Here is a 57,671-nt window from a genome sequence, read left to right on the forward strand (position 1 = left end):
GACACGCAACTGAAGCGACACAACCGACTCCGCCTCACCCACCGACCGGTTCGCAAATTTGACGACCAGGTCAAACCCTTATGTGAGCGGCATTGGTCCTAGATCGACGCCCTACGCCTTGACGACGTATGGCGCGATGCTGCCCAGCTTCTCGCAGGTCTCCTCGAACTCACGCTCCGGCCGGGACTGACCGACGATGCCCGCGCCCGCGCGCAACCAGGCTCCCTCCGCGTTCTGGTACACCGCGCGCAGCACCAGGGTCGCCTCCAGCGCACCGGTCGGCGCAACGGTCACCACCGCACCGGAGTACAGCCCGCGCGGGTCGTGATCGAGCCGGAACACCGAGTCGACGCCTTCCCGCTTGGGGATTCCCGAGGCGGTCACCGACGGGAACAGCACCTCCAGCGCGTCCCAGCTGGACCGGTGCGCGGCCAGCCGCCCGCGCACTGTGGACGCCAGATGCTGCACGCTGCCACGCTCACGCACGGCCATGAAGTCCGACACCGCGGGGGTGCCGGGATCGGCGACCGCCGTGATCTCCGCGAACGAGGTCTGCACCGAAATTGCGTGTTCCACGATCTCTTTCGGATCGGTGATCAGATCGGCCCTGGCGGCGAGATCGGCCGCGGCGCCGCGGCCGAACGCGCGGGTGCCCGCCAGCGGCTCGGTGGTCACCACCCGATCGTCGTCCACCGACGCGACCAGTTCCGGACTGAAGCCCGCCGCTTCCAGGCCGCCGAGCCGCAGCAGGAACGACCGTGCCGGAGTGTTGTGCGCGCGCCCGAGCCGATAGGTCGCCGGAACATCCACGGCGAACGGCAGATCGACTTTCCTGGACAGGATGACCTTCTGATAACGCCCGTCCCGGATCTCGCCGACCGCCTCGGCCACCCGGTTCCGGTAGCCGGTGGGGTCGATGCGGATGTCGGCCGGATGCGCCTGCGGCAGTCCGGTGTTCTGCGACTGCGCGATCAGCTCGTGAATGTCCGCGATCTCCGACGGCGTCGCACCCGATACCCGGATGCCGAATTCGCCCACCCTGACCTCGATGCGGGGAACCATCAGGTGCGCCAATGCGGTGCGCGAATCGAGGTGCTCCGTGGCGTCGAGCGCCCACGCGCAGAACTCGAATCCGATCCAGCCGTAGGCATTCCGCCCGTCGAGGGGCAGCGCGCCGAGCGCGCGGTCGATCACCGCCGCCGGATTGCCATCCCACCGGCTGGTCGTGGTCTCCCCTTGCCAGGTGACGCGCAGCTCTCGCACATCCAGTTCGACACTGCCGAGCGGATCGGCGGCGAACACCCATTCCCCCGGACGCTCGTACATCACGTACTCGCCGAACCGATCCGCCCCCGCCAGCCGGGACATCGCTGCCGCCGGATCGGTCACATACTCAACCCGCAGGCGTTCCGTGGTCGACAACGATCCTCCAAAGGTAACCCTGGCCTAACTTGTGGAGGTAAGGTTAGCATTACCTCTTCATCGTGCCGGTGTGCTCGCGGCCACAACGCGACGCCGAGAAATCGCTTCGAGCTGGATGGTTCGCGCCTACCGAGTTCTTTCGTCCGGGCTTGCGCCGTTCACATCGTCGGCGCCCGCACACGAACTCGCTGCGCCGACTGCCTGCGCGGAACAGACCCGCCGGGATTGAATAGTGGGAAGCGCCACCTGCGGAGGGAAGAACATCGATGATCGATCACCGCGGCGATTCACCCGCGACAATCCGGCCCGGGACCACACCGCGATCGGTGGTGGCCCTGATCGACGCCGCCTCCGGAGTGGAACGCGAACTCGTCGGCAAGTGGCTCGCCGACGGCGGGATCAGCGCCGAGTTCGGTACCGACGCGCCGGTCACCCAGCTGGATCTGGACGCGGGCGCCGTCGCCGCACGGCTGGTCGGCAGGCGCGACGATCCGCTGGTGGTGCCGATCCGCGTGCTGTGGCTGCCGCAGGAACGTGACGGCGTACGCCGTGTCACCTTCGGCGATCTCGCCCTGCTGACCAACCCGCGCAAGCCCAATCGGCTGGTACAGCGCAAGCTGGTGTCCAAGTCACCGGACCGGCACGTCGTGCTGACCGGCGCGCCGGCCCGGCTCAGCGAGTTGCGCGTGAACAATCCGGAGGCTTCGGCGCTCTACGACAAGGGCACCGCCGAACCGTTCGCCCGCGCCGTCGTGCGCGCGGCGGTGGTGGCGCTGGAACGCGCCGAGCGCACCATCATCGGCGACCGGTACAAGGTGCCCAAGCTGGTCGCGGAGGAGATCCTCGACTCACCCGACTTCCTGCGCAGGCTGGAAGTCATCGCCGATCAGATCGGGGCGAGCCCGCACGAGGTGTACCGGCGCGCGGAGAAAGCGCTCAACGAACTCGTCGCCGCCCAGAGCAGACTGGTTTCCGACCTGTTCACCCAGGCCATGCGCCCGGTCCACGCTTCGACCTGGAATGTGGACTTCGACGAGTCCGGCCTGACCGGCTTGCGCGACCTGAACCGCCGCTTTCCGCTGGTGTTCCTGCCTTCGCACCGCTCGTACGTCGACGCGTTCGTACTGGGAGACGTGCTGGCCCGCAACGACTTCCCACCGAACCACGTGATCGGCGGCGCGAACCTCAGCTTCTGGCCGATGGGCCCGATCGCCCGGCGCACCGGAACGGTGTTCATCCGGCGCAGTTTCGGCGACGACGAGGTCTACAAGGCCGTCGTCGAGGAGTACTTCGCCTACCTGCTGGCCAAGCGCTTCAACCTGGAGTGGTACTTCGAGGGCGGCCGCACCCGCACCGGCAAGCTGCGGCCCCCGCGCTACGGCTTGCTGAACTACCTCGCCGCGGCGGTCCGTTCCAACCGCGTCGATGACGTCATGCTGGTTCCGGTCTCGATCACCTACGAGCGGCTCAACGAGCTCGGCGCCATCGCCACCGAGCAGGAGGGCGGCAAGAAGAAACCGGAGGGCCTGACCTGGCTGGCGCGCTACATCCGCAGCCAGCAGCACTCCGCCGGGCACGTGTACGTCCGCTTCGGGGAGCCGCTGTCGGCCCGCGATCGTCTTGCCGCACATGGCGACCCGCTCACCGCGCCGCCGCTGACCATCCCGCTGCACCATACCGAGCCGATTCCGGCGCCGCGCACGGAAGCCGGGGTCGTCGACAGCGAACCGCCGGAAATCGCCGAACTGGAACGAAAGGCCGTGCAGCGGCTCGCGTTCGAAGTCGCGGTCGGCATCAACGCGGTCACCCCGATCACCGTCAGCGCGCTGGTCACCCTGGCTCTGCTGGGCGTGGACGGGCGCGCCCTCACCCTCGGCGAGGTGCGCACGGTGCTCAACCCGGTGCTCGGCTATATCGACAAGCGTGAGCTGCCGGGCGGCGAACTCGACGCGCTGCGCGACGCACAGGGCCTGGCCGTCGTGCTGGAACAGCTTTCGCTGGCCAAGGTCGTCACGGTGTATCGCGGCGGGGTCGAGCCGGTGTACTCGATCGAGCCCGGGGCGCATCTCGAGGCCGCCTTCTACCGCAACAGCGCCGTGCACTGGTTCGTCAACCGCGCCATCCTCGAGCTTTCCATCCTGGCCGGGGTCGACAACGGCGACGCCGACCCCCTGAAGACAGGGTGGGACGAGGCATTCCGGCTGCGCGACCTCCTGAAATTCGAGTTCTTCTTCCCCGATCGCGGCGAGTTCGCCGATCAGATGGTCGCGGAAATGCTGCTGGTCGATCCGGACTGGTACAGCCATACCCGCAGCGACACCCTCAGCTCGGACATCCTGGCAAGACTCACCGCCTCCGGGTTCACCATGGCCCACCGCGTGCTGCGCTCGTTCATCGACGCGCAGTTGGTGGTGGCCGAACGGCTGGCCGCCCGGGACGCGGGCGACGAGATCGACCGCAAGGAGTTCATCACCGAATGTGTGGCGGTCGGCAAGCAGATGATGCTGCAGCAGCGGTTGCACAGCCCGGAGTCGGTCTCGACCGAGCTGTTCACCAGCGCGCTGAAGCTCGCCGACAACTACGGCCTGCTGGAGACAGTGTCCGACGACGAGCCGGAGGAGCGCCGCGCCGAGTTGATCGGGCGAAGGAACGAATTCGCCGAGCGCCTACGCACCATCGGCGCCCGCATCGCGCAGGCCGCCACGCTGGATCCATCCAATCGGGAGGCGTGGTGACCGACGCGCGCGCGGACCTCGACGCCGCGCTCGCCGCCATCCGCTCCGGTCCGCAAGGCGGCGCGGTCGCCGCGATCTTCGATTTCGGCGGTACGGTCATCGACGCCCCGAAATCGCGCCGGCTGCGCCGCAAGCCCGCCGATGTGCTGCTCGGCGGCATCCGCGATCACATGACCGACGGCGAATACAGCCGGTTCCTGCGCGAGTTGTCCGAGGCGCTGGCCGGACGCTCCGAACAGGAGTTGGACGACCTGGGCAGACGCCTGTTCCAGCGCACCGTCTACGGGTACCTGTATCCCGAAGCTTGGGAACTGATCCGCACCCACCGAGCAGCCGGGCACACCATCGTGCTGGTCAGCTCACTGACCCGATTCCAGGTGGTACCGGCGGCGGCGCAATTGGGCATCGAGCACGTGCTGTACACGCCCATGGCCACCAGCGGCGGTGTGCTCACCGGCCATCCCGATGGGAAGACGCTGTGGCACAACGGCAAAGCCGAGGCGGTGGCTACATTCGCCGCCGCGCACCAACTGGATCTCGAGCACAGCTACGCCTACGCCGACTCGATCGCCGACCTGCCCATGCTGTCGCTGGTGGGGCATCCGGTGGCGGTGAACGCCGACGACGCGCTCAGCGGCGCCGCCGACCGGCAGCACTGGGCCACGTTGACGTTCCGGCCGCGCCGCGCGCCGCGGGCGAGTGATTACGTACGCACCGCCGCGGGATTCGCCGGGCTGCTCGGGGGCGCGCTGTTCGGCGTCGCGTCGAAAGCGCCCACCCGGGACCGGCAGCGGATGGCCGACGCGCTGATGGCGCACGCGGCGCGCAACACCCTGCGCATCGCGGGCGTGCGCGTGCGGGTCACCGGCGGCGAGCACGCGAGATCGCCGCGGCCCGCGGTCTTCCTGTTCAACCATCAGAGCCAGTTCGACATCATCATCGTGCCCGAAGTGCTCGGCGGCGGGGTGACCGCGATCGGTAAGAAGGAACTGACCAAGAATCCGGTCTTCGGGCCGCTCATGCGCTTCGTCGGCGTGACGTTCATCGACCGCGCGAACACCGCTCAGGCCAAGGCGGCGCTGCGGCCGGTGGTGGAGACCCTGCGCGGTGGCTTGTCGGTCGCGGTGGCTCCGGAAGGCACCCGTTCCTACACCCCCGAAGTCGGGCCGTTCAAGAAGGGCGCATTCCACATCGCCATGCAGGCGGGCGTGCCGGTGATCCCGGTTGTCATCCGGAACGCGGGCGAGATCTGCTGGCGCAATGCGATGGTCGCCCGGCCAGGAACAGTCGACGTGGCGATACTCGACCCGATCGACGTCAGCGCGTGGGAGCCGGGTGATCTGGACGACAACGTGGAGCTGGTCCGCCAGCTGTTCGTAGACACGCTACTGAATTGGCCGCACTGATCGGCACGGCGTCGCGCCACGACGGCCGCCGGTCGTGTGGCCGCTCACCCTGGCCGCGCTCTGTCCCTAGTTGTGGACCGACACATCCAGCCCCGCTCCGTCGAGAAGCGGGACCCGTGGGCCGAAGCTCAGACCGCGCGGCCGAACAGCAGCTTCCACGGCATGAGCGCCGACTCGAGCTGCACCTTCAGGCTCATCTTGGACGCGCCGAGCGTCCGCTCCTCGAAGCGGATCGGGACCTCGGCGATCGCGATCCCCTTCTTGATGGTCCGGTAGTTCATCTCCACCTGGAACGAATACCCGTTGCTGCGGATGGAGGCCACGTCGATGGCGCGCAGGGTGTCGGCCTTCCACGCCTTGAAGCCCGCGGTGGCGTCCTTGACGCCCAAGCGCAGGATGAGGTTCACGTAGAAATTGGCCCAGGCCGAGAGCGCCTTGCGGTACCACTTCCATTCCGCGGCGGTCGAGCCGCCGGGAACGTAACGCGAACCCAGCACGACGCCCGCGTCGGTGCCGGAGAGCTTCTCCAGCATGGCCGGGATGACTTCGGCGGGGTGCGACAGGTCGGCGTCCATCTGGATCACGACGTCCGCGCCCTCGTCCAGCGCCCGAGTGATGCCCGCGACGTATGCCCGGCCGAGTCCGTCCTTCTCGGTCCGGTGCAGCACACCGACCACGTTCGGCAGTTCGGCGGCGAGCTTGTCGGCCACCTCGCCGGTGCCGTCCGGCGAGCTGTCGTCCACCACGAGTACGTGCAGGTCGGGCACCGGCAGCGCGGTCAACCGCTCCACCGCAACCGGCAGATTTTCCCGCTCGTTGTAGGTCGGCACAACAACGGTAACCCTCAAGGGTCGCCCTCCCTGCTGATCCTGGTTTCCGCTCGCAGCCCACGCCAGGACCTCCGAGCATTCGTCGAGTTCTGGAGAACCGTACTCGATACACCTGATCGCGACCTGAGCGGCCGCACCCGGTGTGACGCGGTCCGAGCCCTCGACCTGCGGCTCAAGATCAACTTCACCGCCCGGGGGAACACCAGGGGCGCGTCACTCCCCGTCCCGCCAGGCCCGATCCCGGGCGTCTTCCCGCTCGTTGCGCGCGTGCGCGATCTCCAGCGCGCGCTCGGCCGTCGCTTTGTCCGGGTACGGCCCCATCCGGTCGCGGAACCAGCACTGCCGCCCTTGCTCGGCCCGATTGTGCTTCAAGCAGTAATACCAGCGCTCAGCCATACCTCCAGCATCCCACCGAACACCACCGCTCAATCGCTTTTCCGTTCGCCATCCGTTGCCCGGACTCCGCAATTCACGGCCAGAGGCTTCGGTAATGGACGAGCGCGTGGCACAGGACGACCACACCGAAGATCGCGAAGAGTACGCGCACCGAAGCAGGTCCGTACGAGCTGATAATGCGAACGATTTTCCGATACATCCGCCGCGCGCCGGTCGTACGCCGCGTCGCGAGGCCGAGTATCACCAGCGGCGGCAGCAATGCCAACGCGCAATACGCGACCACGATCAGCGGCCACAACGTCGGTAGCGGATTCCGTGCGGAGATCATCGCGAGTCCGGCCAGATAGGGAACCGCGGTCGGCGCCTGTGCGATGCCGATCGCCACGCCGAGGCCGGCGAGCACCCACGGTCGTCGCCGTAGCGCGCTCGCCCGCTCCGGGGTCGCCGTACCGGCCATTCGAATACTCGCGAGAGCGATCAGCACCACCCCCGCGAGGAGTTCTCCCCAATACCGCACCGTCGGCGTGACCTCGAAGTCGAACAGATCGGTCAGAAAACCGATCCCCAGGATCGTGCAGATGCCGAAGGCGGTGGTGACGGCGAAGACGCCCGCCAGCAAGCTCAAACCGCTCACCAGCGGCGAGCGACGGCTCAATCTGCTGTCGTAGACCACCGCCGTGGTGACGCCGATCAGCAGCAGGTCGAGTGAGTCGAGGAAGGCGAACCCCGCGAGAGCGAGGAGAAGGATCCACATGGCCGCGCCAGCCTACCCGCGCCCTACAAGCAACCGCGCAATCCCGAACCCCGGTGCGCGACTGTGCGATTCGCCATATCGAATCGAGCGGTCAGCGCGCAGAGAGCAACGCCACACCGGACGACGATCAGCCGTCCGCCCGCGCGGACGAAGGAAGCCACCAAGCAAGAAAGTCGGCCGACGCAGACCCGTAGAGCAGGAATTGACCACATAACGAAACGAGCCCGGCTCACGCTCTCCGTGAACAGGGCTCGCCAACAAGTGAAGGTGGCCAGGGCCGGGATCGAACCGGCGACCTTCCGCTTTTCAGGCGGACGCTCGTACCAACTGAGCTACCTGGCCGCAGGCACCCGAAGTGAATGCCATACGCGAAACGCCGGATATCTCCGGCGCTTACTTGCGACCCTGACGGGACTCGAACCCGCGACCTCCGCCGTGACAGGGCGGCGCGCTAACCAACTGCGCCACAGGGCCATGCTCTGCTACCAACGATCCATGGATCGTACCCCCTACGGGATTCGAACCCGCGCTACCGCCTTGAAAGGGCGGCGTCCTAGGCCGCTAGACGAAGGGGGCTCGTCCCGGATTTCTCCGGACCGGCTTTCAACGGCTGTCCGTTGGGAGCTGGGATAGCTTATGACAGACCGGACTCGAATCCCAAACCGGCTGGTAAGAGGCTCAAACCGAGCTCTTCCAAGCGCGCGTGGGCACGCCACCCGTCGCTGCGGAACTTCTCCAGCCATTCCGGGGTAGCCATCGCCTCCATCACGACCTCGAGCGCCTCCTCGAACCGCGCCCGCAGATCGACCTGCCCGCCGAGCAGATCCACCATGTACCGCTGACCGGCCAGTGCTGCGGCGAGCGTGCGGGTGAACCGGTCGGGATCGGCGTCCGCGCGCAGCTGCCCGTGGTCGATCGCGCGGACGGTGAGCACCCTGGTGGTGCGGCCGAGGATGCGGCCGCCACCGGCCTGCACGTCCCGATAGAAGTCCGGTTCGATGATCAGGCGGTACTCGGCCTGCACGATGATGTCGTGCTCAAGTCGCAGCGCGATCTCGTCGACCACCCCGTGCAGGATGTCCAGCGGGCTGAGATCGGTTCGCGCCAGCCAGCGCTCGGCGGAGGCGCGGTAGCGTTCCACCGCGGTCTCCAACACCGCGCGTGCCAGGTCTTCCTTCGAATCGAAATGGAAGTACATGGCGCCCTTGGTGGCACGCGATCCTTCCAATATGCGGTTGAGCGATGCAGCGGCATAGCCGCTCTTCCCGAACTCAACGGCGGCGGACCTGATAATCGCCGCCCGTGTCCGGCGCGCCCGCTCTTGCTGCCGTGCCATGCTCGAAACGCCTCCGAAGCCTTACTCGCCGCCAATCAGCCACCCCAGGAGGAACGGACCCTCGGCGCGAATTCATGAGTTTTATCAATACGTGGAACCCGGTTTCCGACCGATTGCAGACTTTCGGTACGAAAACGCCCTAAAAACCTGAAACACACCAGCTGGTATAGTTTGCCTGCCCGGGTGCGCCGCAGGGGGTGCGCATCCGGGCATTTCTTCGTTTCGAACGTGCCTCCTCCTGCGGCATCGAGTTCCGTCGAGCCGTGGCCGGCCGGGCCGACCGCGGCGCCTTCGGACACAGCAACGACAATACGAATTCCGTGACGCCGACCGAGTCGACGATTCTTTCGGAATTCACCAAGGCGTCACCGTACCCGGAATCCCGATCCGACACGCGGCAAACCGAGGAGTCAGGTAGCCATCCGATTCCGTTTTCTGTTACGGCAAATGTTCGGCAACCTGATCCACTCATCCGGAGGGTGCGCGAATTCACCAGCGGCTCAGGGTTGTTCACGCGCGCCGACCGACAACCCGGACGACCGGCCGCCGCCCACGTTCCGCCCGCCAACCCGTCCTTCACGCCTTCCCCGGCCACAGCCGTTCACCTCTGCAAATCCAAAGACATTGCCAGCCAACATGTTTGAATGATATCCAGATCCAGCTAAGATGAACAAAGCTGGGTGCCAAGTGTTTACCGCCTGCATCGCCCACCGCGCACACCGCGTTACCCATCTCCCCGCGTCCGCCCGCCCCACCGGGTCCGCCACGCCGCCCCACCCATCCAGCCCGCCCGCCGCCACGAACTCCCCCGATTGGGGCATACGCCCCCGCCCGCACTACACTGTTGCTCCGCGCCCCTATAGCTCAGTTGGTAGAGCTACGGACTTTTAATCCGCAGGTCGTAGGTTCGAGCCCTACTGGGGGCACAAAGGTCGGGCGTCCGGATTGCTCCGGGCGCCCGACCTGCTTTCCCGGAGTTCTCCGCCGCGCGGCGCCGGCCATACGGCAGTGGAATCGCCGCGTCGAGGCTCTATTACCTGGTGCCGCACGCAACGCTTCGCCGGTGGCGGCGTCCGGGGAGCGCGCTCGGCGGCGAGAAGGGCTACACCGCTCCCCGATCACGTTTCACCGGTCGCGGAGTGCACAGTCGTCGCCGTGGACGGTGCGAGCGGTGCGGAGCAGGAACCTCGGCCGGAGCGACATCGCCGGTCATCCCCGAACAGCCATAGGGGTCACCACGGTGGAGTGGCATCAGTGGCGTACCGGTTGGATTGTGACGAACAGCACAGTTACCTCGCATAGGGCATTCGCCGACTAGAGAGATCGCGTCTCGCGTATCGGTCGGTCATGCGCCGGTTGTGATATCCGCTTGATCGCGGGTGTACGCCGGTCGGCGGAAAAGCCGATGACAGCTCGGCTTGCACAGTAGATACATACGGAGAATTCGCGGCGCAGGACAACCATCGGGTCACGACGGCACAGCTGAAGGCCCGGATGCTTCGTTACTCCATGAACAATCCATGGCGCTATGACCCGATAGTGCCGAGGGCAGTGGCATGCGCCGCCGGGCGGCGCATTCGTATAGAAGGACAGGGTTGTCGGCGTAGCGCGATGCGCAGTCGACCGCCGTCGCGATCGGGGATGAAAAGCCTACGAAGATCCGACGAGTGCGCGACCGGGGAAGAGGGCATGAAGGCGTTGACCTTCGGAGGCGATGGGTGGAGATCGGAGACCCCGATTGCACCGCGATCCATCGCGGATCGCCGGCTCGATCGCGCAGGGCGTCACGAAACTCGAGGGCGTGGCGCGCGGGAGACACATGCCGCGATCCCGCCATCACGCCTACGCACTTCCCCGGGTGCCGACCTCTCGACCGCTCTCCGCGGAGGGCGTCGTAGGCACCGATTCACAGGAACGTCGCAGCTAGGCTCACCGCAGTTCGCCGACACGCGCAGAACCAGTGCGTTTCGATCCCATATCGGCCACCTGGCCGCCCTTGTGCGTTCGCCCACGTACGGCTAACGCTTCTATCACCGCGTCGATAGACCCATTGCAGCGGTTAGAGCCCATACACTCATGGAGATCACCGAACGGCGAAGAGGTCGTATGAGGTGGATCACCAGAGCATCGATCGCCTAACGGATGCGTTTCGCATCACACCTACGGTGCCGTAAGGTATGGCCGCATCGGTATCGGTCTACCTTGGGATTGACCTGCACGACCGGAAGCACACACTGAAGGGTTCATACATGGCAAGGGATCTGACTCAACTCGAGCTGCTGACGGAGTTGGAGCCGGTTGCCGAAGAAAACGTCAACCGGCACCTCTCCCTGGCAAAGGAATGGCACCCGCACGACTACGTCCCGTGGGACGACGGCCGCAATTTCGCGGCACTCGGTGGCGTGGACTGGGATCCGGAGCAGTCCCGCCTCAATGAGGTCGCGAAGGCGGCCATGATCACGAACCTGCTCACCGAGGACAACCTGCCGTCTTACCACCGCGAGATCGCCGAGAATTTCTCTCAGGACGGCGCGTGGGGTACCTGGGTCGGCCGCTGGACCGCCGAAGAGAACCGGCACGGCATCGTGATGCGGGACTACCTGGTCGTGACCCGCGGCGTCGATCCGGTCGCGCTCGAGGAAGCCAGGATGGTCCACATGACCAACGGCTTCGCCTCCCCTGCGGAAGCCGACGCGGGCTTCCTGCATTCCGTCGCGTACGTCACCTTCCAGGAACTGGCCACCCGGGTCAGCCACCGCAACACCGGCAAGGTCTGTGACGACCCGATCGCCGATCGCATGCTGCAGCGCGTCGCCGCCGACGAGAACCTGCACATGATCTTCTACCGCAACATGTGCGGTGCCGCCCTCGACCTGTCTCCCGACCAGGCGATCGAGGCGATCACCCTGATCCTGGAGAACTTCCAGATGCCGGGCGCCGGCATGCCCAACTTCCGCCGCAACGGCGTGCTGATGGCCAAGCACGGCATCTACGATCTCCGCCAGCACCTGGAGGAAGTGGTCCAGCCGGTGCTGAAGAAGTGGAACATCTTCGACCGCACCGACTTCACCGCCCGCGGCGAGGCGGTCCGCGAGCGCCTCGGCCTGTTCCTGGACAAGCTGGGCAAGGACGTCATCAAGTTCGAGGAACAGCGCGATCGGATGCTCGCCCGCGAGGCCGCCAAGCGCGACCGCGCGATGGTCGGCAGCTCCGTATAGAACCCGCGGAACAACAGCAGGCGCCGCCCCGGGAGACCGAGGGCGGCGCCGGTGCGCACGGCCCGGTGGCGCGCGACATGCGCACCGGGTGAACGACCCGCTCCGGCCGACTTACGTGCGCAAATGAGACACTGGTCGGCGTGACGATGACTACCGAGGCGATGACGAAACTGCGGATAGGGCCGTATCCGGTCGATCCGCCGGTCGTGCTCGCGCCGATGGCGGGCATCACGAATCTGGCGTTCCGCAAGTTGTGCCGGGAATTCGGCAGCCCGACCTCGATCTACGTGTGCGAGATGATCACCGCGCGGGCGGTGGTGGAGCGTAACGAGAAGACGCTGCACATGATGTCCTTCGACGCCGACGAGCATCCCCGCTCGATGCAGCTCTACGGCGTCGACCCGGCCACGCTCGGCGAAGCGGTGCGGATCATCGTCGGCGAGGGCTGGGCCGACCACATCGACCTCAACCTGGGCTGCCCCGTGCCCAAGGTCACCCGCCTCGGCGGCGGCGCCGCCCTGCCGTACAAGCGGACGCTGTTCCGGAGCATCGTGCGCGCCATGGTGAGCGCGGCGGAACCGGCGGGGGTCCCGGTCACCGTGAAGTTCCGCATCGGCATCGATGACGGCCACCTCACCTATCTGGACGCGGGCCGGATCGCCGAAGCCGAAGGCGCGCGAGCGGTCGCGTTGCACGCGCGCACGGCCGCGCAGCGGTACTCGGGCCAAGCCGACTGGACCGCGATCGCCCGGCTCAAGGAGGCGGTCACCTCGATCCCGGTGCTCGGCAACGGTGACATCTTCTCCGCCGCCGACGCCGTCCGCATGATGGACGAAACCGGGTGCGACGGTGTGGTCGTCGGCCGCGGCTGCCTTGGCAGGCCGTGGCTGTTCGCCGAGTTGCAGGCGGCGCTGCGCGGTGAGCCGCTGCCGGAGGCGCCCGATCTGGGCCGGGTCGGCGCGGTGCTGTACCGGCACGGCGCGCTGCTGTCCGAGCATCTCGGCGAGGAGAAAGCCATGCGCGATCTGCGCAAGCACATGGCCTGGTACCTGATGGGCTTCCCGGTCGGCTCCGACCTGCGACGCGCGTTCGCCACCGTGGGCAGCCTCGCACAGCTGGAAGACCTCGTCGGGCAGCTCGACCCGACTGTTCCCTTCCCGGTGGACGCGGAGGGTCCGCGCGGTAGGCAGGGCTCGCCGGGCAAAGTCGCGCTGCCGCACGGCTGGCTCGACGATCCGGACGATCCCGCGGTGCCTCGCGCGGCGGATGTGATGCACAGCGGAGGGTGATACGGCAATCGCCCAGCGAACAATGGCGTCAAACCGTTGTGACCTGTTCGATTTCGGCGCGGGGTGGCCTGCCGTGGCGGAATCGTTATCATTGCGGGATCGGTGCCGCCGGTCCGGTATGACCCAGGCGGAAAGCAAGACGAAAAGCGAGGTTCGTTGGTGGGTGACGATCGGCACGGGCGTTCGCCACGGCCCGGAGGTCGCGCCCCGTGGGAGCGGTATCCCGCGGCGGACTCCTCCGACCGGGACGCCGCACCCACGTCTCGTCGTTCCCGCCATACCGACGCCACTCCGGACCAAAGTTCCGCGCCCCTGACGGTTCAGGATCTCGTCCATCGAGTCGACAACGAACGCACCGGCCGCCGCGGTCGCCGCGCGGAGTCCACGCCACCGGACCCGGCCGCCGCGCCGAGTCGAGGCCGCCGCGCCGAGCCCACGCCACCGAATCCGGCCGCCGCCCCGAGCCGAGGCCGCCGTGCGGAACCCGGCCCACCGGATCCGGCCGCCGCGCCCAGCCGAGGCCGCCGCGCCGAGCCCACGCCACCGATTTCGGGCCCCCCGACGAACCGAGGCCGCCGACCCGAGCCGGTACCGCCGCAGGCAGGCCCGCCATCCACCCGAATCAACCGCGCCGAGCCACGTCCGGAAGCTCCGACCCGCCGACCCGTCGACCCGGCCGCCGCCAACGGCCGCGGCGCGGCAGCTGGTCCGCGGCGCGCACCGGACTCGCCACCGCCACGCCAGACCGGTAGCTCACCGGTGGTCCAGGACATCACGGGCGCGACGCCGGCCGCCCGTCCCGCGAACCGCCGCCCCGCCGAGCGCTCGGCATCCGCCGCACCGCCCGTCGCTCCCCCGGAACCGGAACAGGCCGAAGAGGTCACCGACGTCCTACCTCCGCTCGACGAGCCCACTCGCGCCAAGCGCAAGGGCGTGAGCTGGCCGACCAAGGACGGCAAAGACGCCAAGCCGAAGCCCGTCGGCACCGCCCAGACCCGTCTGCAGGCCTCCAAGGAGCGCCGCAACAAGCGGCTGCGGACTGCGGGAAGGGCGGGGGGCGCAGTGTGCGCCGTGCTCGCTCTGCTGGTCACCGGCGGCGGCTGGAGCTACCTGCGGTCGACGACGGACGGCTTCACCCAGGTCTCTGCCCTCGACGAGAACTCAGAAGACATCATCGATTCCAATGCCCAGCTCGGCGACGAGAACTACCTGCTCGTCGGTACTGACACACGCGCAGGGGCCAACGGTCAGCTCGGCGCGGGCACTTTGGACGACGCCGAAGGTGCCCGCGCAGACACCACCATGCTGGTCCACATCCCGAAGGACCGGAGTCGGGTCGTCGTAGTGTCCTTCCCGCGCGACCTGGACGTGACCAGGCCCCAGTGCAATGGGTGGGACAACGAGAAAAACGCATACTCCGACGAGAAGTTCCCGTCTGCCATAGGCGACAAGCTCAACGCCGTCTACAATCTCGGCGGCCCGATGTGCCTCGTCTCCACGATTCAGCGCCTCACCGGCGCGTCGATCAATCACTTCATCGGCATCGACTTCGCCGGTTTCGAGTCGATGGTCAACCAAATCGATGGCGTCGAGGTCTGCGCGTCCAAGCCGCTCGTCGACGACGTGCTCGGCACCATCCTCGAGCACCCGGGCAAGCAGCGCATCGACGGCCAAACCGCGCTGAAGTATGTGCGTGCCAGGCATGTCTACGGCGAGGAGCGCAGCGACTACGACCGCATCAACCGACAGCAACGCTTCCTCGCTTCGCTGCTGCGCAGCACGCTTTCCAGCAAGGTTCTGTTCAATCCGGGTAAGTTGAACGGCTTCATCACTGCGCTTCGCGAGCACACCTGGGTCAACAAGGTCGAAACGACCGACCTGCTGATGCTGGGACGTTCACTGCAGAAGATCGATGCCGGCGTGGTCACCTTCATCACCGTTCCGACCGCGGGTACCACCACTTACGGCAACGAGATCCCCCGGGAATCCGACATCAAGGCGATCTTCAAGGCGATCCGCGACGATCAGCCTCTGCCAGGCGAGAAGCCGACCGTTCAGGCGAACGCACCCGCTCCGACCCAGGCCGCTCCGACACCGACCAAGTACAAGGCGGTGGATCCTTCGACTGTCTCGCTGCTGGTGTCCAACGGTTCCGGAGTCGAAGGACTGGCGCGCACCGCGGCCACCAAGCTCGGCAACCAGGGCTTCACGATCTACAACACCGGAAACTACGCCAACGGCACCTCCACCACGACGAAGGTCCGCTACGCGCCCGGCCTGGAGGCCGAGGCCGCAACCGTAGCGACCTCCATCCCCGGCGCGACCATCGAGGCCGCCGACGATCTGGGCGGGATCGTCGAGGTCGTCATCGGAGGCGACTCGAAGAACGGCGTTACCGTGAAGGCGCCGACGCCGGTCGGTGACGAGATCACCAACGTCACGACGAGCACCTCGACGAGTTCGACGCCCGCCGTCCTGCCCTCCGACCTGGAACACGTCAACGCGGCCGACGAGGTCTGCAAGTAGGCGACCGGGTGCACCGGCCGGCACCACCCGCAGTCCTACGTATCGAGTCACGTTCTACCGCAACGATATTCGCTAGGACTCCAGTTCAGTGACTGCTAGTGTCGAGAACGTGACCATCGACATGGAGGGGTGTCAGTGGTACGCAAATCAATCTTCGGAGCAACCGCAGCGGCGGCCACCTTGGCATTGTTCGCGGGTCCTGCCCAAGCAGACGGGTGGTGGCAGTACGACACGCCACAGGAATGTGAGCACTCCCGGCAGTGGTTTGTAGACAGGGAAGCCACGTAAGCGGGTGCGAGTTAGTCCCCACGGCAGCGCGTTCGGCGGCGGCGACGCCTGGGGTTTTCACATTTACAGCTAGTTCTCGCGGTGACAGGGGTCACCCTGTCACCGGATCCAGAACGCACCAAGGCCGCCAACGTCTGCAAGTCGCATCCGGCACGCACAGCAGGACGAATGCGACGCAGATCACAAATCGCCTTGATGTCATCGTTTCGAGGCCGCGAGGGTGCGGAGCGCGGTCGTTGAATGATCAACGGCAACTCCCGCGCTAATGATGCACACCGGTCATTCACTCCCTGTTCGTGACTTGGTCAGCGCGGCGAACTAGTGTCAGTTTCCATGCGTGTCATCTACAACGAGCAAATGGCCGAGCTCGCCCACCTGCTGGGTGAGATGGCTGGGTTGGCCGGCTCGGCCATGGAGCGGGCGACCCAGGCGCTGCTCCAGGCGGACCTCGCCCTGGCGGAGCAGGTGATCAGTGAGTCCGACCGGATCGCCGAGCTGATCCAGGACGCCGAGGAGAAGGCCTTCGCCCTGCTCGCGCTGCAAGCTCCGGTCGCCGGCGATTTGCGGCAAGTGGTGAGCACGATCCAGATCGTCGCCGATGTGAACCGGATGGGCGCGCTGGCGCTGCACGTGGCGAAGGTCGCGCGCAGGCGTCATCCGAACCACGCGCTACCGGAGTCCGTCAACGGCTACTTCGCCGAGATGGGCCGTATCGCGGTGAACATGGGAGCCGGTGCGCGTGAGGTGCTGGAGACCCGTGACCCGGAGCGCGCCGCGCAGCTCAACGAAGACGACGAGGCGATGGACGATCTGCACCGTCACCTCTTCACATTGCTCATGGACCGGGATTGGAAGTACGGCGTCGCGACTGCCGTCGATGTCACGCTGCTCGGTCGCTACTACGAGCGCTTCGCCGACCACGCGGTGGAAATCGGCCGCCGTGTCATCTTCTTGGTCACCGGAGTGCTCCCGCCGGACCCCGACGCGGAGTCGTAAACGAAAAGCTTGCTGCGCTTGACGTTTCGCAGGCGGCGAATGATAGATTGAGCCGCACGGGGCGAGATTGCTCGGTATAGCGCTACGCCGGAGGGGAACCGGCATGAAGGGGGGCGTTATGAACGTCGATCCAGCGGAGCTGCGCGCGCTGGCCGCGTCGATGGACGAAATCGGCGGCGAGATCGGCGCATTGACCGTGCGTGCCACCACCGATGCGCTCGGTGGCGTGCTGCCCGGTTCGGCACTGAGCGAAGTGTGTTCCACGGCGGGTTCGAATGTCGAAGACGCATGGCAGCGAATGGCCATGCGCTGTAAACGAGTTTCGAATATCGCGAAAGGCGGCGCCGCGAATTACGAGGTGTCCGACCAGGAGTTTCGCGCGGGCCTCGACGCGATGGGCGCGCAGCTGTGAGGACTACGAGCACGACGCCCACCCTAAGCCAGGTGCGGTCGGAATGGCAGCCGTGGAAACTGAGCGAAGCCGGTACCGAAATACGCACACGCAACGGCGAATTCGTTTCCCTGATCGATGAAACGGTGACGCAGATCCGGGCAGCGGGCGCGCATTGGAGCGGTGACGCCTATTACGCCGCGTACGACCGCATCGCAGGCGACCGCGACACGGCGAACAAGGTGGCGTTGGATACCGAGACGCTCGCCCAGACATTGATCGACAGTGGTACCAGCCTCGCCGGATTCCGCCAAACGTTGCTGGACAAGGTCGATGAGGCCATCGCGGCCGGATTCACCGTCTCCGAGGACTGGCAGGTCACTGCCGGGCCGGGCGTCTCGGACGAGGACGGCGATGCGCAGTTCACCTACCAGACCGCCATCACCACCGCCATGAACGAACTGCTCGGCACCCAGACGGACGTCGCGGCGAAGATCGAGCAGGCGAGCGGTGACGTCAGCACCCGAGCCGCTCAACTCGGCGACGGCGACCCGCTCGACAGCGACAAGTCCGTCGACGGGACGGACCCGGCTCTCGCGTTGTTCAGCAACCCGTCCGACACGGATCAATCAGAGCAGAAGAAGGACGAGCCCGCTTCCACCGCGCCTGCGGGTACGCCGCAGGCCAGCCCGATCGCGGCCGCGCAGTCCGCCGACGAAGACAAATCCGACCAGTCCGGGAAGCAGGACGGCGCCGATCGGTCCGCGAAACAGGATCAGTCCGGAAAGCAAGATAACGCCGACCAGTCGGGGAAACAGGACGACAAGACCGATTCGAGCGGTAAGGGCAAGGACGAGTCCAAAACGGACCAACCCACCCAGACGCCCGCGTCCACCGGTGCGGCCAGCGATCCCAATTCGTGGAAACCGTCGGACGTGACGAGTTTGATCACCTCGGTCAGCCAGATCACCGGCAATGTGCCCACGCTGATCGAGTCCATCGGCAAACTCGACGACGATCTCGACGACATCATCAAAGCGGGCGGGGAGGCCGGAAAGGGGCTGATCGAGGCCGCCGGTACCAGTGCCGAGAAGTTCGCGAACGCCATCGACACTATCGCCGGAAACCACCAAACCGACGGCACGCACACGGACTCACCGTCCTCGGCTGAACCCGCCGGAACCGGAACACCGAAGCAGGACCCGGCGGCCACCGATTCCACGACCGGACAACCCGCAGCCACCGATCCGAACGCGAAAACGGACGATCCGAACGCGAAGTCCACCGATTCGAAGACCGACCATCCGGCAGGCACCGAGAACAGCAAGACGGATAAACCGAATTCGTCGCAGCCCGCGGAAACCAAGCAGGACCAACCGGCGTCCGTCCGGCAGGCGAGCTACACCAATGCCGACTCCGGCAGTCTCAGCGCTGCTCCGGCGTCCACGTCCGGTTCCCCGTCCACCGCACCCGCGAGCACTGGGCTGTTCGGAGGAATGTCAGCGGCGAATCGTGAATCGGATTCGGAGCACACGCGCCGAGTGCAACCCACCCCGACGCCACTGTTCGAGACCCCGCCCCTCAACGAATAGCCGAAGCCCGAACATCCGTAGGCGGCACGTCCGCGGATGCGGAACCCGCCTCGGGATCAGCCGAAGCGACCGGAGATGTAGTCCTCTGTGGCCTTCTGCGACGGGTTGGAGAAGATCTTCTCGGTGTCGTCGATCTCGATCAGCTTGCCCGGCTTGCCCTGGGCCTCCAGGTTGAAGAAACCGGTCTGGTCACTCACGCGCGCGGCCTGCTGCATGTTGTGGGTGACGATGACGATGGTGAATTCCTTCTTCAACTCGGTGATCAGATCCTCGATCGCCAGGGTCGAGATCGGGTCGAGCGCCGAACAGGGCTCGTCCATCAGCAGCACGTCGGGAGAAACCGCGATGGCGCGCGCGATGCACAGACGCTGCTGCTGACCGCCGGAGAGGCCGCCGCCCGGCTTGTCCAGGCGGTCCTTCACCTCGTTCCACAGGTTGGCGCCGCGCAGCGAGCGCTCGGCGACCTCGTCGAGTTCCTTCTTGTTGCGCACGCCTTGCAGCTTCAGACCCGCGACCACGTTGTCCTTGATGGACATCGTGGGGAACGGGTTGGGCCGCTGGAAGACCATGCCGATCGTGCGGCGCACACCCACCGGGTCGACCTGCGTGCCGTAGATGTCCTCGCCGTCCAGCAGCACCGCGCCCTCGACCCTGGCATTCGGGGTTACCTCGTGCATGCGGTTGAGCGAACGCAGCACGGTGGACTTGCCACAGCCGGAGGGACCGATGAAGGCGGTCACGCTGCGCGGCAGCACGGTCAGCGAGACATCCGACACGGCGTGGAACTTGCCGTAGTAGATGTTCAGATCTTTGACGTCGATCCGCTTGGCCATTTTCGGTAATCCGTTCCGCTTCTATCGGTTCCGGGTGAGCAGGCGGTTGAGGACCGCAGCCGCCAGGTACAGGAGGGCGATGATGACGATCAGGGTCAGGGCCGCGCCCCAGACCCGCTCGCGTCCGGCAGCTTCGGGGTTGGCCAGCTCCTGGTAGATCAACAGCGGCAACGACGCCATGTTGCCGTCGAAGATGTTCATGTTGATCGACTTGCTGTAGCCGACCAGCACCAGCACGGGAGCGGTCTCGCCCATCACCCTGGCGATGGCCAGCAGGATGCCGCTGATCATGCCGGGCAGCGCGGTGGGCACCACGATCCGCACGATGGTCTTCCACTTCGGGATGCCCAGCGCGTAGGACGCTTCACGCAGTTCGTCCGGCACCAGTTTCAGCATTTCCTCGGTACTGCGGACGACCACGGGCAACATCAGCAGCACCAACGCCAGCGACACCGCCAGCGAACTCTGCGGGAATCCGAGCGTCGCGATCCACAGCGCGAAGATGAACAGCGCCGCGACGATCGACGGCACACCGGCCAGGATGTCGACCATGAAGGTGGTGACCTTGGCCAGCAAGCCGCGGCCGTACTCGACCAGATACACCGCGGCCATGATGCCGAGCGGCACGGCGATCACCGTCGCGACCAGCGACTGCACGATCGTGCCGTAGATGGCGTGATAGACGCCGCCCGCGACCTGATTGGGCAGCACGCCCTTCAGCGAGTTCTGCCACCAGTCCGCCCGGACCACCGCGGCGAAGCCCTTGCTGATCACCATGATCAGGACCCAGGCCAGCGGTACCAGCGCGACCGCGAACGCCAGCCACACCAAGCCGGTCGCGAGGTTGTTGCGCACCTTGCGCGCCAGGCTCACATCGCGAAAGGTGGGCGGCTTGATCGGCCGGTCCAGAGTCGAGGAGGTCATCACCCGTTCACCCTTCCGCCCGCGGCCAGTCGAGCGAGCGCGTTCACGACGAAGGTCAGCGCGAACAGCACGAAGCCGGCCGCGATGTACGCGCCGGTCGGCAGCGGGGCACTGAACTCCGCGGCGGCCGAGGCGATTTTGGAGGCGAAGGTGTAGCCGCCGTCGAACACCGACCAGTGTCCCGGCTGCGCGGCCGTCTTCAGCACGATCAGCACGGCGATCGTCTCACCGAGCGCGCGGCCGAGGCCGAGCATGGCACCGGCGATCATGCCGCTGCGCCCGTAGGGCAGCACCGTCATCCGCACGACTTCCCACTTCGTCGCGCCGAGCGCCTGCGCCGCCTCGATGTGCGCACGGGGGGTGAGGTTGAACACCTCACGGCTGACCGACGTGATGATCGGCAGGATCATCACCGCGAGCACGACGCCCGCGGTGAAGATCGTGCCGCCGCTGGCCAGCGGGATGTTGCCGTCATCGAAGAGGAACAGCCATCCCAGGTTGTCGTTCAAGAAGTTCTGGATCGGCTCCAGTTGCGGAGCGAGAACCAGGATTCCCCACAGACCGAACACGATCGAGGGCACCGCCGCGAGCAGATCGACGACCACCGAGAACGGCCGTGCCAGCGTCTTCGGCGCGTAGTGCGTCAGAAACAGCGCGATGCCGATGCCGATCGGAACGGCGAGCACCAAGGCGAAGACCGAACTGAGCACCGTCACCATGAACAGATCCCGGATGCCGAACCGTAGGTGGTTGGCGTCCGAGGTGTTGAACTCGGTGCTTGTGAAGAAGTTCGCCTCGTTCGCCAGCACCGACGGCACCGCCCGGATGAGCAGGAACAGCGCGATCAACGCGATGGACGCGACGATGATCGCACCGGCCGTCGTCGCCAGCGAGCGGAAGATGATCTCCCCCCGCGGGCTGTGCTGGCGACTGCTCTTCGCGGTCGGTTCGGTGCTCGGCTTGCTCGGCATGAGCGCAGTATCTCCGCCTGCTCGCTGGTCGGTCGAATCAGACGGACCAGCGGCTGCAACCTCGTCGTGCACGGTCATGTGGGACTGCTATCAGGAGATGGCGTTGATGGCGGTGGTCAGCTTGGTCTTGAACTGCTCCGGGATCGGGATGTACCCGGCCTCGTCCAAGCCCTGCTGGCCGTTGGTGACCGCCGAGGTGAGGAAGGCCTTGACCGCCTTCGACGTGTCGGCGTCGGAGTACTTCGAGCACACGATCTCGTAGGTCGGCATCACGATCGGGTACGCGCCCGCCACCGACGGCTTGTAGAACGAGGAGGTGTCGATGACCAGGTCGTTGCCCTGGCCGGAGACCCTCGCGGACTCGATCGCCTTGCCCGCCGAGGCGACGCTCAGCGTCACCGGGTCCTTGCTCGCCGAGGTGATGATCCGCGCGATCGACAGGTTCTGCGCCTTCGCGAACGACCACTCGTTGTAGGTGATCGAGTTCTTGGTGCTCTTCACCGCGGCCGAGGTGCCCTCGTTGCCCTTCGAGCCCGCGCCGACGCCGCCGTTGAAGGCCTTGCCCGCGCCCTTGCCCCATGCGCCGTCGGAGGCGGAGTCCAGGTAGAGCTGGAAGTTGTCGGTGGTGCCCGACTCGTCGCTGCGGAAGATCACGGCGATCGGCTCGGACGGCAGCTTGGCGTTCGGGTTCAGCGCCTTGATCTCGGGCGCGTCCCAGGTGGTGACGGTCCCGTTGAAGATCTTGGCGGCGGTCGGGCCGTCCAGCGCGAGATCGGTCACGCCGTCGATGTTGTAGGTGATCGCGACCGGGCCGAACACGGTCGGCAGGTTCCACGCGGGCGAGGCGCAGCGGTCGGCGGCCTTCTTCGGCTCGTCCTTCTTCGCGCTCAACGGGGAGTCGGAGCCACCGAAATCGGTCTGGCCACCGAGGAACTCGCTCACACCGGCGCCCGAGCCGCTCGAGGTGTAGTTGAGCGTGGCGCCGTCGCAATTCTTCTCGTACGCGGCGATGAAGCGCTCCATCGCGTTCTTCTGCGCCGAAGAGCCGCTGGCCTTGAGGGCCTTCTTACCGCCGCAGGCGACGTCGACCTTGGCCACGTTGCCCGAATCTGCCGAGGTGTTGTCGTCGCTGCCACAGGCGGCCAGCGCCATGGCGCCGACGGCCAGCACACCAACGAGGGCGCTGCTGCGCTCGAGTTTCACTATTCCTCCGGAATGGCGTTCTACTCGTCCGGTCCCTCACCGGCCCGGACGGGTGTTGTGGTGCTGTTCGCGGGGAACTTGCGCACCAGGCAGCAGTGTGCCGCCCTCACTCAACCTAAGGTCACGTGGTTGACAGTTGGACCGACCTGAGTGAACGGAGAATGAACAGCCCGGCGCGATTGCACCTGGTAGATGTGACGTTTGCCGCAGTTTTACTGGCGCGCATCCATTCTGCTGCCTGTTAGTCAACCTCCGCCGCCGCGTAGGCGACGTCGACATGTGCCGGAGCGAATCCGAGACGGGTATAAGTGCGCACCGCGGCGACATTGTCGGCCTCGGTGTAGAGCAGAACTTCGGCCGATCCGCGGTCCCGCAGGTGATGCAAACCGGTCAAGGTGAGCAGCCGACCGAGTCCGCGCCCTTGCGCCGCCGGATCGATGCCGACCACGTAGACCTCGCCGAGCGGCGGATGCTCCGCGTGATGCACCTTGGTCCAGTGGAATCCCAGCAGACGATCAGGGGCCGCGGTGTCGAATGCCAGGAACAGGCCCGCCGGGTCGAACCACGACTCGTCACGGCGGATCTCGATGTCGTGCCGGGTCCACGCGCCCTGTTCCGGGTGCCAGGCGAAGGCGGCGCCGTTCACCCGCAGCAATTCCGCGTCGTCGGCGGGACCGGCGTAGGTGCGCAGCACGATGCCGTCCGGCACGGCCAATTCCGGTAGCTCAGTAGTTGCCAAAGACCGTCGCATCTGCCACAACTCCCGCGCGGCCCGCAGCCCGAGCCGCGCTGCGACGGCTTTGGCCGCCGGGCGGTCGCCGTGCGCCCAGACCCGCGCGCCCGGACCGCCCGCGGCCAGCGCTGCCGTGACCAGATCGGTACCGACGCCGTGACCGCGCCGAGCCGGGTCGACCGCGACCTCGGCCATAGCAGGGTGTTCGCCGTGGGCCGGAACGAGATTCGCGTAGCCGACGACGGCGCCTTCGCGCCGCGCGAGCAGATGGCGCGCTCCGGTATCCGCGCCCGAAGTCAGCGACAGCACGGCCTGTTCCGAGACCGGGGCGACACCGTCGGCCTCGGTGGCGCGCGCGAGCAGATCGGTGACCGCTCGCGCGTCGCCCGCGTCGGGGCGGTCGGTCCACGGTGTCGTCGCGCCGCTCATCGGCCTCCGTTCATCGAGCCTGCGGACCCCGCATGGAGTCCACTCCTGGCAACGTCATAGCGGCAGGTGGCATTTCGGCGCCGCCGAAGTGATGCGGGCAGGGTCCGCCGACGATTACTGCACGGAGCCGTTGACCGGCGTGAGCGGAGAATCGTCGGTGCCCTCGTTGTCGTCGTCCGGAAAGCTCACCTGCTCCCCCTTGACCGCCGCGCGCGAGGGGCGCACGGCCTTGTAACCGACGTTGCGCACCGTGCCGATCAGCGACTCGTATTCGGTGCCGAGCTTGGCGCGCAACCGTCGCACGTGCACGTCCACGGTGCGGGTTCCGCCGAAGAAGTCGTAGCCCCAGACCTCTTGCAGCAGCTGCGCGCGGGTGAACACCCGGCCCGCGTGCTGCGCGAGATACTTCAGCAGCTCGAACTCCTTATAGGTGAGGTCGAGCGGGCGGCCACGCAGACGCGCCGTATAAGTGCCCTCGTCGATCACCAGCTCACCGAGGGTGATCTTGCCGGTGTTCTCCGGGCTGGCCACGCCGCCGTTGCGGCCGACCAGCAGCCGCAGCCTGGCGTCGAGCTCGGCGGGGCCGGTGCCGGGCAGCAGGATGTCGTCGAGTCCCCAGTCCGCGTTCACGGCGACCAGGCCACCCTCGGTGAGCACCGCGACGACCGGCACCGAGGACCCGGTGCTGCCGAGCAAGCGGCACAGGCCGCGGGCGGCGGCCAGGTCCGTCCTGGCATCCACCAACGCGACATCCGCCGTGCCTGCCTCTAGCAGCGAGGCCACCTCCGTGGGCGCAGGGCGCACGTTGTGCGCGAGCAACGCGAGCGAGGGCAACACCGACTCGGGGTTGGGGTCGGAGGTAAGCAGGAGCAGCTCCACGGGCCCTCCTCCCATCTCGTAGCCACGTGGATGCGGCAGCGCCGCCGCGGCCACGTCGCTAATCACAGGTAATCGGATGCAAGATTAGCGCGTAACAAGGCATGACCACGCATTCCGGGGTCGGCGAGCGCACCGGAGGACACCCGGGAGCCCCGCCCGGGCCAACCGATATGGTGCGTACATGGGTTACGTATCGGGCATGCCCGCCACCGGCGAGGCCCCCGAGGCGGTAGCCGAACGCGCGCCGCGCGGCTCCCGGCCGCCGCGGCCCGAGACCCGGAGAGACGGGGGAGCATGCGCAAGCTGATCATCGGCCTGCTGTGTCTGGCTGGGTTCGCCGTCGTCGTCGACTTCAGCACCGCGGCCTATTCGGAGTATCGCGTGTCCCGAGCGCTGCGCGACGGCGCCGATCTCACCGCCGATCCCGAAGTGACGATCCACGGTTTCCCCTTCCTCGGCCAGGCCTGGGACAGCCGCTACGACCACGTAGAGATCCGGGCCCGCGCGAAGCGACTGGACATTCCAGGGGAGATCGCGCTCGAGGCGACGCTGACCGGGGTGCGGCTGCCGGTCGGCGAACTCGTCGACGGCAGCCTGCGCGGCGTCCCGGTGGAGCGCGTGGACAGCCGGTTGCGGGTGGAGCCGACCGAACTCGGCAGGCTGTTCGGCATTCCCGATCTGCAGGTGCACTCGCGGCCTGCCGACAAGTCCGACGGGACCGGCGGATCGGGCGGTTCCGGCATGACCACCACGGGCGCACTGGTGCTCACCGGAACCATGCCGGAGACGCCGGGCGCGCAGTACGGCGGTGAAAAGGTCAGCGTGCAGGCCGATCTGCTGCTCGACGGCGATCAGGTGAAGATCGTGGCGACCGGGTTCTACCGCGGCCCGCCCGGCACCGAGACCATGCCTGTGGCGGTGATCACCGAGGCCGATCGCCCGGCGGTCCTCGCCCGCTTCACCCGTACCATCGACACCAAGGAATTGCCGTTCGGTGTCCGGCCTACCAAGGTCTCCGCTCAGGGCGGTCAGATCGTCGTGGAGGGCAAGGGCGTGAACGTCACGATCGACCTCGACCGATTGCAGCGACCATGATCCAAGTCACCATCCTCGCAGTAGTACTGCTCGCCGCGCTGGCGGTGGGCGTCCTGCTGCGTCGGCGCGACGGCAAGATCCGCGCGGCCGACGGCATCGACCTGTCCCATACCGGCCGCGCGGAACTGCTGGCGTCCGTCGGCGTGACCGGCGCCGGTCCCGCGGTACTGCATTTCTCCGCCGAGTGGTGCGGACCGTGCTCCGCTGTTCGCCGGGTGGTTGCCAACGTCACAGGCCAGCTCGCGGGCTCACCGCAGCCGCCGCAGGACATCGAGGTGGACATCGACGCCGAGCCCGCGCTCGCCCAGGAGCTGAACGTGCTCTCGCTGCCCACCACGTTCGTCTTCGACATCGAGGGCAGGGAACGGTTCCGCATCTCCGGCGTGCCCAAGGCCACGGATCTGCACTCCGCGCTCGAGCCGCTGACCGCGGCGGCCTGAGCTGCGACGACAAGCCCCCTGGACGGAAGTGATCCACCCCGGGTCCATATTCTCCCGCCGAATTGGGTAAACTGCTGACGTGCTTACCAACCACGAGCTGATGCTCACCCGACGCCGCACAGTGGATCTGTGCCGGCTCGGTGGTTGTTGCTGCCTGTGCCGCTGAGCGGTCGGCTTCTCCGGATTTCCTGACGCCGACCCCTGTCCGCCGCGCGAGCGATCTCACGATCCCCCGGCGAATTGGCAAATTTTCAGTCATCGGACTTATTCAGCGCAGGAGTACGCACAATGTCCACCCAGATCCGTAACACTTCCGAAGCGATCCCCGTTTCATCCGACCGAGTCGACGTGCGCGGACCCCGATTCGCCGCATGGGTGACCACCGGTGTCCTCGTCGTGGTGCTGCTCGCCGCCGCGTTCTCGCCGGTCGCCGCGGGGGTGTTGATCGCCCTGCAAGCAGTCGTCTTCGCGGTCGGCGCCGCCCTCGGCCCGCGCCGCCACCCCTACGGCCGGGTCTACGCGGCCTTTGTCGCGCCGCGTCTCGCGCCGACTACCGAGACCGAGCCGACGGCCCCGCTGCGGTTCGCGCAGTTGCTCGGTTTCGTGTTCGCGGCCGTCAGCCTGCTGGGCTTCGCGCTCGGCTCCACGATCGTCGGCGCGGTGTTCGCCGGCTTCGCCTTGTTCGCGGCGTTCCTGAACGCGGCGTTCGGGCTCTGCCTGGGTTGCCGGATCTATCCGCTGGTAGCCCGCCTCCGCCGGACCCCGTCACCGGCATCGAACTGACCCTGCACGTCATCTCTGAAAGGAAAACAATGGCTCGCTCCGATGTCCTGGTCTCCGTTGACTGGGCCGAAGAGAACCTCAACGCCCCCGGCGTCGTGTTCGTCGAGGTCGACGAGGACACCTCCGCCTACGACGGTGGTCACATCGAGGGTGCCGTCCGGCTCGACTGGAAGAAGGACCTGCAGGATCAGGTTCGTCGCGACTTCGTGAACCAGGAGCAGTTCTCCGACCTGCTCTCGGCGCGCGGCATCTCGAACGACGACGAGGTCATCCTGTACGGCGGCAACAACAACTGGTTCGCCGCGTACGCCTACTGGTACTTCAAGCTGTACGGCCACAACAACGTCAAGCTGCTCGACGGCGGTCGCAAGAAGTGGGAGCTCGACGGCCGTCCGCTGTCGACCGAGCCGGTGAACCGGCCCGCCACCCAGTACAAGGCGTCGGCGCCCGACCTGAACATCCGCGCCTTCCGGGACGAGGTCATCGCGGCCATCGGTACCAAGAACCTGGTCGACGTGCGTTCGCCCGACGAGTTCACCGGCAAGATCCTGGCGCCCGCCCACCTGCCGCAGGAGCAGAGCCAGCGTCCCGGCCACATCCCCGGCGCCATCAACGTGCCGTGGAGCAAGGCCGCGAACGAGGACGGCACCTTCAAGTCCGACGCCGAGCTGACCGAGATCTACAAAGAAGCCGGCCTGGACGGCGAGAAGGAGACCATCGCGTACTGCCGGATCGGCGAGCGTTCCTCGCACACCTGGTTCGTGCTGCAGGAACTGCTGGGCCACCAGAACGTCAAGAACTACGACGGCAGCTGGACCGAGTACGGCTCGCTCGTCGGCGCTCCGATCGAGTTGGGAGAGTAATCCATATGTGTGCAGCACCTACCCAGGGCCAGGCCATCCCGGCCGGTGTCGACGTGGAGAAGGAGACGGTCATCACCGGCCGTGTCCTGAGCACCGACGGCCAGCCGGTGGGCGGGGCGTTCGTGCGCCTGCTCGACGGCAACGGTGATTTCACCGCCGAGGTCGTCGCGTCGGGCACCGGTGACTTCCGGTTCTTCGCGGCTCCCGGCTCGTGGACCGTCCGCGCGCTGTCCTCGGCGGGCAACGGCTCCGCCGAGGTGCACCCCGAAGGCGCGGGCATCCACGCGGTGGACGTCGCGGTCGCCAAGTAACGCCTCGCAGTCGTCGAACGGCCCCGGTTGCTTTCCGCTCCGCGGAAGCACCGGGGCCGTTTGCGTGCCGCGAAAGCGGGGTCGTTAGACTCGAAACGTGGTCCTCTTCTTCGAGATTCTGCTGGTGGCCGTGGCCGTCCTGATCGGCTGGTTCGGCCTCTACGTCTTCTACCGGCTGTTCACCGAATCATGAGCGAACTCGCGAGCGAAGGTTCCGATCCGGCCGAGCGAGCGAGTGAACAACTGAACGGCAACGCTCCGGCTGATTCTGCCGGTCGCCGCAGCGGCGACCAGGCCGTAGCCGAGGCTGCCGAACGGGCGAAATCGACCGGTGCCCGCAACATCCCGGTCCTACCGGATCTTCCGCTGCCCGAGGACACGGCCAACTTGCGCCTCGGCCCGGACCTCAGCGCCTCGATGCTCGCGCTGCTCCCGCTGGTGGGCGTGTGGCGCGGCGAGGGTGAGGGCAACGATCCCGAGCGCGGGGACTACCACTTCGGCCAGCAGATCGTCGTCTCGCACGACGGCGGCGACTATCTCGCCTGGGAATCCCGGTCCTGGGTCATCGAGGCCGACGGCACCTACGGCGGCCCCGACTTGCGCGAGAGCGGCTTCTGGCGGGTCGGCATCGACGGCAACGACGAGGTCATCGAACTGCTGCTGGCACACAGCGGCGGCATTGTGGAGCTGTTCTACGGGCAAGCGCTGTCCCAGTCGTCTTGGGAACTGGCCACCGACGTGGTGATCCGCAGCCAGTCCGGCATCGTCGTGGGCGGCGCCAAACGCCTCTACGGCATCGTCGAGGGCGGCGACCTGGCCTACGTCGAAGAACGCGTGGTAGCCGACGGCCCCCTCCAACCCCGCCTCTCTGCCCGCCTCCAGCGCTACATCGGCTGAGAATTTCTCCTCACCCAGCACGGAACCCCGCCGCGCTCGGCGCTGCCCAACGCCATCGCAGGCTGGCCGCAGCGGAACGCAGTACGTGGTCTGCTGCAACACCTGACCGACTCCAACCCAACGCAACACCTGATCTCGCGAGCACATGGGTAACTCACCGGGAACGCCCAAAACCCACCCACATCCCCAACGCAGGCCCTGTGACCAACCCAGGCCAAACCCCACTAGTACGGCCTGAATACCCGGAGAGGCGGACCAGCACAGAACAGCCCCCGAGCCATACCGGTGCGATTGTGGTCGCACGGGTCCGGTCGGACGGACCGGGGCTCGGGGGCCGGGTGACTGCCTGGAATTCGCTAGCGCTCGCGCGGGCGAAATCCACCTGCAGCGGTGGCGCTAGCGGACAGCCACCTCACGTGTCCTATGAATAATCATTCTTCGAACCACCTCCTTCCTGTGTACGAACGAATCTAGCGATGCGTCAGTAGCTCGGCAACGGATTTTCTCGGTGGGCTGAATCGGCGCTGCCGCATGGCGTCCCGTGCCCCGCGAAGTCCGTCGTGACCTGCCCTGATGCGGATACTCGCAGCACCGCGTCGGCCCGGTGGTCGTCCGGGAGCTGGTGCGTGACGACGACCACGATCCGATCCGGTTCCACGAGACCGCTGTCGGCGTCCAACAGGTCGCGCAGCAGCTTCGCCCCGGCTTCGGCTTCCAAGTGCTCGGTCGGTTCGTCGAGCAGCAATACCCGCGCCGGTGACACCAGGGCGCGCGCGAGCAGGATCCGGCGACGCTGGCCACCCGACACGGCTGCCGCTCCCCCGACGAGATCGGTGTGCACACCCTGCGGAAGCCCGTCCAACCAGTCCCCGAGACCGACTGTTCGCAAAGCTTCTTCGGCTTCTTCCGCGGTCAGATCACCGCGGGCGACCCGCAGATTCTCCAGTACGGACGTGCCGAACAGGTGCGCGTCTTCGGCGAAGAAGGTGACGCCGGGGCGCGGCGTATCGAACAACCCGGCCCACTTCATGAGCAGAGTCGTCTTGCCCGCGCCGCTGGGGCCCACCACCGCGATCCGCCGTCCGCAGGGCAGTTCCGACACATGGGCGTCGATGGGAGGAGTCCGAGCGACGTTCGCCGCGTCTTCGGCATGTGGGGGGCGGGTGGTCTGCCGCGCCGACGGGCCGACCGCCGCGCTCGGGGGCGAGTCGGGCTCGAGTCCATCCAGGCGATGCAGGGCCGCGCGGGCCGTGGTCAGCGTCTGCGCCGCCGTGGGCAGCGGGCCGACCGCTTCGAAGGCCGATAAGGGCAAGAGGACCAGGACGACGAGCGCCATGGGCGTCATCGCGCCTGGTGAGCCGCCGTCCGGGCCGTAGAGGGTGATGCCGATCAGCAGCGCGCCGAGGACAGCGGCGCCGATGGACAGGGGCGTGGCAGCGGCCGACCAGGCGCTGCGCGCGGCGGCCCGATCTTCCGCGGCGACCGCACGGCGCGACGCTTGCCCGGCCGCGGTGAGGGCGGCATCCAGGCGACCGGCTACGCGTAGTTCCGCGGCGTGGTCCAGCACGGTGAGGGCCTGAGCGGTGAACTCCGCCCGGTCGGCCCGCACGGCGCGTTCCGCCTCGGACGCCGACTTGGCCGACAACCACGGTGCGACGATGCCCGAGAGGGCCAGCGCACCCGCCAGGATCGCTGCGGCGGCGGGCGAGATCGTGGCCAGCAGTGCGACGGCGGCGAGTGAGAGCACGAGGGCGACCGCGACCGGCACGAACGCGCGGACCACTACGGCGCCCAAGTCGTCGATGTCGCTGCCGATCCGGACCAGGAGATCTCCACGGCGAAGCGGCTTGCCCGACCGATCGCCGCCACTCGGCGACACCTCGGGTCGGCGCAGCCAGAAATCCGAGCGCGCCAGCGTCCGGTAGACCGTGGTTCGCGCTGTTGTCATAGCGCGCAGTGCGACGTCGTGCGTGGCGAGACGTTCCAGGTACCGGCACAAGCCACGGGAGATGCCGAGCGCGCGCACCGCCACCACAGCAATACTCAGATCGAGCACCGGCGGCATCTGCCATGCGCGGGCGATCAGCCAGGCCGCCAACGCGGCGAGCCCGAGCCCGCTGCCGAGCGCCAGCACGCCCCATCCGATCGCCACCGCGACCCGCCAACGGGACAATTCGAGCAGCGCCCACATCCGGCGCAGATCACCGGGCACCGTGGAACCGGCGGCACGCGAAACGGCCCGCGTCGCGCGTCCGCCGGTCCCACCCGTGTTCATCCCAGCACCTCCTCTCGCGAGGTGCGCAGGTCCGCGCGCACCTGCACGACATGATCGGCGGCGGCCAGCACGGTCGGGCGGTGGCCGACGACGACGACCGTCGCGCCCATACGGGCCCTGGCTTGGAGTGCGGCCAGTACGGTGGCTTCGGCGGCGGCGTCGAGGTGCGCGGTCGGCTCGTCCAGCAGCAGGATCGGGCGATCGGTGGCCAGCACCCTGGTCAGCGCGAGGCGTTGGCGTTGACCGAGCGACAGGCCGACGCCACCCGGGCCGACCACCGTGTTCCAGCGCTCGGGCAGGTCATCGAGCACGGCGTCGAAACCGGTTGCCAGACAGGCGGCTTCGAGATCATCCAGAACGCGCGCCGGGCCGCGTGCGGCGTGGTCCACCGTCCGCGCGCCGAGTAATTCGAGGTTGTCGCGCAATGTGCCGGGCACCAGCACCGGCCGCTGCGGCAGCCAAGCCACACGCGCCCACCACTGGTCCTGGTCCAGTTCGCGGACGTCCACCCCGTCGACGGTCACGGCACCTCGGTCGGGTGTGATCAGGCCCAGAATCGCCTGTATCGCGGTCGATTTACCGCTTCCATTGGGACCGGAGAGCACCGTGAGGGCACCGGGCCGCAAGATCGCCGACAGGCCCGCGGGCGCGAACCGGTCCCGCGCCTGGACCGACAGGTCGCGGAGTTCGACCGTGCCGGGGCACTCGGAGCCGCTGCGGCGAGCCGTCTGCACGGCTTCCTCCGGCAAGGCACAGCGGTCGCATGTACCGGCGCGCGTCGACTCGTCCGGCACCGCACCGACGAGCGCCATCCCCCGCACGCCCCGGCTGAGCAGCGACTCGACCGGCTCGCCGTCAGGCGCCGTCGCCGTGCCGGAGTCCTGGGGACTGCCGCGGCGAGCCGTCACCACGGCCTTCTCCGGCTCGGTGCGTCGACAATCGCATGTACCTGCGTGGGCCGACTCGTCCAGTGCGCCCACACCGGCGTGCGCCGCCGCGGGCCGCGCGCCGTGGCCGGGTAGCCGCTCGGTCGGCTCGGCGGGCGTGGACTCGAGGATCGCGAACGCTCGGTCCGCGGCCGCCATACCGTCCTGGGCGGCATGGAAACGTTCGCCCACCATGCGCAGCGGCAGATACACCTCCGGGGCGAGCACCAGCACCACCAAGCCCGCGTAAAGACTCATCTCACCGAAGACCAGTCGCAGCCCGATGGAGACCGCGATCAGTGCCACGCTCAGCGTGGCGAGCAACTCCAGCACCATGGAAGACAGAAAGGCGATGCGGAGCGCGCCCATGGTGCGCCGGCGCAGCGCGTCGCCGAGATCGCGAACACGGTGCCGCATGGTGCGCGCGGGTCCGGTCGAACCGCCCGTCCCGGTGTCGTTCCGCTGTCCCCGCGCAGTGGGCTCGGGTTCCGCGTCGCCGGTCTCCCTGCCGAGCGCACGCAGTGTCGGCATGCCCGCGAACAGATCGAGCATTTGGTCCGACAGCCGGGTGGTGGCCGCGAGCGTGGCTTCCGCCCGCCCCTGGGTCAGCAGCCCGATGAGGATCATGAAGATCGGGATGAGCGGCAAGGTGATCACCACGATCACACCGGAAGTCGCATCGTGGGCCGCGATGACCGCGAGCACGATCGGCGGAACCAGCACCGCCAGCAGCAGAGCGGGCAGGTAGCCTACGAGATATCCGCGCAACCCGGACAGGCCCGTGCCGACGACCACGGCCAATTCCGTTCGACGCGCGTCGAGTTCGCGAGGCGACAGCCGTGCGCCCGCATCGAGCACCGCGCCTTCCAGCTCCGCCACCACGCTCGCGCCCGCTCGGTGCGCCAGCCGGGACTGCGCCCACGTGGCGAGCACCCGGGCCGCGATCGCGACCGCGAGCACGACGAGTTCTACCGTCCACGCTCCGAGCGTGCGCGCACTCGGATCGGTGACCACCCCGGCGAGCACCCGCCCGATCAGCACCGCCGCGACCACGATCGCGCCGGTGACGACCAGCGACAGCGCCACGCTCAGCGCGAGGTAGCTGCGCGCCGAGCGGGCATAACGCCACAGGCGCGGATCGATCGGCGGGCGGGCCATGGCGTCAATCCTGCGCGACCCGCAGGGGCAGGCCGACGGGGGGCGGGATCTGCTCGACGGTGATCCGCTTGCGGAACACCCAGTACGTCCAGCCCTGGTACACCAGCACAACCGGCGTGGCCAGCGCCGCGGCCCAGCTCATCACCTTCAGCGTGTACGGCGTGGAGGACGCGTTGTAAACCGTCAGGTCGAACGCCGCATCGATCGTCGAGGGAAGCACCGCGGGGAACAGCGAACCGAACAGCAGCGCGGTCGCCGCCGCGACGGTCACCGTGGTGCCGATGAACGCCCATCCGTCGCGCTGCGCGAGATCGGCCGCCGCCGCCACGACCAGACCGAGCACGGCCAGCCCCAACGGAATCCAGGTCCAGCCGGTCCCGTAGGCCAGCTGGGTCCACAATCCGAATCCGCCGACGACGGCCACGGTCGGGATCAGCAGCAGCCGAGCGGTGCGTCGTGCGTCGTCGCGGACCTCGCCCGCGGTCTTGAGCACCAGGAACATCGCTCCGTGCAGCGCGAACAGCAGTCCGGTCGCCAGCCCGCCGAGCAGGGCGTAGGGCCCGAACAAGTCGGCGACCGAGCCCGCGAACTGCTTCTTCTCGTTCAGCGGGACACCGTGCACCACATTGGCGAACACCCAGCCCCACGCCAGCGCCGGAACCCAGGAGCCGATGCCGATGCCGATGTCGCAGCGGGCCCGCCAGCGCGGATCGTCGATCTTGCCGCGGTACTCGATGGCGCAGATCCGCAGGATCAACGCGACGAGCACCAGCAGCAACGCCAGGTAGAAGCCGGAGAACAGGCTGGCGTACCACTCCGGGAACGCCGCGAACATCGCGGCGCCCGCGGTGATCAACCAGACTTCGTTGGCGTCCCACACCGGCCCGATCGTGTTGAGCACCGCGCGCCTGCGCCGGTCGGACCCCTTGCCGAGGATCGGCATGAGCATGCCGACGCCGAAGTCGAAGCCCTCCAGCACGAAGTAGCCGGTGAACAGCACACCGATCAGGACGAACCAGAACTCTTGCAGACTCATCGCCGGCTCCTAGTAGGCGAACGAAAGTTGTTCGACGGCGGGCTCTTCGAGGCGGCGTTCGCCCGAAGTCGTATCCGTGTCGTGCGGCTCGGCGGCGGGCGCCGCCGGATCCGGTCCGTGGATCACGTACCGGCGCATCAGGAAGAACCACACGAACGCGAGCGCACCGTACAGCAGCGTGAAGGTGACCAGCGAGAACAGCACGACGCCTGGCGCGTGATCGGAGACGCCCTGCTGAACGGTGAGGCGCAGATTCGGGTCGCCGGTGGGGTTGGGCGCGACCACCCAGGGCTGCCGCCCCATCTCGGTGAACACCCACCCGGCGCTGTTGGCCAGAAACGGGGTAGGAATGGCCAGCAGGCTCAGCCAGGCGAACCAGCGCTGGTCCGGCACTCGTCCGCGGCGGGTCAGCCAGAGCCCGGCCAGCGCGAGCAGCACCGAACCCGCCGACAGCCCGATCATGGCCCGGAACGACCAGTAGGTGACGAACAGATTGGGCCGGTAGTCACCGACACCGAACTTCTCGTTGTAGGTCTTCTGCAGGTCGACGACGCCGTCCAGCGTCACACCGGTGAACTCACCCTTCGCCAGCCAGGGCAGCACATAGGGCACTTCGAGCACGTGCGTCACGCTGTCGCAGTTGTTGTGCGTGCCGACGGTCAGCACGGAGAAATCGGGGTCGAGGGCGGTGTGGCACAGCGATTCCGCCGAGGCCATCTTCATCGGCTGCTGCTCGAACATCAGCTTGCCCTGCACGTCGCCGGTGTAGACCAGAGCGGCCATCGCCGCGATCACCACGACGATGCCCGCACGCGCGGCGGGCCGCCACATCTCGCGCGCGTCAGCCGATTTCGCCTCGTCGCCACTGCGCGCGTTGCGCACCATCCACCAGCCGGCGATGCCGACGACGAAGGTGCCCGCCGTGAGGAAGGAGCCGGCCACCACGTGCGGGAAAGCCGCCAGCAAGGTGTTGTTGGTGAGCACCTTCACGATGCTCTCCAACTCCGCGCGACCGGTTTCCGGGTTGTAGCGGGCGCCGACCGGATGCTGCATGAACGAGTTGGCCGCGACGATGAAGTACGCCGAGGCGTTCACGCCGATCGCGACCATCCAAATCGCGCCGAGGTGCAGCAGTTTCGGCAGCCGCGTCCAGCCGAAGATCCACAGTCCGAGGAAGGTCGACTCCATGAAGAAGGCGATCAGCCCTTCCAGCGCGAGCGGGGCGCCGAACACGTCACCGACGAAGCGGGAGTACTCGCTCCAGTTCATGCCGAACTGGAACTCCTGCACGATGCCGGTCGCGACGCCGAGCGCGAAGTTGATCAGGAACAGCTTGCCGAAGAACTTGGTGAGCCGCAGCCAGTGCTGCTTGCCGGTGACGACCCATGCCGTCTGCATGGCAGCGACCAGCGGCGCGAGACCGATGGTCAGCGGCACCAGCAGGAAGTGGTAAACGGTGGTGATGCCGAACTGCCATCGGGAGATGTCCAAGGCGTTCAAGCCGGCCTCCTGCGTCTCTACGACATGTCGTAGTAAAGCCTACGCCGGAGCAGACCTCGAAAAATGAGTCCTGAGCCACGCCACAGGGCTGATATTGCCTGTTCGGCCTGTTTTCCGTGCTCATCACCGCCCCGTGCCCGCCCGAGTAGGACGGAGATCACGGAGCGGCGCCCATCACTCACCAGTCGCCGATTGCTCCCGCCCGCTCGATGCCGCGATCGACCAGCCCGATGATCTCTTCGGCGTTGTCCGGCGCGGACATCCGCAGCCCGTCCAGCGAATTCACCCGCGCCGCAAGCGAAATGCTCGACAGCATCCAGATGCTGTCGCAGGTGAGCAGGTCGGCTGTGAACAGCGAGTCGTAGCGGCATTGCCAGCCCGCCTTCTCGGCTTCGGCGAACAGCGTGCGCTGGGTGACGCCGGGCAGCACGCCGTTCTTCGCGGGCGGCGTGATCAGCTGCTTGTCGCGGGCGATCACCACGGTGGATCGCGGCCCCTCCAGCACCCGGTTCTCCGTGCTGGTGAAGATCACGTCCTCCGCGCCCATCCGCGCGGCGAACCGCAGGGCGGCCATATTGGTGGCATAGGACAGCGTCTTGGCACCGAGCAGTTGCCATGGCGCCGCTTGCGCGAGGTCGATCGAGATGCCCCGCGACAGGCTCACCACGGCGACGCCCTCGGTGCGGGCCTTCTCGACGCGCTCGGGCACCGGCACCACGAGCACGAAAGCGGTCGGCACGGGCACGGCGGCGGCGAGGTCACCGGTCTTGACCTTGTCGGGCGTGGCGGCCAGCTCGGAGTCGCGCCCGCGGGTGAGCACCAGCCGCATCACGCCTTCACGCTCGCTGCCCCACTCCTTGGCGGCGGTCTCCACCGCCTCGCGCCATTTGCCCAGCTCCGGCTCGGGCAGATCGAGCGCCTGGGCGGAGCGGCGCAATCTGCCTAGATGAAATTCGATCGCACACGCGACGCCCGCGCGCACGAGCACCGTTTCGAAGACACCATCGCCACGCAATACGCCAATATCGTCCGCAAACAACAACGGCGCATCCGCATCCCGGACCGCGCCATCGAGAGTTACCAGAACTCGATCCACCATGCGACGAGCGTAGGCGGTGTGAGCGGACAATGCCTATGTCACGGCCGCTTTTGCCAGACCTTTTGTGCAGCCGCCCCACGAGCCCCGCTGTAATGCTCGGACAATGCCGATCGGCTATGCCGTTCTGCGGCGCCCTGGCCCGGTTCGCGCACCGCCGGGCGGGCCCGCCTAGAGTGGGAGAGGTGTCCGTGGTCGTTGCGCCCAGCCCCATCCTCAGTGTGTCGGGAGCCGTCGCGGGAGCGGCGGGTTCGCCCGACGCCGCCGTCGCGTGGCACTACGGCGATCCGTTCGGCGAGCAGCGCGCCGCGGTGCAGCGCGCCGCGATCGTCGACCGGTCGCACCGATTCGTGCTGCGCATCACCGGGGCGGAGCGGCTCTCCTGGTTGCACACCATCTCCAGTCAGCATGTCGCCGCCCTCGGCGACGGGCAGTCCGCCGAGAACCTCGACCTGGATCTGAACGGCCGGGTCCAGCATCACTTCGTGCTCACCGAACTGGACGGCGCCGTCTGGATCGATACCGAAGCCGAGCGCGGACCCGACCTGCTGGCGTTCCTGCAGAAGATGGTCTTCTGGGCCGATGCCAAACCCGAAGCCGCCGACCACGCGGTACTCAGCCTGCTCGGCCCCGGAGTGGCAGGCCTGGCCGAAACACTCGGCATCACCGCCCTTCCCGGCGTGTACGAGGCGACGCCGCTGCCCAGCGGCGGATTCCTGCGCAGGATGCCGTGGCCGACGGCCGACTCCTTCGACTTGGTCGTCCCGCGCGATCAGCTGACCGGCCTGTGGGACCGGCTCACCGCGGCGGGCGCCGTTCCCGCCGGAATGTGGGCGTTCGAGGCATTGCGCGTCGCGGCCGTCCGTCCGCGGATCGGACTGGACACCGACGAGCGGACCATCCCGCACGAGGCACGCTGGATCGGCGGCGTCGCTGAACACGGAGCCGTCCACCTGGACAAGGGCTGCTACCGCGGCCAGGAGACGGTGGCCAGGGTGCACAACCTCGGCAAGCCGCCGCGGCACCTGTTGCTGCTGCACCTGGACGGCTCTGCGGACGAGCGCCCGGTCATCGGCGACGACGTCACCGCCGGCGGCCGCGCGGTCGGCAGGCTCGGCACGGTCGTCGACCACTTCGAACTCGGCCCGATCGCCCTCGCGCTGGTCAAGCGCGCGGTTCCGGCCGACACCGCGCTGGTCGCCGGCCCGGTCGCGGCGTCCATCGATCCCGATTCGGTGCCCGCCGACGACGAACCGCAAGCGGGCCGGCTCGCGGTCGACCGGCTGCGTGGGCGCTGACCTGTTGACCGGCCACCGGCAGGCGGGACGTGTTCCTCAGCCGACATCCGCACTCTTGCTCAGCGCCGAGCTCCCCATTGGTGACGAGAGGAGCGCCGTTCATGCGCGTCGGTGATTCCGGAGAGGTGCTCGCGGCGTGCGTCGTACACGCCGATATCGAGGTACCGGGAAGGGTCGGTCGCAGCGCCATCGACAAGCGCCCGGCGGCGGGACGAGTCGCGGTACGCGCCCTCGGCTTGGACGGCGATCACGTCTGCAACACCAAGGATCACGGTGGCGTGGACCAGGCCGTCTACGCCTACGCCGACGAGGACGCCCGCCGCTGGGGCACGGAGCTCGGCCGGGAACTGCCCGCGGGCTGGTTCGGCGAAAACCTGCGCGTGCGTGGCCTTCCGGTCAGCGACTCGGTGATCGGCGCGCGCTGGGCGGTCGGTGACACCGTGCTGGAGGTGACCGCTCCGCGCGTGCCGTGCGCCACGTTCCAGCACTGGAGCGGCGAGCAGCAGTGGGTCAAACGGTTCGCACTGCGCAGCGATACCGGCGCCTATCTGCGGGTGCTCACCGAGGGCACGATCGCGGCGGGCGACCGGATCTCGGTGGTGCACGTCCCCGGGCACGGCATCACGGTCCGCGATCTGTTCACCGGCACCGATCCGGATCTGCTGGCGATCCTGCTCGCCGACGAGCCGACCATCTCCGCCGCCGTGCGCATGCAAGTGGAACGGCACGCGCGCAGGCATGGCAACGCCGTGCGCGCCACCGCGCACCGGCACGCGACGACGAGCACCGACGACATCGGCACGGGAGCGAAATCGTGAGTGTGGAACTGGTCGAAGTGGTCCGCTCGGGCTTCCGGGAATGCGTGCACCGCGGCTCGGTGGTGGTGCTCGACGCCGCGGGCGAGCCCACCCTCGAACTCGGCGAAGTGCACCTGCCGATCTTCCCGCGCTCGACGAACAAGCCGATGCAGGCGATCACCCTGCTGCGCAACGGTTTCCAGCCGGTCGATGACGCCGAACTGGCGATCGCCACCGCCTCGCACTACGGCGAACCCGACCATGTCGCGCTGGTGCGCAGGCTGCTGGACCGGTTCGGCCTGCCCGAATCCGCCCTGGCCTGCCCGGCCGATCTGCCGTACGACGAGGGCGCCCGCACCGCGCTGCTGTCCGGCGGAGGACAACCCCTCCCCATCTACATGAACTGCTCGGGCAAGCACGCGGCGATGCTCGCGACCTGCGCGATCAACGGCTGGCCGACCGAGGGCTACCAGGACCGGGCGCATCCGCTGCAGCGCGCGGTGATCGCGACCGTGGCCGACCTGACCGGCGAGCCGGAAGCCGATCTGGGCATCGACGGCTGCGGATTGCCGATCATCCCGGTCTCACTCGTCAACCTCGCGCGGGTGTTCTCGACCATCGCGACGGCCGAGCCGGGGAGCCCGGAACGCCGGGTCGCCAACGCGGTGCGCGCGCATCCGCGAGTGATTTCCGGCACGAACGCGCCCGATCTGCTGACCATGCTGGCCACTCCCGGGCTGGTGTGCAAGATCGGCGCGGATGGTGTGCACGCGGGCGCGCTGCCGGACGGATCGGCTTTCGCGTACAAGATCGAAGACGGTCACGATCGCGCGCGAATGCCGCTGACGCTGGCGATTCTGCACCGAATGGGAATCGAGTGGACCGATGCGCACGCGGAGCTGGCGGCCCCCGCGGTTCTGGGCGGGGGTATCCGAGTCGGTGTGATTCGTGCTATACCCGGGGTCGTCTAGATATTCCACGGCAGGGCGACAAGCGGGCAAACGGCACCGGTTCCGGAGTTCTTCACCCACTCCTGGAAGCGAGACCGCCGGACACACGCTAAAGTGTCTGTCAGGAAGAGTATTAATTCGAACGGGGCCGCCACCAAACCCCAGGCCGCCCCGCTGTGACGCGAGGGGGTCAGCCATGGGCCGTGGCCGGGCTAAGGCAAAGCAGACCAAGGTCGCACGCGAGCTGAAGTACAGCTCGCCCACGACCGACTTCGCGAGCCTTCAGCGCGAGCTTTCGGGAAGCCCCAACTCCCAGCGGAGTGGTGGTGTGCTGTCCGATGAGCACGACGCGGACGACTCCTTGTCCCGCTGGGACGAGGACGACTACGACGACTGGCGCCGCTGACTCGGATTTACGTCTGAAGGGGGAGGCCGACGGGCCTCCCCCTTCGATCGTTGTCGCGGGTTGACGTCTCTGGCGCCGAAAAGGCTTGCAACACACCGGAGTCCCGCATCGTACGTAGATGCGGGACTCTCACGTGTCTTCACCGCGAATCAGAACCGCGGATGCTCACCGACCAGGACGGCGCGCGCGGCGTCGGCGTCCTTGGCCTTCTTGACCGTGCCCAGCGTCCAGCACTCGATGTGCCGTGCGGTCAGCACCGCCAGCGCCCGGTCCACATCCTCGGGAGCGACGACGGCGACCATGCCGACGCCCATGTTGAACGTCTTCTCCATTTCGGGCCGCTCGACTCGGCCGCGCTGGGCGATCATCTTGAACACCGGCGCCGGGTTCCAGGTGCCTCGGTCCAGCTCGGCCACAATGCCCGCGGGTAGCACCCGGGCCAGATTGGCCGCCAGTCCACCACCGGTGACGTGGGCGAAGGTGCGCACATCGGTTTCGGCGATCAGCGCGAGGCAGTCCTTGGCGTAGATCCTGGTCGGCTCGAGCAGTTCCTCGCCCAGGGTGCGGCCGAATTCCTCGACGTGGCCGGTGAGCGACATGCGATCGATCTCGAGCAGCACCTTGCGGGCCAGGCTGTAGCCGTTGGAGTGCAGTCCGGAGGACCCCATGGCGATCACCACGTCGCCGGGACGGACCCGGTCGGGTCCGAGCACCGCGTCGGCTTCGACCACGCCGATGCCGGTGGCGGACAGGTCGTAGTCGTCCGGATCCATCAGCCCGGGATGCTCGGCGGTCTCGCCGCCGAGCAGCGCGCACCCGGCGCGCACACAGCCCTCGGCGATGCCGGACACGAGTTCGGCGACCTTCTCCGGGACGACCTTGCCGATGGCGATGTAGTCCTGGAGGAACAGCGGCTCCGCGCCGCAGACCACGAGATCGTCCACCACCATGGCCACCAGGTCGAGGCCGACGGTGTCGTGTTTGTCCATCGCCTGGGCCACCGCGATCTTGGTGCCGACGCCGTCGGTGGAGGCCGCCAGCAACGGTTCCCGGTAGCCGCCCTTCAGCGCGAACAGCCCGGCGAAGCCGCCGAGGCCGCCTTGGACCTCGGGCCGGGTCGCCTTCTTCGCCAATGGCCCGAACAACTCGACTGCGCGGTCACCTGCCTCGATGTCCACGCCTGCCGCGGCGTACGAAGCACCACCACTGGGGGTCTGTTCAGTCATTTTCGGGGAAAGCTCCAAACCGAATCGGCGGATAGATGCCTGCTCACGCTACCGGAGCCGGGTAACGACCCCGCACCGGTGTTGGCTCGCCCTCTTGACAATAGGGCAGAGCCAACCGTAAAGCGGACGATCAGTCCGTCTCGTCGCCATCGAACTCCGCGGCCCGCACCCGGCGGTGGCGTTGCCGCACCGGATCCGGTACCGGCACTGCGGCGACCAAGCGGCGGGTGTACTCCTCCCGTGGGGCGCGCAGGATGCGATTCCGATCGCCCGCTTCCACCACCGCACCGTCGCGCAGCACCACGATCCGGTCGGCGAGCTGGTCGACCACGGCCAGGTCGTGGCTGATGAACAGGCAGGCCCAGCCGCACTCGCGCTGTAGCTGACCGAACAACTCCAGCACCGCGGCCTGCACCGAGACGTCCAGCGCGCTGGTCGGCTCGTCGGCGACCAGCAGGTCAGGGTCGAGCACCAGCGCGCGGGCGAGGCTGGCGCGCTGACGCTGCCCGCCGGACAACTCGTGCGGGTACCGGCGTTCGACGCCGGCGGGCAACCGCACGTCGTCGAGTAGCAAGCGAACCCTGGCGCGAATCTCCGCCGAGCTGCCCGCCTTGTGCACGAGCAGCGGTTCGGACACGCACTCGCCCACGGTGAGCCGGGGATTCAGCGAACTGGCCGGGTCCTGGAAGACGAATCCGAAGCGCCGCCGAATCGGTCGCAGCTCGCGCTGTGACAATCCCACGATGTCCTGCCCGCGCACTCGCACCGTCCCGGAGGTGGGCCGTTGCAGTGCCGCGACGCAGCGGCCGATGGTCGACTTGCCCGAGCCGGACTCACCGACCAGGCCGAGCGTCTCGCCGGGACCGATGCGCAGACTCACGCCGTCGACAGCGCGGAAACGCGGCCGGCCGAACGGGCCGGGAAATTCGACCACCAGATCACGGACCTCGAGTACCGGTTCGCCCTCGGTCGCGGCACTGTCGGGCGGGCCGTGCTCGATCTGCTCGGTACCCAGGTGCGGGACCGCGGCAAGCAGGGCGCGGGTGTAGTCCGCCGTGGGACGGGCGAACAGTTCATCCACCGGCGCCTGCTCGACCACGGCTCCGTCGCGCATCACCACCACGCGGTCGGCGATGTCGGCGACCACGCCCATGTTGTGGGTGATCAGCACGATCGCGCTGCCGATCCGGTCGCGCAGGTCCCGCAGCAGGGCGAGGATCTCGGCCTGCACCGTGACGTCCAGCGCCGTGGTCGGCTCGTCGGCGATGATCACCTTCGGCTCGCAGGCGATGGCGATGGCGATCACCACGCGTTGTTTCTGCCCGCCGGAGAGCTGATGCGGGTAGTAGTCCACCCGGTGCTCCGGATCGGGCAACCCGACCAGGCGCAGGAGTTCCACCGCCCGCGCCTTGGCCGCCTTCTTGGTCAGGTCGGCGTGGGCGCGCAGCGCCTCGCCGATCTGGAAGCCGACGGTGAACAGTGGGTCCAGGGCCAGGCCTGGTTCCTGGAACACCATCGAGATCGCGCCGCCGCGCAATGCGGTGAGCTGCTTCTCGTTCATCGTGGTGACCTGCTCGGTCCCCAGGGTGACCAGGCCGCGCACCGTGGCCGTCTCCGGCAGCAAGCCCATCGCGGTGCGTGAGCTCACGGACTTGCCCGAACCCGACTCCCCGACGATGGCCAGCACTTCGCCGGGGTAGACCTCGTAGGAGACATCGGTGACCGCGTGCACCGGCCCCGCGTCGGTGGCGAAGGTGACCGACAACGATTCGATGGACATGGCGGGGCGGCCCCGCTCCGTCGCGGAGGACTCAGGCATCGGTCGCGTTCTTGCCGCCGCCGTCCGGTCCGGCCACCGCCGCGGCGCGGCGGGTGCGCAGGACCGGGTTCAGCACTTCGTTGAGGCTTTCACCGACCAAGGTCATGCCGAGCACGACGAGCACGATGGCGACACCGGGGAAGATGCCCGTCCACCAGATGCCGTTGGACACGTCCGGCAGCGCTTTGTTCAGATCGAAACCCCATTCCGCGGCCTGGGTCGGTTCGATGCCGAAACCGAGGAAACCCAGGCCGGCCAGGGTGAGGATGGCTTCCGACCCGTTGAGCGTGATGATCACCGGCAGCGATTGAGTGACATTGGCCAGAATGTGCCGGAACAGGATTCGCGTGGTCGACGCGCCGGTTACCCGCGCCGCGTCGACGTACGGCTCCTGCTTCACGGCCACGGTCGCGTTGCGCACCACCCGGAAGTACTGCGGGACGAAGACCGCCGTGATAGCCACCGCCGCGGACAGCACACCGCCAAGGCTGGTCGAGCGACCGCCCGCGACCACGATGGACACCACGATCGCCAGCAACAGTGTCGGGAACGCGTACATCGCGTCCATGAACAGCACGAGCAACCGGTCCGGCCACCGGCCGACGTAGCCGGACAGCAATCCGAGCGGTATCCCGATCAGCAGCGAGAGCAGCAGGGAGATCGTGATCACCCACAGGGCTGTCCGCGCGCCATAGATCACCCGGGAGAACACGTCTTCCCCGCGCACCGAGGTGCCGAACCAATGCTCGGCCGAGGGTGCTTGCTGGCGAACGAAATCGACGCCGTCGGCGGCACTCTGGGCGAATCCGTACGGTGCGATCAGCGGAGCGAAGAGTGCGGCGACCACGAAGACACCGACCAGAGCCAGTCCGAGGACCAGCGTCGCACGCTGCAAACCGGAGGTCATCGAGAACAACCGGAGGCCGGGTACACCACGCCGCGCCGCGGGTGGCGTGACCAGGGTTTCGTTCAGCAGTTCCGGAGCCGTCATCAGAACCTCACCCTCGGATCGATCAGCGCCACCAGGACATCGACCAGGAAGCTCATCACCGCCACGATGAGCGCGATGAACGCGACGATGCCCTGCACGGCGATGAAGTCGCGCGCCGAGAGGTATTGCGCGAATTGATAGCCGAGGCCTTTCCACTCGAACGTGGTCTCGGTGAGCACCGAGGCGCCGAGCATCATGGCGATCTGCATGCCCATCACCGTGACGATCGGGATCAGCGCGTTGCGGAAGGCGTGCCGCCCGGTCACCACGCGGCGGGACAAGCCACGGGCCCGTGCCGCGTCCACGTAGTCGGCGCGGAGGGTCTGGATCAGGTTGATCCGCACCAGCCGCAAGAAGATGCCCGCGGTGAGCAAGCCGAGCGCGATGGCGGGCAGCACGGCGTGTTCCAGCACGTCGAGCAGGTATCCGGCGTCGCCGTAGAGGATCGCGTCGATCACCATGATGTTGGTCTTCGGCGAGACGTGTTGCAGCCGCAGTTCCACGTTGGTGCTCGCCCGGCCCGCCACCGGCAGCCAGCCGAGTCGCACCGCGAACACCAGCTTCAGCAGCAGGCCGACGAAGAACACGGGCGCGGCGTAGAACAAGATGGCCAGCAACCGCAGCGTGGTGTCGGCGGCCGAATCCCGCCGGGTGGCAGCGTACCTGCCCAGCGGGACGCCGATCGCCAACGCGACCACCAGCGCCCAGCACACCAGTTCCAGCGAGGCGGCGCCGTAGGTCGCCACCACCTCGCTGATCTCCCGATTGTCCTGGGAGCGACCGAGATCCCCGTGCAGAAGCCCGGACAGATAGTCCCAGTACTGGGTCAGGATCGGCCGGTTCAGCCCGGCCGCCTCCTTGCGCGCCTCGATCTGTTCCTGGGTCATGCGTCCGCCCATCGCGGCGCTGATCGGGTCGCCGACCACGCGCATCAGGAAGAACACGACCGTGACCAGGATCCACGCAGTCACCGGGATCAGCATCAGGCGGACGCCGAGGTAGCGCAGCAACGCGCCGTGGCGAGAATCGTCGCCACGGTTGCCGGTTCGCCGCAGGGCGAAGGGCCGGGCCCGGGCGGGTGGCGGCGCGATGTCCGCCGATGTGGTCGCCCCGGGCCCGGCCGTGTCGCCGGAACTCACTTGCTCAGCACCGTATAGCGGAACTTGAACGATGCGTCGAGCGTCTGTTCCACGCCCTGCACGCCGGTGGCCGAAACCGCGATCTGCTTGCCGGACAGCAGCGGAACGATCGGCAGGAAGTTCTGCGCGAGATCACGCTGCACCTGCTGGATCTGCGCGAGCCGCTTGTCCTTGTCGGGCTGGGTCGCCTGGGCGATCAGCTGGGCGGAGATGCCGGGGTCTTCGAAATGCGACTGCAGGAAGTTGTTCGGGCCGAAGAACGGGGAAAGGTAGTTGTCCGGGTCCGGGAAGTCCGGGAACCAGCCGAATTGGAAGAGCGGGTAGCCATCACGGGCGCGTTCTCGCTGGTAGGTCACCCATTCGGTGGATTGGAGATCGACCTTGAACAAACCCGTGGCCTCCAGTTGCGACTTGATCGCCGCGTACTCCTCGGAGCTGCTGGAGCCGTAGTGGTCGGGGTTGTACTGGAGATTCAGCTCGACCGGCGTCGTGACCCCCGCGTCGGCGAGGAACTTCGCCGCCTGGTCCTTGTTCGGCTGGGCGCCGTAGATGTCCTTGAACGGCTCGGCCGCGCCCGGCATGCCCTGCGGCACGGACGAATACGCGGGCAGGTAGGTCTTCTTGTAGACGCCGTCGGCGAGCGCGGCACGGTCGACGGTGGCCGCGACGGCCTTGCGCACGGCCAGTTTCTGCGCGGGCGTGCCACCCGGCATGGTGTTCAGATTGAAGACGATGTAGCGGAGTTCCCCGCCGGGGCCCTCGTGCACGGCGACCTTGCCGTCGTTGCGCAGCGACTCGATGTCGGTGGGCGTGAACGACCGATATCCGACGTCGAGCGAACCGTTCTGCAGGTCGAGCTTCATGTTGTCGGTGGTGGCGTAGTACTTGGTGGACACCGTCTCGGTCTTCGGCTTGCCGAGGATGCCGTTGTAGTCGGCGAACGCCTGGTACTCGACGAGTTTGTTCTTGTCGTAACTGGCGATGGCGTACGGGCCGGAGTAGCCCTTGGCCTTCACCACGTCCTCGTCCGGCATCACCCTGTCCGGCGCGTACACCTTCTCGTCGACGATCGGCCCGGCCTGAGTGGGCAGGATCGCGGGGAAGGTCTGATCGTCGGCCACCTTCAACGTGAACGCGACGGTGCGCGGGTCCACGACGTCGGTCTTCTCCAGGTTGCCGAGCAGCGAGGCGGGACCGTTCGGGTCGTTGATCCGCAGCATCCGGTCGAAGGAGAACTTCACGCTGGTCGCGGTCAGCGGGTTGCCGTTGGCGAACTTCAGGCCGTCTTTCAACGTGCAGGTATACACCGTGGGCGCGGTGAACTCGCACTTCTGGGCCGCGTCCGGCTTCGGCGTCGCGTCACCGGGTGCGAAGTTGAGCAGGTACTGATAGATCTGCGTCTCGGCGACCAGCGACCCGTTGTCGTAGGCGGCCGCGGGATCGAGCGAGAAGATCTTGTCGGTGGTGCCCGCCACCAAGCCGCCGCCGTCACCGCCCTCCCCGGTTCGCCCGGAACCGCATCCCGCCAGCACCGAACCCGCCAATGCCAGCAGGCCGACGGCCGCGATGGTTCGCGTCCCGATCCGTCGCCCCAACCTCGAATTCCTCATCACGGCCCCACTTCTCGAGCGCCGCACGCGTTGCCCTGGATCGCAGGCCCGGTGCGGACACGGGTGAACTTCCGATCTGATCGGCACCGTACCTACGAAGCATTTTCGGCACGTTACGTTTTCGAAGAAAATCCGCGGCGCTCTCAGCAGGCGTTATGCGCCGCGACTACAACCGCGGGGAAAAACCGGTCGTACGTCCAGAATTGCCGGACGGTGCGCGGCGTGATGTCTCGAGCACGCCACACCACGGCGTGCGACAGCAACCGACCGTACCCACAAACGCATCGGTGGAAACCGTTACGCGCCGAAGCGATCGGCCGTACGGCGATTACCGAGAGTCGGTGACCGCCCGGCGCACACGATCAGCGATTCACGGACGGCTCAGCGCGCTCGCATTCGCGTTCTCGCCCAGCAGCGCCGCTTCGGTCTGGCCGGTGAGCATGCCCTCGAGCACGTTCTTCCCGATCGCGGCCTCGGTGGGCAGCGGGATCGGATAGTTGCCGTCGAAGCACGCGGCGCACAGCCGCGAGCGCGGCTGTTCGGTGGCGGCGATCATGCCGTCGAGCGAGATGTAGCCGAGGGTATCGGCGCCGATCGACCGGCGCACGCCCTCGACCATGTCCGCGACGTCGCCCTCGGTGCCCGCTCCGTTGGCGATCAGTTCCGCCCGCGAGGCGAAGTCGATGCCGTAGAAGCAGGGCCACTTCACCGGCGGCGAGGCGATCCGCACGTGGATCTCCAACGCGCCCGCCTCGCGCAACATCCGGATCAGCGCGCGCTGGGTGTTGCCGCGCACGATCGAGTCGTCCACGACGATCAGGCGCTTGCCGCGGATGACCTCGCGCAGCGGATTGAGCTTGAGCCGGATGCCGAGCTGACGGATGGTCTGGCTGGGCTGGATGAACGTGCGGCCGACGTAGGCGTTCTTCATCAGGCCCTGGCCGTAGGGCACGCCCGACCCCTGCGCGTAACCGACGGCAGCCGGTGTGCCGGATTCGGGAACCGGGATCACCAGGTCGGCGTCGACCGGGTGCTCCTTCGCCAGGCGACGGCCGATCTCCACCCGGGTGGCGTGCACCGACCGGCCCGCGATGGTGCTGTCCGGCCGCGCCAGGTACACGTATTCGAAGACGCAGCCCTTGGGCTCGGGGTTGGCGAAGCGCATCGAGCGCACGCCGTCGGCATCGATCGCCAGCAATTCGCCGGGTTCGATCTCGCGGACGAAGGCGGCGCCGACGATGTCCAGCGCGGCGGTCTCACTGGCAACGACCCAGCCACGATCCAGCCTGCCCAGGCACAGCGGGCGCACGCCGTGCGGGTCGCGCGCGGCGTAGAGGGTGTGCTCGTCCATGAAGGTCAGGCAGAACGCGCCCTTCAGGGTGGGCAGCAGTTCCATCGCGGCCCGCTCGATGCTGGAGTCGGCGGCGGCGTGCGCGAGCAGCGCGGTGACCACGTCGGAGTCGGAGGTCGCCGCGGCGGGCTGCGGCCGCCCGCCCCGGACGGAGGCGAGCAGGCCGAGTTCCCTTGCCCGACCTGCCAATTCGGCGGTGTTGACCAGATTGCCGTTGTGCCCCAAGGCAAGTCCGGAGCCCACTGCGGTGGTGCGGAAGATGGGCTGAGCGTTCTCCCAGGTCACCCCGCCCGTGGTGGAGTAGCGACAGTGACCGACGGCGATGTGACCCGGCATGGCCGCCAGCGTCTGCTCGTCGAACACCTGGCTGACCAGACCGAGATCCTTGAACACGAGGATCTGCGAGCCGTCCGACACCGCGATGCCCGCCGCCTCCTGTCCGCGGTGCTGCAGAGCATAAAGCCCGTAATACGTGAGTTTCGCCACTTCTTCGCTCGGCGCCCAGACTCCGAAGACTCCGCACTCCTCGCGCGGCTCGTTCTCGTCGACGTCCGGGGTGGGACACGAGGTGGCGGAAATGCTCTGGACCGGCAGTTCGGCGTTGGTCACCGTTTGCTCCCTGTTCGGGCGGGCTGGGGGCAGATTTCATTCTACGGATGCCACGGCGGTGCCCGCGCACCGCCGCCGCATCCGAGCAGCAATTCCAGGTGAGCGAAGCGGGGTTGCCGCGGGGCCGTCGACTGTTACGGTGCGGACCGTGACGACTACGGACGACGCGAGCACGTCGGGACCGGCGCGCAGGCCATGGCCTCGGATGGTGCTGTTTCCCGTCGCGGTGCTGAGCCTGCTCACCGCCCTGCTGGGCATCATGTACCTCGACTATGTCGTCGACCCGGAGCAGAACCTGCACGACTTCCCGATCGCGCTGGTGAACCAGGATGTCGGCGACACCATCGGCAGCGGGAGCACCCAGCAGAAGGTCAATTTCGGCGACCAGATCACCCGGGCGCTGGCCGACAGGGTGCCCTCGGACAAAGTCGACCTGCGGGTGCTCAGCATCAACGAGTCCGAGCGGCAGATGCAGTCCGGGCAGGTCTACGGCGCGATCGTCATCCCGAGCGATTTCAGCAAGCAGCTCGGCAATCTGGGTGTGGGCAGTGTCATACCGGGTGACATCCCGCGCCCGATCATCACGGTCCAGACCAACCCGCGCACCGGAGCGTTCGGCACCCAGATCGTGCTGCGGGTCGGAAACGAGGCGCTGACCGAGGTGAACAAACAGGTCGGCAAGCAGCTGCTCGACCAAGTGAACGCGCAGCTCGCCCCACGTCCCGGCGGTCCGCCCTCGCCCGAGCTGACCGGCGCGACCAGGGTCGCGCTGGCGTCGCCGATCGAGGTGGTGCAGCAGCAGTACCACCCGCTGCCGCACGGCAGCGGCCAGGGCCTGACCGCGTTCTTCTACTCCCTGTTGCTGCTGCTGGCCGGTGTGGTCGGCGCGATGGTCATCCACACCATGATCGATGCGCAGCTCGGGTTCGTGCCCACCGAATACGGCCCCTGGTACGTGCACTACCCGCCCACGCCGATCTCGCGGTTCAGGACGCTGCTGATCAAGTGGGGTGTGTTCGTGCTGGCGGCGAACATCGTCGCGGCGGTGTTTCTCGTCGTGGGGAAACTGCTGGACATGCCGATCGGCAATCCGCTCGCCCTGTACCTCTACAGCGCGCTCGCCATGATCGCCGTCGGCATCACCGGGCTGTCCATGCTCGCGGCGATCGGCTCGGCGGGCCTGCTGGTGAACCTCATCCTGTTCGTCATCCTCGGCTTGCCGTCCTCCGGCGGCACCGTGCCGATCGAGGCGACACCGAGGTACTTCGGCTGGCTGGCTTCCTTCGAACCCATGCACCAGGTCTTCCTGGGAGTGCGGTCGATCCTGTACTTCGACGCGAATTTCGAGGCGGGGCTCACGCGCGGCGTGTGGATGGCGGTCCTCGGGCTCGCGATCGGACTGATCTTCGGCGCGTCGGTCACCCGCTTCTACGACCGCAAGGGGCTGGAGCGCCGCAACATCGTCCGGGCGTGAACCGGCCGCGGAAGGATCGCGAGGCGACTTCGGACTAGTCGAGGACCCCGATCCGGCCGCCGCTTCGAGGGCGGCCGCCGGGGACGCGTTCCGGCTCATCGAAGTCATATCCCACCCAGCGGTTCCGGTTGGTCCAGCCGACCAGGTCATAGCGCCAGCGGAACGGACGCACACGCGCGACCGTGTTGAACAGCACGGCGCCGAGCGCGGCGTAGTCGTCGTGCGCGGACAGCAACGCGCGCTGTGCGCGCGGCGAGGCTCGAAGGAAGGACTCGAACATCGCGATCGACTGGTCGGTGGTGAGCCGGCCCAGGCCCCACAGCCCGCGCATCCGCATCCAGTAGACCAGCCGAGCCCGCCAACCATAGTTCGGCGACCGGATCACGCTCGTCGCATACCGCGTCGACCGCGGTGTCCACCAGCGCCAGCGCATCGCCCACGCTGTAACTGGTGGTCGGGTGCATCATGCCGCCACACGAGCCGAACGGGATCACCCTGCCCATCCCGTTCTTCGGTGGCGGCTGATCCAGCGGATAGTGCGGAGCCTCACTCGGCTCCGCACCGGTGACACGGATGCCGTTGGCGGCGAGCCGAGTCCGCAAACGCTTGCGAAGTTCACGCTGGGGCATTCCGCCGCGCAGGCCGAGGCTGGTCTCTTCGAAGACCACCGTGCCGTCACCCACCGGCACCGCATACAGGAACGACGGCGGCTCGTCCGGGCCCGCGCCGTTGCCCGGCCGCCAATCCAGCAACAGTCCTCCACCATCGGACAGCATCGGCGCCGCGGTCTCGGCGGACACGAAGATGCCGTGCGCGCTGACCGCGCGGCGTTGTCTGACCGGTGGGAGCCCGCGGGCATCGAAAACCACCGCGGCGCGGACGATCCTGCCGTCGGCGAGTTCGACTTCGTGTGCGTCCACCCGAGTAGCCCGGCCTGCGATCACAGTGGCGTCGTCGAGCGGCAGCGCATCGCGCAGTCCCGGCTTGGACAGCACGCAGTACGGTCGTGCGATCCGGTGCTCGGTGCTCGTCCAAGCCGTCATGGTCTCCATACGGGCGGCGATTACGCTGGACGGCAGCCACTTGGGCAGTTCGTCTATCCAGCATGCATACGTCGGCGACCACAACCGCTCGGGCTTCGGATCGATCGCTGTGACGAACAATCCGGCACGCATAGCACGATGCGCCAATGCACGGCCGGTCGGGCCGAGTCCAACCACACAAACGTCTATTTCCAAGCCCACCAGCGCAGTATGTCCAAGATCGAACTGAACGCCGACTGGAAAATCTGCCCACACCTGGGCATATGCGACAGACGCGCGCTGGGGTGCACTGAACCATCGGTCCGGTTGCGCAGCGGTCGTCAGTCGACCCGGACGATCGGCAGCCAGTGCGCGATCTCGGCCGCGCGGGTGCCGGAGGCGCGCACCGCACCGGAGTCGAGGGCGTCGTCGAACTCGAGCTGTCCCGTGGCCAGCAGCAGCCAGGTGCGCGGGTCGGTCTCTACGACGTTCGGTGGCGTGCCCCTGGTGTGCCGCGGGCCCTCGACGCACTGCACCGCGACGAACGGCGGCACCCGGAGCTCGACCGAGTGCCCGGGTGCGGAGGCCGTCAGCGAGCGCGCCGTGGTCCGCACCGCGGCCGCGAGTTCGGCGCGGGCGGGCGCGCCGACCGACTCGTCGCGCAACCACTCGCTCACCACCGCCACCGCTGCCCGCGTCTGCGCGGGGTCGACCGTGCCTCGTCCTGCCACCTGCCCGACCCTACTTCCCGCTCCGCTCGCCTCGCGCACACGATCGACCCCAACCCTTCTTCGGCGCGGACGGTCGACACGACGGTGCAGGCGCGGCTTCAGGCACGGCCGCGGTCCGGTGCCGGGCGTCAGCCGCCCGGTCAACGGGGTCGCGGTATGCCCGAAGCCGCATTTGTGAATTCATCCACAGTTGTCCCGAGGTCCGACCGCGTCCCCGGCATCCCGCGCGCGGAACCCTGCAAGCGGCGGGCCAGGCGCGGAGCGATCGCTCCGCCCGCGTTCATGGCGAGGTGCAGCAGCGCGGGGGCGGCGGTGCCCCCGGTGCGGCGGCGCAGCAAACCGAACACGAGTCCGCCCGCCGTAGTCGCCGCCACAGTGGCGGGAACACTGTCGCCCACGGCCCGCGCGGGGGTGATGTGCCAGAGTCCGAAGGTCGTCGCGCCGACCAATGCACCGGCTCGCGGACCCAAAACGCGGTCCAGCATGGGATCCAGCGTGCCGCGGAAGACGAGTTCCTCGCTGTAGACAGTCCCGAGAGGAATGTGCACAGCCACCCACTCCTGCGTCGACACAGCGGGCCCCCGTTCAGCGAGTTCGGCCAGTTGCCATCGCAGCGACGGAACGGCAAGGGCCGCTGCGTAACCAGCCACGACGACCGAGGCGGCGAGCAGCCCGCAGCGCACGCCGCTCTTCGACCACCGGCCAGGTTCGGCGCGCAGCGCGACTGCGTAGGCGGTGGCGAAACCGGCATTGGCGGCCGTTCGTCCGCGGATGCCGAGACGGAGGCGGGGCAGGACCGCATTGCTCCAGACCAACGGAGCGGCAACGGCCGCAATGGTTCGCACGGCCCGTACCGGGCTCACTTGATCTTCCGCTCGAATTCCTCCGCGGCCTCGACTTCGACCCGGATCCGTTCGGAACGCTCGGCGGTCCAGTCCGGTGGCGCGGCGATGGCGGCCCAGCCGTCCAGCACCAGGCTGCCGTAGCGGTGTCCGTGCCCGTCGGTGACGCCCTGCGCGTTGGTCAGATCGGCGGCCACCTGCCAGAAGGTGACGAACGGCCACCAGCGCATCTGGGAGGAGACGTCCGAACCGCGCGGCTCCGACAGCCAATCCGGCCGCGAGAAGATCAGATCCGGCGACCACCAGACGATGGGATCGGACGCGTGCTGCAGGTACGCGATGCGCGGCGGCCGCCATTCCGACGACGGGCGCGCCAGGTCACCGCTGTCGGAGGCGAACCGGACCACCAGCCCGTCGGCGTACAGCGGCTCCACCTCACGGGAACCCGGGTCGCGGCGGGCGACGAACTGCTGCCACAGCCGGTTGGAATTGGGCGGGCCGACCCACAGCGCGCCGTCGACCTTCGCGCGCAGATCGGCCAGACCGTCGAACGCCGCCTCGGAGCCCTGCGAACCGAGGCTCTCCCCGTACACCAGCAATTTGGGTCGTGCCTGCGGTGGGCGCGCGGTCCAATGCTGGTACACCGCGTCGAACAGATCCCTGCCCGCAGCGGCGGCCTTGCTACGGTCGGCCAGGAAGGACAGCACGCTGGGCAGATACGAGTACTGGGTGGCGACGATCGCGGTGTCGCCGTCGTACATGTACTCGAGTGCGGACGCGGCCAGCGAGTTCACCCATCCGGTCCCAGTGGTGGTGACCACCACGAGCGCCTTCCGGTCGAACGCACCGGTTCGCTCGAGTTCGGACACCGCCAGCTCGGCCGGTTCCTGGTTCCCTTCGACCGACTCCAGACCGACGTAGGCCCGGACGGGCTCCTTGGCCGGGCGGCCGGTGACCGAGGTGATGCGGCTCGCGGTGGGTCCGTGCGAGACGAACCAGCGCCCCTCGAATCCGAGGGTCTCCCATTTGGCCAGCGAGGCGGGGCTGCCGGAGCGCTCCGGTTGCTGCGGCTGCACCGCGTTCACCGAGGTGTGGTCGTTGCGCACGCTGAACGCGGAGTTGGCCACCGCGAAGAACGCTTGCGTGGCGACACCGTTGAAGATCGTCACCGCCAGCACCACCAGCACCAGGAATCCGGCGGCCGGAGCGAGTTCGCGGGGCACCTTCACCCACCGGTTGAGCAGGCGGGCCAGGAACAGGATGAGCTCGCGCACGGTCCGGTAGACCGCGACCGCCGCGGCGCCGACCACCATGCTCAGCAGTCCGGTGCGCAGATAGGCGGGCGTGGTGGTGCCCTCCATGCCCATCAGCGCCGTGATCTCCCGCTGCCAGCGCGCCGACTGCACCAGCATCAGCGCGGCGCTCAGCGCGGCGGTGAGCAGCACGGCGGACTTGACGGCGTAACGCGCCCACGTCGGCGGCGGCGCGATCTTCAGCCGCGGCCGCACCCACAGCCGGAACAGCCACTCCAGCAAACAGCCGGCGCCGTATCCGATGGCGGCATTGATCCCGCTGATCAGCCCCTGGAACAGCCAGTCGCGCGGCAGCAGCGACGGCGTCACCGACAGCGCGAAGAACACCGTCGCCACCACCAAGCCGACGTAATTGAGGTCGATGGCGTCCTCGACGCGCCGGATCACCGCGACCGCGCGGGTGCGCAGTTTCCGCATGGTCCCGGCGGTCTCCAGCATTCGATCAGTATGGCGGTCGCCACCGACGGCCCGGCGCGTCGCCCACCGTGACGCGGGTGCGCACGACGCGGATCACACCCGGCGCGACCCCGTAGTCGGACGCCTTCGCGCGGATGGCAACTACCCATTCCGCTCGAGTAGTTGTACCCGGGTGTACGGGTCGCGCCATCCGGAAACTTTGGTCCATGAGCACAACGACCGCGGGGCAGAAAGCCAGCGCCGCTTACGTCGCACAGGCCGCGATCGCCTTCGGCATCAGTTTCGTCGGCATCGGCATCGGGATCTACGCGCTGCCGCTGGACGTCTGGCAGCGCGGATTCCTCGGTATGTCCGTGTTCTTCCTGGTAACCAGCACCTTCACGCTGGCGAAAGTGGTACGCGACCAGCACGAGGCGGCGACCATTCACGGTCGCATCGATCAGGCGCGGATGGAGAAGCTGCTCTCCGAGCACGATCCGTTCAATCCCGTCGCCTGAGTACGCGCACCTGGGCGGGCCCGGTAACGAGGGGTTCAGGCCCGCCCGGGTGGGCGTCTCGTCAGACGGTTCCTGCGCCGAACAGCTTCGGCAGCGTGCCTTCGTGCGCGGTCCGCAACTCGTCCATGGTGATCGAGAACTGGCCCTGCACCTCGACCGAATCCGAGCCCTGGTCGACCACGCCGATGCGCACCCACGGCAGTTCGCGCGCGGTGCACATGCGGGTGAACCTGGTCTCCTCCGAGCGGGGAACGGCGACCAGCACACGGCCCGCCGACTCGGAGAACAGCGTGACGAACGGATCCGCGTCCTCGGGAAGCAGGATGCGGCAACCGGTCTCACCGGCGAGCGCCGCTTCGACGACAGCTTGAGCGAGACCGCCCTCGGACAGGTCGTGCGCGGCGCTGATCATGCCGTCGCGCGAACCGGCGGTCAGCACCTCGGCGAGCAGCTGCTCGCGGGCGAAGTCGACCTTCGGCGGGACGCCGCCGAGATGGTCGTGCGCCACCTGCGACCAGATCGACCCGCCGAACTCGTCGCGGGTCTCGCCGAGCAGGATCAACGTCTCGCCCGGCTCCAGGCCGATCCCGGTCGGGATGCGGCGGTGCACGTCGTCGATCACGCCGAGCACGCCGACCACCGGGGTCGGCAGGATCGCCGTCTGGCCGGTCTGGTTGTAGAAGCTGACGTTGCCGCCGGTGACCGGGATGCCGAGCGCCACGCAACCGTCGGCCAGGCCGCGCACCGCCTGCTGGAACTGCCACATCACCCCGGGATCCTCGGGCGAACCGAAGTTCAGGCAGTTGGTGACCGCCTTCGGCGTGGCACCGGTGCTGGCCACGTTGCGGTAGGCCTCGGCCAGCGCGAGCTGCGCACCGGCATAGGGGTCCAGCTTGGTGTAGCGGCCGGACGCGTCGGTGGCCAGCGCGATGCCGCGGCCGGTCTCCTCATCGATCCGGATGACGCCCGCGTCGGCCTGATCGGCCAGCACGGTGTTGCCGCGTACGTAGCGGTCGTATTGCTCGGTGATCCACTTGCGGCTGCACAGCTGCGGGCTGGAGATCATCCGCAGCAGCGTCGCGCGCAGTTCGTCGGCGGTTTTCGGACGGGCGAGCCGGTCCGGGGTGTCGGCGATCAGCGCGTCCTGCTCGTCGGGGCGCGCGACCGGGCGCTCGTAGACCGGACCCTCGTGCGCGACGGTGCGCGGCGGCACGTCGACCACGGTCTCGCCGTGCCAGGTGACCACCAGCCGCTCACCGTCGGTGACCTCGCCGATCACCGTGGCCAGCACGTCCCACTTGCGGCACACGGCCATGAACGCGTCCACGTTCTCGGGAGTGACGACCGCGCACATGCGCTCCTGCGATTCGCTGGAGAGCACCTCGGCGGGCGTCATGCCGGTCGCGCGCAGCGGCACCTTGTCCAGCTCGATGTGCATGCCGCCGTCGCCGGCCGCCGCGAGTTCGGATGTGGCACAGGACAATCCGGCGCCGCCGAGGTCCTGGATGCCCACCACAAGCTTTGCCGCGTACAGCTCGAGACAGCACTCGATGAGCACCTTCTCGGTGAACGGGTCGCCCACCTGCACGGCCGGCAGCTTCTTGCGGCCGGAGCCGGATTCGTCGCCGGAGAAGGTATCCGAGGCCAG

Annotated in this window: 49 protein-coding genes and 4 tRNA genes (1 of these 53 running past the window's edge); 23 read left to right on the plus strand and 30 right to left on the minus strand. The window is 67.8% G+C overall.

The genetic code is table 11. The features are described from left to right. Window positions 1-111: 111 nt before the first annotated feature. Complete coding sequence (nbtS, locus tag ACWEO7_RS21985; RefSeq protein WP_452425704.1) at window positions 112-1,422, minus strand: nocobactin biosynthesis salicylate synthase NbtS; 1,311 nt, start codon at window positions 1,420-1,422, stop codon at window positions 112-114. Window positions 1,423-1,688: 266 nt separating this feature from the next. Here nbtS and ACWEO7_RS21990 point away from each other — a divergent pair, with 266 nt between their 5' ends. Beyond that, on the plus strand, window positions 1,689-4,157 hold the full coding sequence (locus tag ACWEO7_RS21990) for a glycerol-3-phosphate 1-O-acyltransferase (protein ID WP_452425706.1): 2,469 nt from the start codon (window positions 1,689-1,691) through the stop codon (window positions 4,155-4,157). Then, window positions 4,154-5,563 carry an HAD-IB family hydrolase gene (locus ACWEO7_RS21995; protein WP_452425708.1) on the plus strand — a complete coding sequence of 470 codons (1,410 nt, stop codon included), beginning with the start codon at window positions 4,154-4,156 and terminating at the stop codon, window positions 5,561-5,563. The genes ACWEO7_RS21990 and ACWEO7_RS21995 overlap by 4 nt, the downstream gene beginning before the upstream one ends. 128 nt (window positions 5,564-5,691) lie before the next feature. On the opposite strand, the gene ACWEO7_RS22000 is transcribed toward ACWEO7_RS21995, so the two are convergent. From ACWEO7_RS22000 to ACWEO7_RS22030, 7 genes are all read right to left on the minus strand, one after another. Further along, on the minus strand, window positions 5,692-6,411 hold the full coding sequence (locus ACWEO7_RS22000; RefSeq protein WP_228827674.1) for a polyprenol monophosphomannose synthase: 720 nt from the start codon (window positions 6,409-6,411) through the stop codon (window positions 5,692-5,694). A gap of 195 nt (window positions 6,412-6,606) precedes the next feature. Further along, window positions 6,607-6,789 (minus strand): hypothetical protein, encoded by a 183-nt coding sequence (locus ACWEO7_RS22005; RefSeq protein ID WP_355075016.1) that lies wholly within the window; start codon window positions 6,787-6,789, stop codon window positions 6,607-6,609. 73 nt (window positions 6,790-6,862) lie between these two features. Further along, window positions 6,863-7,543: a GAP family protein gene (locus ACWEO7_RS22010; RefSeq protein WP_452425710.1), complete on the minus strand. Its 681-nt coding sequence runs from the start codon at window positions 7,541-7,543 to the stop codon at window positions 6,863-6,865. A gap of 268 nt (window positions 7,544-7,811) precedes the next feature. Next, a tRNA-Phe gene (locus tag ACWEO7_RS22015) sits at window positions 7,812-7,885 on the minus strand. A gap of 58 nt (window positions 7,886-7,943) precedes the next feature. Then, window positions 7,944-8,017 (minus strand) — tRNA-Asp (locus ACWEO7_RS22020). 29 nt (window positions 8,018-8,046) lie between these two features. Beyond that, window positions 8,047-8,119, minus strand: a tRNA-Glu gene (locus ACWEO7_RS22025). A 58-nt stretch (window positions 8,120-8,177) separates the two neighbouring features. Beyond that, complete coding sequence (locus ACWEO7_RS22030; protein WP_452425712.1) at window positions 8,178-8,879, minus strand: TetR family transcriptional regulator; 702 nt, start codon at window positions 8,877-8,879, stop codon at window positions 8,178-8,180. 197 nt (window positions 8,880-9,076) lie between these two features. On the opposite strand from ACWEO7_RS22030, the gene ACWEO7_RS22035 reads away from it, so the two are divergent. From ACWEO7_RS22035 to ACWEO7_RS22070, 8 genes are all read left to right on the plus strand, one after another. After that, the gene (locus tag ACWEO7_RS22035) at window positions 9,077-9,523 is read left to right on the plus strand and encodes a hypothetical protein (RefSeq protein ID WP_452425714.1); all 447 of its coding nucleotides are present in this window, start codon (window positions 9,077-9,079) and stop codon (window positions 9,521-9,523) included. A gap of 209 nt (window positions 9,524-9,732) precedes the next feature. Then, window positions 9,733-9,805: transfer RNA gene (locus ACWEO7_RS22040), tRNA-Lys, on the plus strand. Between the two features lie 1,323 nt (window positions 9,806-11,128). Further along, window positions 11,129-12,097, plus strand: coding sequence for an acyl-ACP desaturase (locus ACWEO7_RS22045; RefSeq protein ID WP_452425715.1), 969 nt, complete (start codon window positions 11,129-11,131; stop codon window positions 12,095-12,097). Between the two features lie 161 nt (window positions 12,098-12,258). Beyond that, window positions 12,259-13,386, plus strand: a complete 1,128-nt coding sequence (gene dusB / locus ACWEO7_RS22050; protein ID WP_452425814.1) for a tRNA dihydrouridine synthase DusB — start codon at window positions 12,259-12,261, stop codon at window positions 13,384-13,386. Window positions 13,387-14,145: 759 nt separating this feature from the next. Further along, window positions 14,146-15,912: an LCP family protein gene (locus ACWEO7_RS22055; RefSeq protein ID WP_452425717.1), complete on the plus strand. Its 1,767-nt coding sequence runs from the start codon at window positions 14,146-14,148 to the stop codon at window positions 15,910-15,912. 621 nt (window positions 15,913-16,533) lie between these two features. Next, window positions 16,534-17,196, plus strand: coding sequence for a phosphate signaling complex protein PhoU (gene phoU / locus ACWEO7_RS22060; RefSeq protein WP_452425719.1), 663 nt, complete (start codon window positions 16,534-16,536; stop codon window positions 17,194-17,196). A gap of 118 nt (window positions 17,197-17,314) precedes the next feature. After that, window positions 17,315-17,608, plus strand: a complete 294-nt coding sequence (locus tag ACWEO7_RS22065) for a hypothetical protein (RefSeq protein ID WP_452425720.1) — start codon at window positions 17,315-17,317, stop codon at window positions 17,606-17,608. A gap of 32 nt (window positions 17,609-17,640) precedes the next feature. Continuing rightward, window positions 17,641-19,179, plus strand: a complete 1,539-nt coding sequence (locus ACWEO7_RS22070; RefSeq protein ID WP_452425722.1) for a hypothetical protein — start codon at window positions 17,641-17,643, stop codon at window positions 19,177-19,179. 56 nt (window positions 19,180-19,235) lie between these two features. On the opposite strand, the gene pstB is transcribed toward ACWEO7_RS22070, so the two are convergent. From pstB to ACWEO7_RS22100, 6 genes are all read right to left on the minus strand, one after another. Next, on the minus strand, window positions 19,236-20,012 hold the full coding sequence (gene pstB / locus ACWEO7_RS22075) for a phosphate ABC transporter ATP-binding protein PstB (protein ID WP_039795034.1): 777 nt from the start codon (window positions 20,010-20,012) through the stop codon (window positions 19,236-19,238). Between the two features lie 21 nt (window positions 20,013-20,033). Beyond that, window positions 20,034-20,936 carry a phosphate ABC transporter permease PstA gene (gene pstA, locus ACWEO7_RS22080; RefSeq protein ID WP_452425724.1) on the minus strand — a complete coding sequence of 301 codons (903 nt, stop codon included), beginning with the start codon at window positions 20,934-20,936 and terminating at the stop codon, window positions 20,034-20,036. Next, window positions 20,936-21,907 (minus strand): phosphate ABC transporter permease subunit PstC, encoded by a 972-nt coding sequence (gene pstC, locus ACWEO7_RS22085; protein WP_452425726.1) that lies wholly within the window; start codon window positions 21,905-21,907, stop codon window positions 20,936-20,938. Before pstC ends, pstA begins: the two co-directional genes overlap by 1 nt. 90 nt (window positions 21,908-21,997) lie before the next feature. Continuing rightward, the gene (pstS, locus tag ACWEO7_RS22090) at window positions 21,998-23,110 is read right to left on the minus strand and encodes a phosphate ABC transporter substrate-binding protein PstS (RefSeq protein WP_452425728.1); all 1,113 of its coding nucleotides are present in this window, start codon (window positions 23,108-23,110) and stop codon (window positions 21,998-22,000) included. A gap of 241 nt (window positions 23,111-23,351) precedes the next feature. Beyond that, window positions 23,352-24,272, minus strand: a complete 921-nt coding sequence (gene mshD, locus ACWEO7_RS22095) for a mycothiol synthase (protein ID WP_452425730.1) — start codon at window positions 24,270-24,272, stop codon at window positions 23,352-23,354. Window positions 24,273-24,386: 114 nt separating this feature from the next. Continuing rightward, entirely contained in the window at window positions 24,387-25,151 is a 765-nt protein-coding gene (locus tag ACWEO7_RS22100; protein ID WP_452425732.1) for a winged helix-turn-helix transcriptional regulator, read from the minus strand. Window positions 25,152-25,445: 294 nt separating this feature from the next. Between ACWEO7_RS22100 and ACWEO7_RS22105 the strand changes: the two genes are divergently transcribed. The 6 genes from ACWEO7_RS22105 (at window position 25,446) to ACWEO7_RS22130 (ending at window position 29,540) form a co-directional block, all read left to right on the plus strand. After that, entirely contained in the window at window positions 25,446-26,246 is an 801-nt protein-coding gene (locus tag ACWEO7_RS22105; protein ID WP_452425734.1) for an LmeA family phospholipid-binding protein, read from the plus strand. Continuing rightward, window positions 26,243-26,686 (plus strand): thioredoxin family protein, encoded by a 444-nt coding sequence (locus ACWEO7_RS22110; protein WP_452425736.1) that lies wholly within the window; start codon window positions 26,243-26,245, stop codon window positions 26,684-26,686. Before ACWEO7_RS22105 ends, ACWEO7_RS22110 begins: the two co-directional genes overlap by 4 nt. A gap of 288 nt (window positions 26,687-26,974) precedes the next feature. After that, the gene (locus tag ACWEO7_RS22115) at window positions 26,975-27,469 is read left to right on the plus strand and encodes a DUF4395 domain-containing protein (protein WP_452425738.1); all 495 of its coding nucleotides are present in this window, start codon (window positions 26,975-26,977) and stop codon (window positions 27,467-27,469) included. A gap of 29 nt (window positions 27,470-27,498) precedes the next feature. Next, window positions 27,499-28,332 carry a sulfurtransferase gene (locus tag ACWEO7_RS22120; RefSeq protein WP_063023275.1) on the plus strand — a complete coding sequence of 278 codons (834 nt, stop codon included), beginning with the start codon at window positions 27,499-27,501 and terminating at the stop codon, window positions 28,330-28,332. 5 nt (window positions 28,333-28,337) lie between these two features. Beyond that, entirely contained in the window at window positions 28,338-28,643 is a 306-nt protein-coding gene (locus ACWEO7_RS22125) for a DUF1416 domain-containing protein (protein ID WP_452425740.1), read from the plus strand. 189 nt (window positions 28,644-28,832) lie between these two features. Then, window positions 28,833-29,540: an FABP family protein gene (locus tag ACWEO7_RS22130; RefSeq protein WP_452425742.1), complete on the plus strand. Its 708-nt coding sequence runs from the start codon at window positions 28,833-28,835 to the stop codon at window positions 29,538-29,540. A gap of 481 nt (window positions 29,541-30,021) precedes the next feature. Here the strand turns inward: ACWEO7_RS22130 and cydC are convergent, their stop codons facing one another. The 5 genes from cydC to ACWEO7_RS22155 form a co-directional block, all read right to left on the minus strand. Then, window positions 30,022-31,731, minus strand: a complete 1,710-nt coding sequence (gene cydC, locus ACWEO7_RS22135) for a thiol reductant ABC exporter subunit CydC (RefSeq protein ID WP_452425816.1) — start codon at window positions 31,729-31,731, stop codon at window positions 30,022-30,024. An 80-nt stretch (window positions 31,732-31,811) separates the two neighbouring features. Further along, window positions 31,812-33,899 carry an ABC transporter ATP-binding protein/permease gene (locus tag ACWEO7_RS22140; protein WP_452425744.1) on the minus strand — a complete coding sequence of 696 codons (2,088 nt, stop codon included), beginning with the start codon at window positions 33,897-33,899 and terminating at the stop codon, window positions 31,812-31,814. A gap of 4 nt (window positions 33,900-33,903) precedes the next feature. Next, the gene (gene cydB / locus ACWEO7_RS22145; protein WP_452425745.1) at window positions 33,904-34,935 is read right to left on the minus strand and encodes a cytochrome d ubiquinol oxidase subunit II; all 1,032 of its coding nucleotides are present in this window, start codon (window positions 34,933-34,935) and stop codon (window positions 33,904-33,906) included. 9 nt (window positions 34,936-34,944) lie between these two features. Next, complete coding sequence (locus ACWEO7_RS22150) at window positions 34,945-36,435, minus strand: cytochrome ubiquinol oxidase subunit I (protein ID WP_452425747.1); 1,491 nt, start codon at window positions 36,433-36,435, stop codon at window positions 34,945-34,947. A gap of 178 nt (window positions 36,436-36,613) precedes the next feature. Next, on the minus strand, window positions 36,614-37,477 hold the full coding sequence (locus tag ACWEO7_RS22155; protein ID WP_452425818.1) for an aminodeoxychorismate lyase: 864 nt from the start codon (window positions 37,475-37,477) through the stop codon (window positions 36,614-36,616). Here ACWEO7_RS22155 and ACWEO7_RS22160 point away from each other — a divergent pair. From ACWEO7_RS22160 to ACWEO7_RS22180, 5 genes are all read left to right on the plus strand, one after another. Next, window positions 37,382-37,627 carry a hypothetical protein gene (locus ACWEO7_RS22160; protein ID WP_452425825.1) on the plus strand — a complete coding sequence of 82 codons (246 nt, stop codon included), beginning with the start codon at window positions 37,382-37,384 and terminating at the stop codon, window positions 37,625-37,627. The genes ACWEO7_RS22155 and ACWEO7_RS22160 overlap by 96 nt on opposite strands. An 89-nt stretch (window positions 37,628-37,716) precedes the next feature. Beyond that, window positions 37,717-38,829, plus strand: coding sequence for a CAF17-like 4Fe-4S cluster assembly/insertion protein YgfZ (ygfZ, locus tag ACWEO7_RS22165; RefSeq protein ID WP_452425749.1), 1,113 nt, complete (start codon window positions 37,717-37,719; stop codon window positions 38,827-38,829). A gap of 101 nt (window positions 38,830-38,930) precedes the next feature. Next, window positions 38,931-39,647, plus strand: coding sequence for an MOSC domain-containing protein (locus ACWEO7_RS22170; protein ID WP_452425750.1), 717 nt, complete (start codon window positions 38,931-38,933; stop codon window positions 39,645-39,647). After that, window positions 39,644-40,597 (plus strand): asparaginase, encoded by a 954-nt coding sequence (locus ACWEO7_RS22175; protein WP_452425752.1) that lies wholly within the window; start codon window positions 39,644-39,646, stop codon window positions 40,595-40,597. The genes ACWEO7_RS22170 and ACWEO7_RS22175 overlap by 4 nt, the downstream gene beginning before the upstream one ends. A 175-nt stretch (window positions 40,598-40,772) precedes the next feature. After that, window positions 40,773-40,982 (plus strand): DUF3073 domain-containing protein, encoded by a 210-nt coding sequence (locus tag ACWEO7_RS22180; protein WP_040773703.1) that lies wholly within the window; start codon window positions 40,773-40,775, stop codon window positions 40,980-40,982. A gap of 149 nt (window positions 40,983-41,131) precedes the next feature. Here the strand turns inward: ACWEO7_RS22180 and purM are convergent, their stop codons facing one another. From purM to purF, 6 genes are all read right to left on the minus strand, one after another. Then, the gene (gene purM, locus ACWEO7_RS22185; RefSeq protein ID WP_355076965.1) at window positions 41,132-42,208 is read right to left on the minus strand and encodes a phosphoribosylformylglycinamidine cyclo-ligase; all 1,077 of its coding nucleotides are present in this window, start codon (window positions 42,206-42,208) and stop codon (window positions 41,132-41,134) included. A gap of 130 nt (window positions 42,209-42,338) precedes the next feature. After that, window positions 42,339-44,027 (minus strand): ABC transporter ATP-binding protein, encoded by a 1,689-nt coding sequence (locus ACWEO7_RS22190; protein WP_452425754.1) that lies wholly within the window; start codon window positions 44,025-44,027, stop codon window positions 42,339-42,341. Continuing rightward, window positions 44,020-45,018 carry an ABC transporter permease gene (locus ACWEO7_RS22195; protein WP_452425755.1) on the minus strand — a complete coding sequence of 333 codons (999 nt, stop codon included), beginning with the start codon at window positions 45,016-45,018 and terminating at the stop codon, window positions 44,020-44,022. Before ACWEO7_RS22195 ends, ACWEO7_RS22190 begins: the two co-directional genes overlap by 8 nt. Further along, window positions 45,018-46,001: an ABC transporter permease gene (locus ACWEO7_RS22200; protein ID WP_452425820.1), complete on the minus strand. Its 984-nt coding sequence runs from the start codon at window positions 45,999-46,001 to the stop codon at window positions 45,018-45,020. Before ACWEO7_RS22200 ends, ACWEO7_RS22195 begins: the two co-directional genes overlap by 1 nt. A gap of 152 nt (window positions 46,002-46,153) precedes the next feature. Then, window positions 46,154-47,725 carry an ABC transporter substrate-binding protein gene (locus ACWEO7_RS22205; protein WP_452425821.1) on the minus strand — a complete coding sequence of 524 codons (1,572 nt, stop codon included), beginning with the start codon at window positions 47,723-47,725 and terminating at the stop codon, window positions 46,154-46,156. Between the two features lie 412 nt (window positions 47,726-48,137). Continuing rightward, window positions 48,138-49,727 (minus strand): amidophosphoribosyltransferase, encoded by a 1,590-nt coding sequence (gene purF / locus ACWEO7_RS22210; RefSeq protein WP_452425757.1) that lies wholly within the window; start codon window positions 49,725-49,727, stop codon window positions 48,138-48,140. Window positions 49,728-49,932: 205 nt separating this feature from the next. Between purF and ACWEO7_RS22215 the strand changes: the two genes are divergently transcribed. Continuing rightward, window positions 49,933-51,201: a YhgE/Pip domain-containing protein gene (locus ACWEO7_RS22215; protein WP_452425823.1), complete on the plus strand. Its 1,269-nt coding sequence runs from the start codon at window positions 49,933-49,935 to the stop codon at window positions 51,199-51,201. Between the two features lie 146 nt (window positions 51,202-51,347). Here the strand turns inward: ACWEO7_RS22215 and ACWEO7_RS22220 are convergent, their stop codons facing one another. The 4 genes from ACWEO7_RS22220 to ACWEO7_RS22235 form a co-directional block, all read right to left on the minus strand. Continuing rightward, window positions 51,348-52,376 (minus strand): lycopene cyclase family protein, encoded by a 1,029-nt coding sequence (locus ACWEO7_RS22220; RefSeq protein WP_452425759.1) that lies wholly within the window; start codon window positions 52,374-52,376, stop codon window positions 51,348-51,350. Between the two features lie 188 nt (window positions 52,377-52,564). Further along, on the minus strand, window positions 52,565-52,954 hold the full coding sequence (locus ACWEO7_RS22225; RefSeq protein ID WP_452425761.1) for a sterol carrier family protein: 390 nt from the start codon (window positions 52,952-52,954) through the stop codon (window positions 52,565-52,567). Between the two features lie 140 nt (window positions 52,955-53,094). Continuing rightward, entirely contained in the window at window positions 53,095-53,799 is a 705-nt protein-coding gene (locus ACWEO7_RS22230; RefSeq protein WP_452425763.1) for a CPBP family intramembrane glutamic endopeptidase, read from the minus strand. A gap of 14 nt (window positions 53,800-53,813) precedes the next feature. After that, complete coding sequence (locus ACWEO7_RS22235; protein ID WP_452425765.1) at window positions 53,814-55,547, minus strand: alpha/beta hydrolase; 1,734 nt, start codon at window positions 55,545-55,547, stop codon at window positions 53,814-53,816. A 185-nt stretch (window positions 55,548-55,732) separates the two neighbouring features. Here ACWEO7_RS22235 and ACWEO7_RS22240 point away from each other — a divergent pair, with 185 nt between their 5' ends. Continuing rightward, window positions 55,733-56,023 carry a YiaA/YiaB family inner membrane protein gene (locus tag ACWEO7_RS22240; RefSeq protein ID WP_452425767.1) on the plus strand — a complete coding sequence of 97 codons (291 nt, stop codon included), beginning with the start codon at window positions 55,733-55,735 and terminating at the stop codon, window positions 56,021-56,023. A 61-nt stretch (window positions 56,024-56,084) separates the two neighbouring features. On the opposite strand, the gene purL is transcribed toward ACWEO7_RS22240, so the two are convergent. Next, window positions 56,085-57,671 carry the 3' portion of a phosphoribosylformylglycinamidine synthase subunit PurL gene (purL, locus tag ACWEO7_RS22245; protein WP_452425769.1) on the minus strand. It continues 708 nt past the right edge of the window, so only the last 1,587 of its 2,295 coding nucleotides appear in the window; the start codon falls outside the window, past its right edge; it ends in the stop codon at window positions 56,085-56,087.

Source organism: Nocardia sp. NPDC004260, from assembly GCF_053603155.1.

What these genes read in the sequence shown, in the direction of transcription:
- ACWEO7_RS21990 (WP_452425706.1), top strand. Translation starts at nt 1,689, where the DNA reads ATGATCGATCACCGCGGCGATTCACCCGCGACAATCCGGCCCGGGACC.
- ACWEO7_RS22005 (WP_355075016.1), bottom strand. Translation starts at nt 6,789, where the DNA reads ATGGCTGAGCGCTGGTATTACTGCTTGAAGCACAATCGGGCCGAGCAA.
- ACWEO7_RS22010 (WP_452425710.1), bottom strand. Translation starts at nt 7,543, where the DNA reads ATGTGGATCCTTCTCCTCGCTCTCGCGGGGTTCGCCTTCCTCGACTCA.
- ACWEO7_RS22030 (WP_452425712.1), bottom strand. Translation starts at nt 8,879, where the DNA reads ATGGCACGGCAGCAAGAGCGGGCGCGCCGGACACGGGCGGCGATTATC.
- ACWEO7_RS22045 (WP_452425715.1), top strand. Translation starts at nt 11,129, where the DNA reads ATGGCAAGGGATCTGACTCAACTCGAGCTGCTGACGGAGTTGGAGCCG.
- dusB (WP_452425814.1), top strand. Translation starts at nt 12,259, where the DNA reads ATGACGAAACTGCGGATAGGGCCGTATCCGGTCGATCCGCCGGTCGTG.
- phoU (WP_452425719.1), top strand. Translation starts at nt 16,534, where the DNA reads ATGCGTGTCATCTACAACGAGCAAATGGCCGAGCTCGCCCACCTGCTG.
- ACWEO7_RS22065 (WP_452425720.1), top strand. Translation starts at nt 17,315, where the DNA reads ATGAACGTCGATCCAGCGGAGCTGCGCGCGCTGGCCGCGTCGATGGAC.
- pstB (WP_039795034.1), bottom strand. Translation starts at nt 20,012, where the DNA reads ATGGCCAAGCGGATCGACGTCAAAGATCTGAACATCTACTACGGCAAG.
- pstA (WP_452425724.1), bottom strand. Translation starts at nt 20,936, where the DNA reads ATGACCTCCTCGACTCTGGACCGGCCGATCAAGCCGCCCACCTTTCGC.
- pstC (WP_452425726.1), bottom strand. Translation starts at nt 21,907, where the DNA reads ATGCCGAGCAAGCCGAGCACCGAACCGACCGCGAAGAGCAGTCGCCAG.
- mshD (WP_452425730.1), bottom strand. Translation starts at nt 24,272, where the DNA reads ATGAGCGGCGCGACGACACCGTGGACCGACCGCCCCGACGCGGGCGAC.
- ACWEO7_RS22105 (WP_452425734.1), top strand. Translation starts at nt 25,446, where the DNA reads ATGCGCAAGCTGATCATCGGCCTGCTGTGTCTGGCTGGGTTCGCCGTC.
- ACWEO7_RS22110 (WP_452425736.1), top strand. Translation starts at nt 26,243, where the DNA reads ATGATCCAAGTCACCATCCTCGCAGTAGTACTGCTCGCCGCGCTGGCG.
- ACWEO7_RS22115 (WP_452425738.1), top strand. Translation starts at nt 26,975, where the DNA reads ATGTCCACCCAGATCCGTAACACTTCCGAAGCGATCCCCGTTTCATCC.
- ACWEO7_RS22120 (WP_063023275.1), top strand. Translation starts at nt 27,499, where the DNA reads ATGGCTCGCTCCGATGTCCTGGTCTCCGTTGACTGGGCCGAAGAGAAC.
- ACWEO7_RS22125 (WP_452425740.1), top strand. Translation starts at nt 28,338, where the DNA reads ATGTGTGCAGCACCTACCCAGGGCCAGGCCATCCCGGCCGGTGTCGAC.
- ACWEO7_RS22130 (WP_452425742.1), top strand. Translation starts at nt 28,833, where the DNA reads ATGAGCGAACTCGCGAGCGAAGGTTCCGATCCGGCCGAGCGAGCGAGT.
- cydC (WP_452425816.1), bottom strand. Translation starts at nt 31,731, where the DNA reads ATGTGGGCGCTGCTCGAATTGTCCCGTTGGCGGGTCGCGGTGGCGATC.
- ACWEO7_RS22140 (WP_452425744.1), bottom strand. Translation starts at nt 33,899, where the DNA reads ATGGCCCGCCCGCCGATCGATCCGCGCCTGTGGCGTTATGCCCGCTCG.
- cydB (WP_452425745.1), bottom strand. Translation starts at nt 34,935, where the DNA reads ATGAGTCTGCAAGAGTTCTGGTTCGTCCTGATCGGTGTGCTGTTCACC.
- ACWEO7_RS22160 (WP_452425825.1), top strand. Translation starts at nt 37,382, where the DNA reads ATGAAATTCGATCGCACACGCGACGCCCGCGCGCACGAGCACCGTTTC.
- ACWEO7_RS22170 (WP_452425750.1), top strand. Translation starts at nt 38,931, where the DNA reads ATGCGCGTCGGTGATTCCGGAGAGGTGCTCGCGGCGTGCGTCGTACAC.
- ACWEO7_RS22180 (WP_040773703.1), top strand. Translation starts at nt 40,773, where the DNA reads ATGGGCCGTGGCCGGGCTAAGGCAAAGCAGACCAAGGTCGCACGCGAG.
- purM (WP_355076965.1), bottom strand. Translation starts at nt 42,208, where the DNA reads ATGACTGAACAGACCCCCAGTGGTGGTGCTTCGTACGCCGCGGCAGGC.
- ACWEO7_RS22190 (WP_452425754.1), bottom strand. Translation starts at nt 44,027, where the DNA reads ATGCCTGAGTCCTCCGCGACGGAGCGGGGCCGCCCCGCCATGTCCATC.
- ACWEO7_RS22195 (WP_452425755.1), bottom strand. Translation starts at nt 45,018, where the DNA reads ATGACGGCTCCGGAACTGCTGAACGAAACCCTGGTCACGCCACCCGCG.
- ACWEO7_RS22200 (WP_452425820.1), bottom strand. Translation starts at nt 46,001, where the DNA reads ATGCTGATCCCGGTGACTGCGTGGATCCTGGTCACGGTCGTGTTCTTC.
- ACWEO7_RS22215 (WP_452425823.1), top strand. Translation starts at nt 49,933, where the DNA reads ATGGTGCTGTTTCCCGTCGCGGTGCTGAGCCTGCTCACCGCCCTGCTG.
- ACWEO7_RS22220 (WP_452425759.1), bottom strand. Translation starts at nt 52,376, where the DNA reads ATGCGTGCCGGATTGTTCGTCACAGCGATCGATCCGAAGCCCGAGCGG.
- ACWEO7_RS22235 (WP_452425765.1), bottom strand. Translation starts at nt 55,547, where the DNA reads ATGCTGGAGACCGCCGGGACCATGCGGAAACTGCGCACCCGCGCGGTC.
- ACWEO7_RS22240 (WP_452425767.1), top strand. Translation starts at nt 55,733, where the DNA reads ATGAGCACAACGACCGCGGGGCAGAAAGCCAGCGCCGCTTACGTCGCA.